Source organism: Halorubrum alkaliphilum (assembly GCF_017873815.1).
Lineage (GTDB): Archaea > Halobacteriota > Halobacteria > Halobacteriales > Haloferacaceae > Halorubrum > Halorubrum alkaliphilum.
Genome location: NZ_JAGGKQ010000014.1, coordinates 1 through 53,789, shown reverse-complemented (window position 1 = coordinate 53,789; position 53,789 = coordinate 1). Strand labels below are relative to the sequence as shown.

Annotated in this window: 62 protein-coding genes, 4 tRNA genes and 2 pseudogenes (1 of these 68 running past the window's edge); 42 read left to right on the top strand and 26 right to left on the bottom strand. The window is 63.4% G+C overall.

The window, feature by feature from the left end; all coding sequences use genetic code 11:
- A protein-coding gene (locus J2751_RS09950; RefSeq protein WP_209485664.1) for a TrmB family transcriptional regulator crosses the window boundary here: on the top strand, positions 1 to 480 show its 3' portion. Its footprint begins 330 nt before the window's first position; 480 of the gene's 810 nt are visible here — the last part of the coding sequence; its start codon lies off the left edge, out of view; it ends in the stop codon at positions 478 to 480.
- Positions 481 to 576: 96 nt separating this feature from the next.
- On the opposite strand, the gene J2751_RS09945 is transcribed toward J2751_RS09950, so the two are convergent.
- The 3 genes from J2751_RS09945 to J2751_RS09935 form a co-directional block, all read right to left on the bottom strand.
- Complete coding sequence (locus J2751_RS09945) at positions 577 to 843, bottom strand: hypothetical protein (protein ID WP_245202713.1); 267 nt, start codon at positions 841 to 843, stop codon at positions 577 to 579.
- 124 nt (positions 844 to 967) lie between these two features.
- Positions 968 to 1,894, bottom strand: a complete 927-nt coding sequence (mptA, locus tag J2751_RS09940; protein ID WP_209485662.1) for a GTP cyclohydrolase MptA — start codon at positions 1,892 to 1,894, stop codon at positions 968 to 970.
- Positions 1,895 to 2,017: 123 nt separating this feature from the next.
- Positions 2,018 to 2,395, bottom strand: a complete 378-nt coding sequence (locus tag J2751_RS09935) for a hypothetical protein (RefSeq protein ID WP_209485660.1) — start codon at positions 2,393 to 2,395, stop codon at positions 2,018 to 2,020.
- Between the two features lie 126 nt (positions 2,396 to 2,521).
- On the opposite strand from J2751_RS09935, the gene J2751_RS09930 reads away from it, so the two are divergent.
- The 7 genes from J2751_RS09930 (at position 2,522) to J2751_RS09900 (ending at position 7,878) form a co-directional block, all read left to right on the top strand.
- Positions 2,522 to 2,812, top strand: a complete 291-nt coding sequence (locus J2751_RS09930) for a 50S ribosomal protein L21e (RefSeq protein WP_209485658.1) — start codon at positions 2,522 to 2,524, stop codon at positions 2,810 to 2,812.
- A gap of 1 nt (position 2,813) precedes the next feature.
- Positions 2,814 to 3,170 carry an RNA polymerase Rpb4 family protein gene (locus J2751_RS09925; protein ID WP_209485655.1) on the top strand — a complete coding sequence of 119 codons (357 nt, stop codon included), beginning with the start codon at positions 2,814 to 2,816 and terminating at the stop codon, positions 3,168 to 3,170.
- Between the two features lie 91 nt (positions 3,171 to 3,261).
- A complete protein-coding gene (locus tag J2751_RS09920) occupies positions 3,262 to 3,924 on the top strand; it encodes a DUF655 domain-containing protein (protein WP_209485653.1) in 663 nt (220 codons plus the stop codon).
- A 61-nt stretch (positions 3,925 to 3,985) separates the two neighbouring features.
- A complete protein-coding gene (locus tag J2751_RS09915; protein WP_209485650.1) occupies positions 3,986 to 4,882 on the top strand; it encodes a 16S ribosomal RNA methyltransferase A in 897 nt (298 codons plus the stop codon).
- Position 4,883: 1 nt separating this feature from the next.
- Positions 4,884 to 6,080, top strand: a complete 1,197-nt coding sequence (locus J2751_RS09910) for a mechanosensitive ion channel family protein (protein WP_209485649.1) — start codon at positions 4,884 to 4,886, stop codon at positions 6,078 to 6,080.
- Positions 6,077 to 7,315: a mechanosensitive ion channel family protein gene (locus tag J2751_RS09905; protein WP_321168696.1), complete on the top strand. Its 1,239-nt coding sequence runs from the start codon at positions 6,077 to 6,079 to the stop codon at positions 7,313 to 7,315. Before J2751_RS09910 ends, J2751_RS09905 begins: the two co-directional genes overlap by 4 nt.
- Positions 7,312 to 7,878 (top strand): HemK2/MTQ2 family protein methyltransferase, encoded by a 567-nt coding sequence (locus J2751_RS09900; protein ID WP_209485647.1) that lies wholly within the window; start codon positions 7,312 to 7,314, stop codon positions 7,876 to 7,878. The genes J2751_RS09905 and J2751_RS09900 overlap by 4 nt, the downstream gene beginning before the upstream one ends.
- 31 nt (positions 7,879 to 7,909) lie before the next feature.
- Here J2751_RS09900 and J2751_RS09895 read toward each other — a convergent pair whose 3' ends face one another.
- On the bottom strand, positions 7,910 to 8,917 hold the full coding sequence (locus J2751_RS09895) for an ABC transporter substrate-binding protein (RefSeq protein ID WP_209485645.1): 1,008 nt from the start codon (positions 8,915 to 8,917) through the stop codon (positions 7,910 to 7,912).
- A gap of 113 nt (positions 8,918 to 9,030) precedes the next feature.
- Here J2751_RS09895 and J2751_RS09890 point away from each other — a divergent pair, with 113 nt between their 5' ends.
- From J2751_RS09890 to J2751_RS09875, 4 genes are all read left to right on the top strand, one after another.
- Entirely contained in the window at positions 9,031 to 10,032 is a 1,002-nt protein-coding gene (locus J2751_RS09890) for a 5-methyltetrahydropteroyltriglutamate--homocysteine methyltransferase (RefSeq protein ID WP_209485643.1), read from the top strand.
- On the top strand, positions 10,032 to 11,105 hold the full coding sequence (locus J2751_RS09885) for a methionine synthase (RefSeq protein ID WP_209485641.1): 1,074 nt from the start codon (positions 10,032 to 10,034) through the stop codon (positions 11,103 to 11,105). The genes J2751_RS09890 and J2751_RS09885 overlap by 1 nt, the downstream gene beginning before the upstream one ends.
- Positions 11,106 to 11,295: 190 nt before the next feature.
- Positions 11,296 to 11,880 (top strand): NAD(P)/FAD-dependent oxidoreductase, encoded by a 585-nt coding sequence (locus tag J2751_RS09880; RefSeq protein WP_209485639.1) that lies wholly within the window; start codon positions 11,296 to 11,298, stop codon positions 11,878 to 11,880.
- Positions 11,881 to 12,578: 698 nt separating this feature from the next.
- Positions 12,579 to 13,328: a sugar phosphate isomerase/epimerase family protein gene (locus J2751_RS09875; protein WP_209485637.1), complete on the top strand. Its 750-nt coding sequence runs from the start codon at positions 12,579 to 12,581 to the stop codon at positions 13,326 to 13,328.
- Positions 13,329 to 13,361: 33 nt separating this feature from the next.
- Here the strand turns inward: J2751_RS09875 and J2751_RS09870 are convergent, their stop codons facing one another.
- From J2751_RS09870 to J2751_RS09855, 4 genes are read right to left on the bottom strand one after another with little or no spacing between them, the layout of a single operon-like run.
- On the bottom strand, positions 13,362 to 14,336 hold the full coding sequence (locus tag J2751_RS09870) for a DUF7547 family protein (protein WP_209485635.1): 975 nt from the start codon (positions 14,334 to 14,336) through the stop codon (positions 13,362 to 13,364).
- Positions 14,337 to 14,371: 35 nt separating this feature from the next.
- The gene (locus tag J2751_RS09865) at positions 14,372 to 15,343 is read right to left on the bottom strand and encodes a GNAT family N-acetyltransferase (protein ID WP_209485633.1); all 972 of its coding nucleotides are present in this window, start codon (positions 15,341 to 15,343) and stop codon (positions 14,372 to 14,374) included.
- Positions 15,318 to 16,595 (bottom strand): RNA-guided endonuclease InsQ/TnpB family protein, encoded by a 1,278-nt coding sequence (locus J2751_RS09860; RefSeq protein WP_209485631.1) that lies wholly within the window; start codon positions 16,593 to 16,595, stop codon positions 15,318 to 15,320. Before J2751_RS09860 ends, J2751_RS09865 begins: the two co-directional genes overlap by 26 nt.
- Complete coding sequence (locus tag J2751_RS09855; RefSeq protein WP_209485629.1) at positions 16,592 to 16,735, bottom strand: hypothetical protein; 144 nt, start codon at positions 16,733 to 16,735, stop codon at positions 16,592 to 16,594. Before J2751_RS09855 ends, J2751_RS09860 begins: the two co-directional genes overlap by 4 nt.
- A 95-nt stretch (positions 16,736 to 16,830) precedes the next feature.
- Here J2751_RS09855 and tnpA point away from each other — a divergent pair.
- A pseudogene (gene tnpA, locus J2751_RS09850) lies at positions 16,831 to 17,283 on the top strand (IS200/IS605 family transposase).
- A 53-nt stretch (positions 17,284 to 17,336) separates the two neighbouring features.
- Here tnpA and J2751_RS09845 read toward each other — a convergent pair.
- Together J2751_RS09845 and J2751_RS09840 are read right to left on the bottom strand one after the other, a co-directional pair.
- Positions 17,337 to 17,702 (bottom strand): annotated as a pseudogene (locus tag J2751_RS09845) (GNAT family N-acetyltransferase); the annotation flags it as partial.
- Positions 17,703 to 17,822: 120 nt separating this feature from the next.
- Positions 17,823 to 18,908: an NADH:flavin oxidoreductase/NADH oxidase gene (locus J2751_RS09840; protein WP_209485627.1), complete on the bottom strand. Its 1,086-nt coding sequence runs from the start codon at positions 18,906 to 18,908 to the stop codon at positions 17,823 to 17,825.
- Between the two features lie 142 nt (positions 18,909 to 19,050).
- On the opposite strand from J2751_RS09840, the gene J2751_RS09835 reads away from it, so the two are divergent.
- A complete protein-coding gene (locus tag J2751_RS09835; protein WP_209485624.1) occupies positions 19,051 to 19,212 on the top strand; it encodes a hypothetical protein in 162 nt (53 codons plus the stop codon).
- 117 nt (positions 19,213 to 19,329) lie between these two features.
- Positions 19,330 to 20,133, top strand: coding sequence for a protein-L-isoaspartate O-methyltransferase family protein (locus J2751_RS09830; protein WP_209485622.1), 804 nt, complete (start codon positions 19,330 to 19,332; stop codon positions 20,131 to 20,133).
- Here the strand turns inward: J2751_RS09830 and J2751_RS09825 are convergent.
- Positions 20,130 to 20,603, bottom strand: coding sequence for a DUF7382 domain-containing protein (locus tag J2751_RS09825; RefSeq protein ID WP_209485620.1), 474 nt, complete (start codon positions 20,601 to 20,603; stop codon positions 20,130 to 20,132). The two genes, J2751_RS09830 and J2751_RS09825, sit on opposite strands and share 4 nt — an antisense overlap.
- Positions 20,604 to 20,740: 137 nt before the next feature.
- Between J2751_RS09825 and J2751_RS09820 the strand changes: the two genes are divergently transcribed.
- The 4 genes from J2751_RS09820 (at position 20,741) to J2751_RS09805 (ending at position 23,066) form a co-directional block, all read left to right on the top strand.
- Positions 20,741 to 21,850: an ATP-binding protein gene (locus J2751_RS09820; RefSeq protein WP_209485618.1), complete on the top strand. Its 1,110-nt coding sequence runs from the start codon at positions 20,741 to 20,743 to the stop codon at positions 21,848 to 21,850.
- Between the two features lie 64 nt (positions 21,851 to 21,914).
- Positions 21,915 to 22,262, top strand: coding sequence for a fluoride efflux transporter FluC (locus tag J2751_RS09815; RefSeq protein WP_209485616.1), 348 nt, complete (start codon positions 21,915 to 21,917; stop codon positions 22,260 to 22,262).
- A complete protein-coding gene (locus J2751_RS09810; RefSeq protein WP_321168693.1) occupies positions 22,259 to 22,615 on the top strand; it encodes a fluoride efflux transporter FluC in 357 nt (118 codons plus the stop codon). Before J2751_RS09815 ends, J2751_RS09810 begins: the two co-directional genes overlap by 4 nt.
- Before the next feature lie 109 nt (positions 22,616 to 22,724).
- Complete coding sequence (locus J2751_RS09805) at positions 22,725 to 23,066, top strand: hypothetical protein (RefSeq protein WP_209485614.1); 342 nt, start codon at positions 22,725 to 22,727, stop codon at positions 23,064 to 23,066.
- A gap of 18 nt (positions 23,067 to 23,084) precedes the next feature.
- On the opposite strand, the gene cca is transcribed toward J2751_RS09805, so the two are convergent.
- On the bottom strand, positions 23,085 to 24,515 hold the full coding sequence (cca, locus tag J2751_RS09800) for a CCA tRNA nucleotidyltransferase (protein ID WP_209485612.1): 1,431 nt from the start codon (positions 24,513 to 24,515) through the stop codon (positions 23,085 to 23,087).
- A gap of 135 nt (positions 24,516 to 24,650) precedes the next feature.
- Here cca and J2751_RS09795 point away from each other — a divergent pair.
- A tRNA-Asn gene (locus J2751_RS09795) sits at positions 24,651 to 24,723 on the top strand.
- A gap of 87 nt (positions 24,724 to 24,810) precedes the next feature.
- Positions 24,811 to 24,886: transfer RNA gene (locus J2751_RS09790), tRNA-Ile, on the top strand.
- A gap of 215 nt (positions 24,887 to 25,101) precedes the next feature.
- Here the strand turns inward: J2751_RS09790 and J2751_RS09785 are convergent.
- Positions 25,102 to 25,980, bottom strand: coding sequence for a TIGR01548 family HAD-type hydrolase (locus J2751_RS09785; protein WP_209485610.1), 879 nt, complete (start codon positions 25,978 to 25,980; stop codon positions 25,102 to 25,104).
- 156 nt (positions 25,981 to 26,136) lie between these two features.
- Complete coding sequence (locus J2751_RS09780) at positions 26,137 to 26,643, bottom strand: UPF0146 family protein (protein ID WP_209485608.1); 507 nt, start codon at positions 26,641 to 26,643, stop codon at positions 26,137 to 26,139.
- Between the two features lie 39 nt (positions 26,644 to 26,682).
- Here J2751_RS09780 and J2751_RS09775 point away from each other — a divergent pair, with 39 nt between their 5' ends.
- The 3 genes from J2751_RS09775 (at position 26,683) to ygfZ (ending at position 28,791) form a co-directional block, all read left to right on the top strand.
- Positions 26,683 to 27,204 (top strand): archaemetzincin family Zn-dependent metalloprotease, encoded by a 522-nt coding sequence (locus J2751_RS09775; protein ID WP_209485607.1) that lies wholly within the window; start codon positions 26,683 to 26,685, stop codon positions 27,202 to 27,204.
- 75 nt (positions 27,205 to 27,279) lie between these two features.
- The gene (locus J2751_RS09770; protein WP_209485605.1) at positions 27,280 to 27,579 is read left to right on the top strand and encodes a DUF6432 family protein; all 300 of its coding nucleotides are present in this window, start codon (positions 27,280 to 27,282) and stop codon (positions 27,577 to 27,579) included.
- Positions 27,580 to 27,639: 60 nt separating this feature from the next.
- Positions 27,640 to 28,791, top strand: a complete 1,152-nt coding sequence (gene ygfZ, locus J2751_RS09765; protein WP_209485603.1) for a CAF17-like 4Fe-4S cluster assembly/insertion protein YgfZ — start codon at positions 27,640 to 27,642, stop codon at positions 28,789 to 28,791.
- Positions 28,792 to 28,817: 26 nt separating this feature from the next.
- Here ygfZ and J2751_RS09760 read toward each other — a convergent pair whose 3' ends face one another.
- The 7 genes from J2751_RS09760 to J2751_RS09735 all read right to left on the bottom strand — a co-directional run bounded on the left by J2751_RS09760 (position 28,818) and on the right by J2751_RS09735 (position 34,745).
- Positions 28,818 to 29,996, bottom strand: a complete 1,179-nt coding sequence (locus J2751_RS09760; RefSeq protein WP_209485601.1) for an inorganic phosphate transporter — start codon at positions 29,994 to 29,996, stop codon at positions 28,818 to 28,820.
- 2 nt (positions 29,997 to 29,998) lie between these two features.
- Positions 29,999 to 30,127, bottom strand: a complete 129-nt coding sequence (locus J2751_RS15710) for a DUF7859 family protein (protein ID WP_280901045.1) — start codon at positions 30,125 to 30,127, stop codon at positions 29,999 to 30,001.
- 368 nt (positions 30,128 to 30,495) lie between these two features.
- A complete protein-coding gene (locus tag J2751_RS09755) occupies positions 30,496 to 31,005 on the bottom strand; it encodes a metallophosphoesterase (protein ID WP_209485599.1) in 510 nt (169 codons plus the stop codon).
- A 60-nt stretch (positions 31,006 to 31,065) separates the two neighbouring features.
- A complete protein-coding gene (locus J2751_RS09750; protein ID WP_209485597.1) occupies positions 31,066 to 32,670 on the bottom strand; it encodes a preprotein translocase subunit SecD in 1,605 nt (534 codons plus the stop codon).
- Positions 32,670 to 33,554 (bottom strand): protein translocase subunit SecF, encoded by an 885-nt coding sequence (gene secF, locus J2751_RS09745; RefSeq protein ID WP_209485595.1) that lies wholly within the window; start codon positions 33,552 to 33,554, stop codon positions 32,670 to 32,672. Before secF ends, J2751_RS09750 begins: the two co-directional genes overlap by 1 nt.
- Before the next feature lie 63 nt (positions 33,555 to 33,617).
- Positions 33,618 to 34,088 carry a DUF5812 family protein gene (locus J2751_RS09740; protein WP_209485593.1) on the bottom strand — a complete coding sequence of 157 codons (471 nt, stop codon included), beginning with the start codon at positions 34,086 to 34,088 and terminating at the stop codon, positions 33,618 to 33,620.
- A gap of 87 nt (positions 34,089 to 34,175) precedes the next feature.
- Positions 34,176 to 34,745: a hypothetical protein gene (locus J2751_RS09735; protein ID WP_209485591.1), complete on the bottom strand. Its 570-nt coding sequence runs from the start codon at positions 34,743 to 34,745 to the stop codon at positions 34,176 to 34,178.
- Positions 34,746 to 34,863: 118 nt separating this feature from the next.
- Here J2751_RS09735 and J2751_RS09730 point away from each other — a divergent pair, with 118 nt between their 5' ends.
- Positions 34,864 to 35,472: an undecaprenyl diphosphate synthase family protein gene (locus J2751_RS09730; protein ID WP_209485589.1), complete on the top strand. Its 609-nt coding sequence runs from the start codon at positions 34,864 to 34,866 to the stop codon at positions 35,470 to 35,472.
- A 9-nt stretch (positions 35,473 to 35,481) separates the two neighbouring features.
- Here the strand turns inward: J2751_RS09730 and J2751_RS09725 are convergent, their stop codons facing one another.
- The 3 genes from J2751_RS09725 to J2751_RS09715 form a co-directional block, all read right to left on the bottom strand.
- Positions 35,482 to 36,660, bottom strand: coding sequence for an inorganic phosphate transporter (locus tag J2751_RS09725; protein WP_209485587.1), 1,179 nt, complete (start codon positions 36,658 to 36,660; stop codon positions 35,482 to 35,484).
- 585 nt (positions 36,661 to 37,245) lie between these two features.
- Positions 37,246 to 37,316, bottom strand: a tRNA-Gly gene (locus J2751_RS09720).
- 107 nt (positions 37,317 to 37,423) lie between these two features.
- Positions 37,424 to 38,146 carry an enoyl-CoA hydratase/isomerase family protein gene (locus tag J2751_RS09715; RefSeq protein ID WP_209485585.1) on the bottom strand — a complete coding sequence of 241 codons (723 nt, stop codon included), beginning with the start codon at positions 38,144 to 38,146 and terminating at the stop codon, positions 37,424 to 37,426.
- Between the two features lie 59 nt (positions 38,147 to 38,205).
- Here J2751_RS09715 and J2751_RS09710 point away from each other — a divergent pair, with 59 nt between their 5' ends.
- The 4 genes from J2751_RS09710 to J2751_RS09695 all read left to right on the top strand — a co-directional run bounded on the left by J2751_RS09710 (position 38,206) and on the right by J2751_RS09695 (position 41,278).
- Entirely contained in the window at positions 38,206 to 38,871 is a 666-nt protein-coding gene (locus tag J2751_RS09710; protein WP_209485583.1) for a DUF7114 family protein, read from the top strand.
- Between the two features lie 84 nt (positions 38,872 to 38,955).
- A tRNA-Thr gene (locus J2751_RS09705) sits at positions 38,956 to 39,029 on the top strand.
- A 154-nt stretch (positions 39,030 to 39,183) separates the two neighbouring features.
- Positions 39,184 to 40,383: a tyrosine-type recombinase/integrase gene (locus J2751_RS09700; RefSeq protein WP_209485581.1), complete on the top strand. Its 1,200-nt coding sequence runs from the start codon at positions 39,184 to 39,186 to the stop codon at positions 40,381 to 40,383.
- Positions 40,384 to 40,564: 181 nt separating this feature from the next.
- The gene (locus J2751_RS09695) at positions 40,565 to 41,278 is read left to right on the top strand and encodes a hypothetical protein (RefSeq protein ID WP_209485579.1); all 714 of its coding nucleotides are present in this window, start codon (positions 40,565 to 40,567) and stop codon (positions 41,276 to 41,278) included.
- Positions 41,279 to 41,371: 93 nt separating this feature from the next.
- Here J2751_RS09695 and J2751_RS09690 read toward each other — a convergent pair whose 3' ends face one another.
- A complete protein-coding gene (locus J2751_RS09690; RefSeq protein ID WP_209485577.1) occupies positions 41,372 to 42,487 on the bottom strand; it encodes a PDDEXK family nuclease in 1,116 nt (371 codons plus the stop codon).
- A 147-nt stretch (positions 42,488 to 42,634) separates the two neighbouring features.
- On the opposite strand from J2751_RS09690, the gene J2751_RS09685 reads away from it, so the two are divergent.
- From J2751_RS09685 to J2751_RS09635, 11 genes are all read left to right on the top strand, one after another.
- Positions 42,635 to 42,883 carry a helix-turn-helix domain-containing protein gene (locus J2751_RS09685; RefSeq protein WP_209485575.1) on the top strand — a complete coding sequence of 83 codons (249 nt, stop codon included), beginning with the start codon at positions 42,635 to 42,637 and terminating at the stop codon, positions 42,881 to 42,883.
- Positions 42,884 to 43,526: 643 nt separating this feature from the next.
- A complete protein-coding gene (locus tag J2751_RS09680) occupies positions 43,527 to 43,841 on the top strand; it encodes a hypothetical protein (RefSeq protein WP_209485573.1) in 315 nt (104 codons plus the stop codon).
- A complete protein-coding gene (locus tag J2751_RS09675) occupies positions 43,834 to 45,501 on the top strand; it encodes a DNA primase family protein (RefSeq protein ID WP_209485571.1) in 1,668 nt (555 codons plus the stop codon). The genes J2751_RS09680 and J2751_RS09675 overlap by 8 nt, the downstream gene beginning before the upstream one ends.
- A 740-nt stretch (positions 45,502 to 46,241) precedes the next feature.
- On the top strand, positions 46,242 to 46,478 hold the full coding sequence (locus tag J2751_RS09670; protein WP_209485569.1) for a hypothetical protein: 237 nt from the start codon (positions 46,242 to 46,244) through the stop codon (positions 46,476 to 46,478).
- A complete protein-coding gene (locus J2751_RS09665) occupies positions 46,478 to 46,978 on the top strand; it encodes a hypothetical protein (RefSeq protein ID WP_209485567.1) in 501 nt (166 codons plus the stop codon). Before J2751_RS09670 ends, J2751_RS09665 begins: the two co-directional genes overlap by 1 nt.
- A complete protein-coding gene (locus J2751_RS09660; protein WP_209485565.1) occupies positions 46,971 to 47,159 on the top strand; it encodes a hypothetical protein in 189 nt (62 codons plus the stop codon). Before J2751_RS09665 ends, J2751_RS09660 begins: the two co-directional genes overlap by 8 nt.
- 212 nt (positions 47,160 to 47,371) lie before the next feature.
- Positions 47,372 to 47,545: a hypothetical protein gene (locus J2751_RS09655; RefSeq protein ID WP_209485563.1), complete on the top strand. Its 174-nt coding sequence runs from the start codon at positions 47,372 to 47,374 to the stop codon at positions 47,543 to 47,545.
- On the top strand, positions 47,538 to 47,915 hold the full coding sequence (locus J2751_RS09650; RefSeq protein ID WP_209485561.1) for a DUF6166 domain-containing protein: 378 nt from the start codon (positions 47,538 to 47,540) through the stop codon (positions 47,913 to 47,915). Before J2751_RS09655 ends, J2751_RS09650 begins: the two co-directional genes overlap by 8 nt.
- Before the next feature lie 443 nt (positions 47,916 to 48,358).
- Positions 48,359 to 48,595, top strand: a complete 237-nt coding sequence (locus tag J2751_RS09645) for a hypothetical protein (protein WP_209485559.1) — start codon at positions 48,359 to 48,361, stop codon at positions 48,593 to 48,595.
- Between the two features lie 19 nt (positions 48,596 to 48,614).
- Complete coding sequence (locus J2751_RS09640) at positions 48,615 to 48,845, top strand: hypothetical protein (RefSeq protein ID WP_209485556.1); 231 nt, start codon at positions 48,615 to 48,617, stop codon at positions 48,843 to 48,845.
- A 2-nt stretch (positions 48,846 to 48,847) separates the two neighbouring features.
- On the top strand, positions 48,848 to 49,072 hold the full coding sequence (locus J2751_RS09635) for a hypothetical protein (RefSeq protein ID WP_209485554.1): 225 nt from the start codon (positions 48,848 to 48,850) through the stop codon (positions 49,070 to 49,072).
- Positions 49,073 to 49,081: 9 nt separating this feature from the next.
- On the opposite strand, the gene J2751_RS09630 is transcribed toward J2751_RS09635, so the two are convergent.
- Entirely contained in the window at positions 49,082 to 50,083 is a 1,002-nt protein-coding gene (locus J2751_RS09630) for a hypothetical protein (RefSeq protein WP_209485552.1), read from the bottom strand.
- A gap of 181 nt (positions 50,084 to 50,264) precedes the next feature.
- Here J2751_RS09630 and J2751_RS09625 point away from each other — a divergent pair, with 181 nt between their 5' ends.
- The gene (locus tag J2751_RS09625; protein ID WP_209485550.1) at positions 50,265 to 50,921 is read left to right on the top strand and encodes a hypothetical protein; all 657 of its coding nucleotides are present in this window, start codon (positions 50,265 to 50,267) and stop codon (positions 50,919 to 50,921) included.
- A gap of 89 nt (positions 50,922 to 51,010) precedes the next feature.
- The gene (locus J2751_RS09620; protein ID WP_245202712.1) at positions 51,011 to 53,689 is read left to right on the top strand and encodes an Eco57I restriction-modification methylase domain-containing protein; all 2,679 of its coding nucleotides are present in this window, start codon (positions 51,011 to 51,013) and stop codon (positions 53,687 to 53,689) included.
- Positions 53,690 to 53,789: the final 100 nt, after the last annotated feature.

Genomic DNA, 53,789 nt, shown 5'->3' with positions numbered 1-53,789 from the left:
GACGGACAGTTCTGGACGGCGGCCGTCGGCGGCGAGGACGCGACCGACCTCCTCTTGGAACGGATCGCGGCCGCCGAACGCCGAATGGTCGTCGTCGCCGGCGCGCCCGCGACCGGGTTCGACCTCGGAACGATCGGCGAACAGGTGACCGAAGAGTTGGAGGCGGCGCTCGACCGCGGCGTCGAGGTCCGCGTGTTGCTCTCGCCCGAAACCGTCGACGCGCTTCCACGAAGCGTCGGCCGCCGGTACACGTCGGAACTGGCCGAGGTGGACGGGTTCGAGGTCCGGACATCACCCGGCGTCGACGGGACGTTCAACGTGTTCGACGAGATAGAGGTGTGTATCGAGGTGCCACACCCGCTGTCGGCGGACGAGCCGTTCGCGATGATCGATGTGAAAGACGTGGAGTTCGCGACGAGCGTGAAAGAGCAGTTCGAGCCGCGCTGGGCGGAAGCAGAGCCGCTGACGTTCGGGCAGTGACGGCCGGATCGACCGCTATCTCCTCGTTCCGACACCGCTCGCATCGTTGCGGTATCTCCCCGAAATATACAAAAAGGGCATATGGCCTGTCTCGTGTTACTGATTCCGAGCTATCTGGCCAGTTTCGTGGCCGATGGCCCAACAAAGGCCGCCGACGGCGAGGACTCCGACGGTCCCCCACGTCGACTCGATGAGGAACTGCGCAACGAGAAGCGCCGCGCCTATCGAGACGCTGACGTACACGCCCTCCGGAATCGAAACCGGGAGGCGATTCCGTGACTGAAGAGCCACAGCCACGAACGTCAGCGCCAGGGCCACTATCCCCGCCAGTGGGAGTGTACCAAGGCTGGTCGTTATTGCCATAGTTTCAGATAATCACGTCATCGGAAATATATTCGGGGTGAGTGTCGTACGGTAGTGTGACATCGACGAGTTCGTCGTACGAGGGATCCGGACTATAAGACGCTCACCAACCGCGTTTACACGCTTACCGACGCAGTTCGTCCCGCAGGTCACCCATCCGAACCTCGCGTTCGGCGTGGGCGTTGTGCTGGTGGATCGACTCGTCGTTCGACTGTTTCATGTGGATCACGGCGTCGTCCGGGAGGTGGTCGAACTCCTCGACGGTCCCCTCGGCAAGTGCGCGGACACAGTCCTCGACGAACTTCGCGTCGGCGTGGGCCTCGTAGGTCATGTGGTCCTCGTCGGGGCGCTTTGCCATGTTATAAATGCGCGCGCTCATCGAGTCGCGGGCGACATCGATTACGTCACGAAGGTCGACCGCCGGACTGTCGTCGGTCGTGATCGTCAGGGTCGCGTGGCCGCGCTGGGAGTGACCCGGCTGCGGAACCGCATCGAGGAACTCCTCTGTCGTCTCTTCGTCGATTCCGAGTTCGTGAAGCTTGTCACGGGCGCGAGACTCCGACATTCCCTGTGAGCAGGGACACACCGTCATGCCAGTGACTTCTGCGCCAATCTCCGCGCGAGTCCCCTCGTCGGTTGCGGTCGCGCTGGCGACGATGGTCGCCGTGCTCTGTGTTTCGAGTCCGGAGGCCGGCGTCTCCTCGCGGGTGACTAGCTCCGCCGACATCGACACCTCGGCGGTGGTGGTGTAGTCGTGTTTCTCCAGAAGACGCTCGGCGGCGTCTCCACAGACGTCTTCGACGCGGTACGCTTCCTCACGAGTGATCTCCTCTAATATCTCGTCTATCGTCGCGAGGTTGCGAGACATGTCGATTCCCTTCCGTCCGCTCGGGAGGTCGACGAACACCTCGAACTCGGCCATCAACACGATCGGTCGGTCGTCGCCACGGGCGAGTTTGACGAGTTTCTCCACGCCGGTGACGCCGACCTGCGAGAGGCCGACGGTGACGTCAGGAGCGGTCGCCTGTACGTCCGGCAGCTGGTGACTCATTTCGAACACGTTAGGGGAGGCGGTAGATTAGTGCTTTCGATAGGGGTACTCGACTCTGGGACCGGCGGCGATCCCCGCGACCGGCGTCCGTCGCCTCCGCAGTCACTCCTCTCGCCTCCGCAGTCACTCCTCGTCGCCTCCGACGGATCGTTCGGCCTTCAACTGCCTGACCTCCCGCTCCACATCGAGGTCGTCGAGATCGTCGAGCCGAACGGTCAGCGTCTCGTCGTCGCTCGGGGTCGCAGCTTCCGCGTCGTTGCCGGTCGACGAGGTCGAGGAGTCCGGCTCGGACGCGGTCCCGTCGGTCTGACCTCCGGAGACTCGCGTGTCGACCCGCCGGACCAGTACGTAGGTCGTGGCCGCGGTACCGGCGGCTACGGCTCCATAGGCGGCCAACAGCGCCTCGGCACCGAACCGAGCCTCCAACACTGGTCCCGCGAGCCACGCGAACACACAGACGCCGACGAGGAACGCTGTGGCGACGGGGACGGCTCTGCTCATGTGGTCCCCTTCGGCGTCATCCGACAAAGCCCTTCGCTCGCCGGGCGTTCGCGGCCCCGAAGCCGTGCTCGGCGGGACGTAACGCACCATTTATAACCGCGGCAGCGGAACCGTATCCCAACGACCATGCCGAGTTCCAATGGACCCCAGAAGGCGACCCGAGACAAGCTGTCGAACAAACCGAGAAACCGCGGTACGTCGCCGCCGCAGCGAGCGATCCAAGAGTTCGATGAGGGATCGCAGGTTCACCTCAAGATCGACCCGAGCGTTCAGAAGGGTCGCTTCCACCCCCGTTTCGACGGCCGGACCGGCACCGTGACCGGCAAGCAGGGCGCGGCGTTCACGGTCGAGATCACGGACGGCGGCAAGACGAAGACGCTGATCGTCAGTGCCGCCCACATGAGCCGTCAGAACTGAGATGACGATATTCAAGGAGAAGATCAGCGAGGAGTACGTCACGACCTCCGAGGCGAAGGAGATCCTCGCCGATATCGAGGCCGACCGTGCCGACGACGAGGAGCGCGAACTGCGGTACGAGCTGGCGCGAGCGATCGAGCACGCGAATCGGTTCGCGTTTCTCGACGCCGAGGAGTCCAGAGAGCTCGTCGAGGAACTCGCCGACCTCGATCCGATCGACGTTCCGACCGCGATCAAGATCGCGGACCTGCTCCCCGAGGATCGAACGGAGCTCCGATCGGTGTTCGCCCAGGAGCGCTACTCGCTCGACGGCGACGAGCTCGACGACGTGTTGAACGTCGTCGCGAAGTACGCTTAACACCGGTTCGCCGTCTCGCGCCTCGTCTCTCCCGTCGACGCTTCCCGTCACCGACGGAGGTTTTTTGTCCGTTCGAGCGCTACCGTGTAGCATGACCCAAGACGACCCTGCCGCGTCCGAGGGTGCCGGTGCGAGCGCCGAGAACGGGCCGGAGAACGTGCCTGCGGGTTCGGGTGACGAGGCCGGGTCCAGTGGGCCGACCGACGGGTCGGCCGGTACGGTCGCGGTCCTCCTCGACGTGCTTCCCAACGGTCGCCCGGACGACGACCGTCCGGCCTACCAGAAGTCGCCGATCGCCTACGGTCTCGGCGCGCCGTCGTTCCGGCTGTACGAGGTCACGCTCGACGACGACGCCGACGTCTCCGTCACCGATCGGGTCCGGCTCGACGGGACCGCGGTGTCTCGGTACCGAGCGGTCGAGTTCGACGACCTCACCCGCAACGCGGCCGCCGAGATCGAGTACGCGGTTGAGGCGATCGTCGACGCCGACGAGCAACGGTTCGTCGACTTCTACAACGAGGCCGGCCCCATCACCCTCCGGCTCCACCAGCTCAACCTCCTGCCCGGCGTGGGCAAGAAGCTGCGAAACAACGTCCTCGACGAGCGGAAACGCGGTCCGTTCGAGACGTTCGAGGAGATCTCGGATCGGGTGTCCGGACTCCATAGACCCCGCGAGGTCGTCGTCGAACGGATCGTCGAGGAGATCCGGGCGGACGACCTCAAATACCGGCGGTTCGTGAACCGCGAGGAGTAGCCGGCCGATCTCGCTGACGGCGAAACGGGACTTTTACCCCCGGCGACCGTCTACCGCGTCCATGACCGATCGATCGATGGATCCGGGAGCGGCGTACGGGACGCGCGATCCCGACGCGCTCGCGCGGCGAGCCGGTACCCGTGCGGACCCGGACCACGATCAACACTTCCTCGTCGACGACCGGGTTCTCGACCGGTTGCCGACGTACCTCCCCGACGACGCCGACGCGAGCCACGTCCTGGAGATCGGAGGCGGGGCGGGGGCGCTCACCGACCGGCTCCTCGCGCTCGTCGACGCCGAAGGGCAGGATTCCGGCCGCCTCACCACTGTCGAGCGCGACCCCGAGTTCGCCGCCTTCCTCCGCGAGGAGTTCGCCGACGCCGTCGACTCCGGCGTTTTCGACGTGATCGAGGGCGACGCGCTCGACGTGGCGTATCCTCCGTTCACTGCCTGTATCGCCAACCTCCCCTACGGCGTCTCCTCGGAGATAGCCTTTCGGCTGCTGCCCGAACGGAAGCCCCTCGTCCTCACCTTTCAGGCCGAGTTCGCCGACCGAATGGTCGCCTCCGCCGGAGAGTCCGAGTACGGTCGTCTCTCCGTCTCCGCACAGCACTACGCCGCGGTCGAGATCGTCGAGCGGATCCCGAAGGAGGCGTTCGATCCGCAGCCGGCCGTCGAGAGCGCGGTCGTCCGGTGTACGCCGCGGGACCCCGACTACGCCGTCGGCGACGAGGCCTTTTTCCTCCGGTTCGTCAAGGCGCTGTTCACCCAGCGACGCAAGACGGCCCGAAACGCGGTCCGCAACACCGGTCACATCTCCGGGCTGGACGACCCCGACGCCGTCGTCGAGGCGGCCGACGCGGACCTGATGAGCCGTCGGCCCGGGACGCTGGAACCGTCCGCGTTCGCCGCGCTCGCCGAACTCGCTCGGGAACACGGGAACCCGACGGAGGTCTGAGATGAACGGGGTCGGCGTCGTGACGGCGATCGGTTCCCTCCCGGACGTCGAGCGGCTGGTGACAGCGAACGTCTGGCGGCTCGCCGTCTCGGCCGCCATCGTCGGCGTCGTGCTCGGCGTCCGGTATCTGACCGGTCGAGTCAAACGTCGGAACGGCGAGTTGACGTCGAAACAACGCCTGCTGCTCTCGACGACCGTGGCGGGAACCACCGCGGCCGGCGTGTTGGGGCTGCTGGTCGTCTGGGAACGGAGCGGCGCGATCGTGGACGCGTACGAGGCCGCACTGATCGCCGATCACCTCTCGAACATCGTCCTCGCGGTGGTGTTGCTGGCGAGCGCCTACGCGGTGACCGACTTCCTCGGCGGCGTGATCCGCGAACTCGCCGTCGAGAGCACGGCGATCTCCGAACATCAGGAGGAGATGCTGCTTCGGATCGTCCAACTCAGCGTCTACACGCTGGTCGCGCTGGTGACGATCGGCCTGTTCACCGACAACGTCGGCAGCCTCCTCGTCGGTGCCGGGTTCCTCGGGATCGTCGTCGGGATGGCGGCGAGACAGACGCTCGGTGCCGTGCTCGCCGGGTTCGTGTTGATGTTCTCGCGACCCTTCGAGGTCGGCGACTGGGTAGAGATCGGCGACCACGAGGGGACAGTCACGGAGATATCGATCATCAACACGCGGCTCCGGTCGTTCGACGGCGAGGTCGTGACGGTGCCCAACGACCGGGTGCGGTCCGAGACGGTCGTCGACCGGTCCCGTCGGAACCGGCTCCGGATCGGGATCGAGGTCGGCGTCGACTACGATACCGACGTCGAGCGGGCGGCCGCCGTGATCGAGTCGACGGTCTCCGATGTCGACGGGATCGCTCGAATGCCGGAACCCGACGTGGTAACGAAGCGGTTCGCGGACTCCGCGGTCGTCCTCGGGGTTCGCTACTGGATCACGAAACCGAGCATGCGGAAGCAATGGCGCACGCGGACCGCCGCGATGAACGCGATCAAAGCCGATCTGGAGGCCGCTGGGATAACCATCCCCTTCCCGCAACAGACGCTGTCCGCCCGGAAGGAGGAGTTCGGCGTTCAACTCGACTCGCGTGTCGGCCGCGACCCCGATTCCGGTACGTCGAACGCGGGAGGTTCGGGCGGGACGGGTGCCTCGAACGCGTCGGGGACCTCGGACGCGGAGGGGTCGAAGTGACCTCGGCGTCCGCGCTCGGGGCCGTCCACTCGGGGCTGCTCCCGGGATCGTTTCCGTCGGCGGTCGTCGGGACGACGGAGACGCAGCTGTCGTGGTACTGGCAATGGGCCCTTCGGATCCAGCGATGGATAGACACCACGGGGGGACAGTATCTCGCGACGCTGGCGACGATCGGGGCGTTCGCGGCGATCGTGTTCGTCGTGTTCGGTGCGGGTCGGCCCCTCCGGGAGCGGTTCGGCTCCGACACGGTCCGGGCGGCACAGTGGTCGCTGGTGACCGTCGTCTCCGTGGTGTTCAGCGCGTTCCTCGTCGCCGTGTGGCGGCTGACGGGGGAGGTCGAGGCGGCGCTCGAGTCCGTCGCCGTTGGTCCGGAGGCGGCGATCCGCGCGCTCGTGACGCTCATCGCGGTCGTGGCCGCCTACTCGGTCACCCGACTGACGAAGCGGTCGGTGAAACGCGCGGTCGCTCGGGGGAGCGTCTCGGAACACCAGCGGGAGGTCGCCCATCACCTCGTACAGGTCATCGTGTTCGTTCCGGTCGCCGGGTTCGTGGTCGCGTTGTGGGGGATCCCGGTGCGAAGCCTGTTTCTCGGGGCGGGGGCGCTCGGGATCGTGGTCGGGTTCGCGGCCCGACAGACGCTCTCCGGCGCGCTCTCGGGATTCGTGATCCTGTTCGCGCGCCCGTTCAAGGTGGGCGACTGGGTACAGGTCGGGAGCCGTGAGGGGATCGTGACGGACATCACGCTGTACAACACCCAGCTCCGGACGTTCGACGAGGAGCACGTCCTCGTTCCGAACGACCAAGTGACCGGCGACGAGGTCGTGAACTACACAAACACCGATCGGCTCCGACTCACGACGGACGTCGGCGTCGACTACGACTGCGACGTGGCGCGGGCGGCAGCCGTCGCGACGCGGACGATGGAGGGGATCGACGCGGTCGCGGACACGCCGGACCCCGACGTGGTTCGCCACGCGTTCGGCGACTCCGCGGTCGTGATCCGGCTTCGCTACTGGATCGAACCGGCGACCATCCAAGGGAAGTGGCGGGCGCAGAACGCGGTGATAGAGGAGGTCAAAGAGACGTTCGAGCGTGAGGGGATCGATATCCCGTTCCCGCAGCGATCGGTGTCGGCTCGGCTCGACGGAGTCGAGGGATCCGCGGCGACGGTCGGTGCCGACGCCGCCGGAAGCGACACGGAAGACGCGGGTAGTGGCGACGGGGCGGAACGATGACCGGGCTCGACCGCGGCGGACCGGACGTGTACCGCCCGGCCGAGGACTCCGGACTCCTCGCGGAGGCGGCGGTCGAGACGGCTCACGGCCGGGTTCTGGAGGTCGGCACCGGATCCGGATGGGTCGCGGAGCGGATCGCCGAGGAGCGCGGACTCCGCGTCATCGGCAGCGACCGGAACCCACACGCGGCCGCGGAGGCCCGCGAGCGGGGAATCGAGGGAGTCGTCGCCGATCTGCTCGATCCCTTCCGCGGCGGCGCGTTCGACACGGTGTGTTTCAACCCGCCGTACCTGCCGACCGATCCGGACAACGAGTGGGACGACTGGATGGAGCACGCGCTCTCGGGCGGCGAGTCCGGTCGCGAACTCATCGCGCCCTTCCTCGTCGACGTCGGCCGAGTGCTCGCACCCGGCGGCACCGTTCTGCTCCTCGTCTCCTCGCTGACGGGGTACGAGGAGGTGCTGGCGCTCATCGCGGATGCGGGGTTCTCCCACGAGGTGGTCGTCGAGGAGTCGTTCCCGTTCGAGACGCTCACCGTCCTCCGACTCGAACGGGAAGGGTGATCGAAGCGTCGGACTGCGATCCCGACGGCGTCTACTCGGTGACGGATCCAGATCGTCCCTCCTCAGTCGGGCGATCGCTCGTCCCGCCACGCTCGGCGGACTCCACCGGCACCCGCCGGACCCGCCCATCGGACTCTCCGGATCGATCGGGGTGGATCACGGCCGCCAGCGCTTCGAGCGTGTCGACGACGCGGTGGCTGTGGCGGTTCAGGTAGGCGGTGCCGTCCATCGCGTAGACCCGGCCGTTGCGGACGGCCGACACCGCCTCGAACGACTTCCGATCGAGGAGGTTCGCGGCGGCTCGCTCCGCGCCGGCAACGTCGTAGCCACAGGGACCGACGACGATCACTTCGGGGTCGAACTCGCGGACTGCGGCCGCACTGACTTTCCCCGCACGCTCCCCGGCGGCCGCGAGCCCCGACTCGCCCCCCGCGATCTCGACCAGATCCGGTATCCAGAGTCCGCCGTGCCGGAGCGGATCGGTCCAGTCGAAGACGGCGACCCGCGGACGGGCCGCCCCCTCGGGGTCCGAACGATCCGGCGAGACCGCGCCGGCGGCCGGAACCGCGTCGACCGGGACCGCGCCGGCGACCGCCTCGATCCGGGCGTCGAGTTCCGACCGGAGTTCCGTCGCGGCGTCGCAGCGGTCGACCGCCTCGCCGATCCGCTCGACGTTCGCGAGCACGTCGTCGAGGTCATCGGCGTGAACGTCGAGCACCGTGGCGTCGAGTTCGAGCCGCTCCACCGCCCGCCGTGCGAGGCGCTCGTCGAGCGCGCAGACGGCACAGACGCCCTGCGTGAGCACGACGTCGGGGTCGGGCGCGGCGAGTGCGTCCCCGTCGACGTAGTAGACGTCGTCGTAGGCGACGACGCGCTCGACCGATTCGGGGTCGGCGTCCAGTTCGGACACGAGTCCGGTGAGGGTCGGTCGATCGGTTACCGACGGTGGACGGTCACACTGATGTGACACCGCGACCGGTGTGGCACCCAACGCCGCGGCGACCTCTGTGGCGGAGGGGAAAAGCGAGACGACGGACATATTAATCGGTTCGGACTCGAGCGTGTTAACCGTTCACCCTCGGATTCGCCAATAACTAGAAGGCATAAAATACATTAGCAAATATTATAAATTGGCATATCGAACGTTCGGTGATGACTGAACGAGTCGCAGCCACGCCGGGGCTGTATCCGCTTCCGGACTGGGCGAAAGAGACGCTCTCGGACCTCAAGGGCCACCAGAAGGGTGACCTGTTGAGCGGCGACGAGAGCGAGGCGATAGTCGAGCAATACGACGAGGTGCGCGCGGAGTACGTCGACGACCAGTTGGACGCCGGCCTCGACCGCGTCGTCGAGGGACAGGGTCGCTGGGACGACATGATCGCGCATCCGCTAACGGTACACGAGAGCGTCGAGACCGGCGGGATCGTTCGGTACTACGACAACAACAACTTCTATCGCGACCCACGGGTCGTCGACGACCTCGACTTCTCGGGCGACGTCGCGGCCGAGCTGGAGTCCGCGGTCGAGCTGATCGACGGCGACGCCCCGCTCGCGGCGACGCTTCCGGGCCCGTACTCGCTCGCGCAGCTCGCGACCGACGAACACTACGGCGACGAGGCGGCGTTTCAGGCAGCGATCGCCGAGTTCCTCGCAGGCGAGGTCGAGGCGTTCCCCGCCCACGAGACGCTGTTCCTCGTCGAGCCATCGCTGGTGACGAACCCGCCCGCGGAGGGCGAGGAGTCGGCCGCGACTGACGCGATCGCGACGGTGGCCGACGCGACCGACGCCGAGGTCGTCGTCCAGACCGCGTACGGCGCGCTCGACGAGAAACTGTACGCGCACCTCGTCGACGAGGCCGGCGCGGACGCGCTCGGACTCGATCTGGTCGCCGGCGACCGCGACGACACCGTCTATAACGTCCAAGAGTTCGGCGCGACCGACTCGCTCGCGCTCGGGCTCGTCGACGGACAGAACACGCTCGTCGAGGAGCCGGAGACGCTCGCCGAGCGCGTCGAGTGGTTCGAGTCACAGGTGCCCGCCGAAGGGTTCGAGACGACGTACCTGACGCCGAACACGGAGCTGTTCTACCTACCGGCGAACAAGTACCGCGCGAAGCTGAACGCCCTCGCCGCCGCCGCGGAGGTGCTCGAGTAATGGTCAGAAACCCGTCTGCAAACCGCGAACAGTTCCGCCCGCACGACCACCCGAACGAGTCGTTCCTGCTGACGACCGTCGTCGGCTCGTACCCGAAGCCGAAATGGCTCAACCGGGCCGACGAGCTCGTCGACGACCCCGAGTCGAAGTTCGACGACGGAGACCTCGAAGAGGCCCACGACGACGCCTGTCGACTGATCACGCACGAACACGAGCGTGCGGGTCTCGACACGGTCGTCGACGGCGAGATGCGCCGTAACGAGATGGTCGAGTTCTTCGCCGAGCGCATCGACGGCTACGAGTTCAACGGCCCCGTCAAAGTATGGGGGCACAACTACTTCGACAAGCCGTCCGTCGTCGAGGACGTCACCTACGACGAGCCGTGGCTCGTCGACGAGTTCGAGTTCACCTCGAACGTCTCCGAACGACCCGTCAAGGTCCCGATCACGGGGCCGTACACGCTCGGCTTCTGGGCGTTCAACGAGGCATACCCCTCCACCGAGGACCTGGTGTACGACCTCGCGGATCTGGTCAACGAGGAGGTCGAGAAGCTCGTCGAGGCCGGCGCGCGCTACATCCAGATCGACGAGCCCGCGCTGGCGACGACGCCTGAGGACCACGCCATCGTCGGCGAGGCATTAGAACGGATCGTCTCGGGAATCGACGAGGAGATTCGGATCGGACTCCACGTCTGTTACGGCGACTACTCGCGGATCTACCCCGAGATCAACGACTACCCGATAGACGAGTTCGACGTCGAACTCTGTAACGGCGACTACGAGCAGATCCCGACGTTCACCGAGCCCGAGTTCGAGCCGGACCTCGCGCTCGGCGTCGTCGACGCGCACACCGCCGAGGTCGAACCGGTCGAGGAGATCAAGGCGAACATCCGGCAGGGGCTCCGCGTCGTTCCCCCGGAGAAGCTCACGATCTCGCCCGACTGCGGGCTGAAACTGCTGCCACGCGAGATCGCCTACGGGAAGACCGAAAACATGGTCACTGCGGTTCGGGAGATCGAAGCCGAGATCGACGCCGGCGAGATCGACCTCGAAAACCCGCTCGCGGACGACTGAGCGCGGCTACGGTCGACTTCGACCGTCCATCCGAATCCATCCCGGTCACGTCGGGCGATCCCGGTTATATCGGACGATCCCGGTCACATCGGACGATCCCGGTCACGTCGGGCGATCCCGGTTATATCGGACGATCCCGGTCACATCTCCGTTACCACGCGTTTATCTCTATCGAGGTAGACGTATGACCATGACGAACGTCATCGTCGTCGGCGGCGGCCCCGCCGGCCTGAGCGCAGCCCTGTTCACCGCGAAGAACGGCCTCGAAACGACCGTCTTCGACACGGACGGAACGTGGATGCACAAGGCGCATCTCTTCAACTACCCCGGTATCGGCTCCGTCGACGGCTCCGGGTTCATCGAGACGCTTCGCGAGCAGGTCGACGACTTCGGCGTCGAGCGATACGACGCGAAGGTAACCGGCGTCGAGTCGACCGACGACGGCTTCGTCGTCTCCGCGGACGACGAGACACACGAGGCGACGTACGTCGTGCTCGCGACCGGCGCGAACCGTGATCTGGCCGAGTCGCTCGGCTGTGCGTTCGGCGACGACGACACCGTCGACGTCGGCGTCGACATGGAGACCTCCGTCGAGAACGCCTACGCGACCGGCGCAATGGTCCGTGCCGAGGAGTGGCAGGCGGTCATCGCGGCCGGCGACGGGTCCGCGGCCGCGCTCAACATACTCTCGAAGGAGAAGGGCGAGCACTTCCACGACTTCGACGTCCCCGCGGACGCCGAGCGCGTGTTCGGCTCGCTCGTCGACGACGAGTAACGCGACCGATCGCTGAAGCCCGCGTATTGAGCGATAGCGGGAGTAGATCGAGTATACTGAGACGGTGGTGTTTATAAGCGAGAGAGTAGTGTTGCTAGCGGCGGTTTATAAGTAGACGACTCCGCGAGAAACCACTCACACGTTCCAACCACTCGTTTATAGGTGGTTGACTGTGGATCGACGGCGAACACCTCCAAAGCCCCAGCCGTGCGGGCGGCGTAGGCTCGCTGTGCTCCTCACTCGGTCGCAGGCTCCCTCGTTGCGGTGTCGCCGGCGGCGCCGCCGCCGGCTGTCTCTTTGAGTCCCACCCCGCACAGCAACCGCATCCTCACGCCTCCCCAACCTCGTCAGAGGCGGTCGCCGGAACCGCTCGGCGACCGCCTCTGACTCCAGCGAGAATCGGAGATTCTCTGGCAGCCGGCGGCGGAGCCGCCGGCGACCTCGCGCCGTCGTCGCCGGCGCTACGCGCCGGCTGCCAGAGGGACCTTCGGTCCCTCGCGGTTCGCGGCTCTCCGAGCCGCTCACCGGGGCGCGCCACCGCGCCATCTATTTATAAGCGATCGTCTCCCGCTCACCCCCCACCGTTTAAATATGATCTCGCCGACATCGATTCACGAGACCCACTCCTGCTATCGGTCACCAGCCCCACCGCTCCCGGAGCCTGCGTTTTTAAGTCGACGCCGGGTCAGTCGGTCGGTATGGACATCGGACTGACCGTCGGCGTCGACGTCGATCGGGCCGCGGCGTCGCCGTCGGCGTTCGACTTCCTCGAACTCGGGATCGGCGCGTCGAGTCTCCCGCCTGAATCGATCGACCCGGACCGGCTCGACCGGGCGCTCGATGGTCGCGACCTGCTCGTCCACCTGCCGTACAGCCAGCCGCTGACGAGCTACGCCGACGAGATCAACGACGCGATCGTCGCCTACCAGCGACGGCTGCTCTCGACGGTCGGAGAGCTCGGCGCTGAAAAGGCCGTGTTACACGCGACCTCCGCCGACCGCGACGACGTAGACTTTCGGGACGTCGCCGCCGATCAGCTCGCTCGGGTCGCGGAAGCCGGACGAGAGGCGGGCGTCGAGGTGGTCGTCGAGAACGTCGGTCACCAGCACAAGGGCCTTCAGCTGTCGGTGCTCGGCGACATCGCCCGCGAGACCGACACCCCGATCTGTTTCGACGTCGGGCACGCCTACATGGAGGGCGGAAATAAGGCGATACGCCGGTTCCTCCGGGGCCATGCGGACCGCGTCTCACACCTCCACTGTCACGACGTCCGCCGCCGCGGCGACACCCACCTTCCGGTCGGGGCGGGCGAGATCAACTACGAGGCGTTCGTCGCCGAGCTCGACGGGTTCGACGGCACCGTCGCAGTAGAGGTGTTCACCGACGACGACGCGCTCCTTCTCGACTCCGCGTCGCGGGTGGCCGACCATCTCGACGCGGAGTGGTGACGGGACGGCGACCGCAGCTGCCCGCGTTCGCTCCTACTTCTCGGGGTCATCGTCGGTCGCGGACGGATCGTCGTCCCCGTCGACGGCGGACCGAGCCTCCTCGTCGTCGGAACCGTCCGCCGGGTTCTCGGCTGCCGGATCCCCGCTTTCGACGGCGTCGAGCTGTCGTTTGATCGAGTCGAGCTCGGACTCGACGTCGACCTCCGGGCGGTCGTCCGCCGGCTCGGTCGTCTCCGCCTCCCCACCGCTCGCGTCGGCTCGTTGGGCGGATCCGTCCTCGCGGCCTCCGTCGGGGTCGGTCACGTCGATGTGGACCGCACCGTCACCACGCCGGTCGGTTCGATCGACGTCTGTCCGGCCTGCGACATCGTTCCGGCCAGGGTCGTCGCGGTCGCGTTCGTCGCGGCCGCCACGGTCTCGCCGGTCCGGATTCCGGGCGTCGTCAGCCCGCCGGCGGCTCTCCTCGATCCGGGCCTCGATGTCCGCGGTGAGTTCGCGGGCGTCCTCGATGATCGAGCGTGAGGCGGCCTCCTCCGGGAGGTCCGCCTCCGCGAGCGCGGTTCGGAGCTCGGAGAGCGAGCGCGCGAGTCCATCGGCCGCCCCGTCGCGGACGTCCGCGAGCCGCCCCGCCGTGGCCTCCGTGTCGCTTCGGACGGTACCCTCGGGATCGAGCAGCCGGAGCGTCCCCTGTACCAGCTTCAGCGACTTGATCGTCGTCTCCAACAGCGCGATCACCGTCGGAATGGTGTACTGCTCGGTGAACCGGACGAGCTCGGAGAGCCGCGGAGGCCGGGGGAGATCCGAAGAACGGTCGCGTCGCCGCTCCGGCTCCCGCCGCGATCCGTCGTTTCGGTCCGGATCCCCTCTCCGGCGTGGCTCCGGCGACCCCGGAAGCCACCGATCACGTTCGCTCGCCCGGAGGTCGGCACGGAGCTCGGAGAGGACGTCCTCGAGTTCGTCGAGGCGCTCCTCGAGGTCGTCGTCGTGCGGTCGGTCGCGGGAACTCATACGCCGTCGTACGGGGCCCGAAGGTAAAAATCCCGTTAGAACCCCTCCCGGAGGAACGTCCTCCGAGGCGAGAACAGGTCGTTCAGATCGGCGACGACGCCGTCGACCGCATCGTCATCACCCGTTCCTCCGTCGCTCACCGCGAGGTCGCCGTACGTGACCGCGTCCCGAACCGAGTGATACCCGGCGTACAGCTGTGAGAGAGTTCCGATCCCCGCGGTCACGTCGGACGTTCCAGAGTCGTTCGGCTCCACCGCGTTGACGGACACGGTTCCGTCCGCCACGTCGACCCGAAACGTCCGGTCGTTCCACGCGGCGAGCGGGTCCGCGACCGCGAGGGTGACCCGGAAGTTGAGCGCCGGATCCGGTTCGAGCATCTCGAACGCGCCGGCGACGTCGACGAGCCGGAGCATCGGTCCGGTTCGCGACTCGACCGTGACCGCCCGGGGGTCCGCGACCCGGTCCTGGAGGTTCACGTCCGGGGGCGCGCGGATCCGGATCTCCTCGACCTGCGAGTCGTGGTCCCGACAGAACCGGAGCACGTGGAGCCACGCCGTCTCGTCGACGGTCGCGACGTCCCTGACGGTCATAACGGTCCCGTCGACGTTCGGGTCGCCCGGATCCTCCTCGAAGACGTACGACCAGAACGCCCGTAGCTCGCCGTCGCGTTCCCAGCCGTACACGAACGGGTCGGTCTTCCAGCCGCGCAGGGTACGCTCGCGCCACCACGCCTCGGTCCGGGCCATCGTCAAGTCGTAGCGGTCGGCCATCGACGACAGCACGGACTCCGCGGCCGCGTAGTCGTCGTCGTCGAGCCGGCGAAACCGGCCGCTCTCACTCCCGTCACTGGTCGATCGCCTCACCGCGTCGACGAACCCGAGCTGCTCGGGCGGGATCCGAAGGTATCGGTACCGACTCACCGTCGCCCAGCCGTACTTCCGGTGAACCGCCTCGGGGTCAAGCCCCGAGGCTTCCCGTGGGTTAGTCGGACACTCCCACGATACCATCGGCCTGATAACCTCGAACGGCGTCGTGGGTCACGGTCGGGGCGTCCACGGCCCCCGATGCCTGCCGTCGCACCTTCCGAACAATGGGAAGGCTGTTGAGAGCAGACACATTCCAATTCTGATGCTTCTTGATGCCTTTCACGGCGATGTTGACGCTTACACCTCGGTCGCTGTGGTCTTGATGCCCGCACGACCGACACTTGAACCGCTTCTTGTTTCGGTTTGCTCGCTCCGTATGTCCACACATCGGACACCGCTGACTAGTGTACTCGGGGTTAATCCACGCGGTCGGAATCCCCTCAAACGACGCCTTGTACGACGTGTAGTATTGGAGGGCGCGGAACGGGAGGTGGTGCAAGCGTCGGTTCATCCGCGTGCCGTAGTCGATACTGTCGCGCATCTCTTTGAGGTCTTCAAAGACGATGCACGGCCTCTCGAACTGACGGCTCCACTCCACGATGTGACGACTTACCTTGTGGAGTCGGTCACGGACAAACCGTTCCTCACGTCCTTCGAGCGTGTCGTGGATGCTCTCTTTCCCTGCGTTCTGCACCCGCTTTCGCATCGTGAAGTAGCGGTGACGCTCGAACTTGATTTCAGGGAAGTCGATAACCAACGTGTCCTCAACGCCACCCTCGGAGAGTGCGGTGAGAGCCACGTTGTCCTCGTTCACGTCCACGCCGATGACCGTCCGTGAGTCCTGCTTGTCTCGAACGGATTGCTCGGTGTTGGTGACGTTGACGTGCAACTCGACGTTCTCGTTGTGGAAAAGGGCTTCTGCCGTCCCAATCTTCCACTCGTCGCTGGTGAGCGCGGTCTTGAGAATAACGAGGTGAGCGTCGTCGCCTTCGAGAACACCCTTAACGTGTTTGTACGGCTTCGCGCTGATGCGAAACGCCACGTTGCCGTCGTCGGTGAGCGACAGGTTGTACCCCTCCTCGTAGTTCGCTCGAAGCGGGTACGTGCCGTCCTTGGTGTGACTCGGGAGTCCGAAGTCGTCGTACTCGTAATAGTTCTCCATCGCGCCGAGAGCCTTGGCGACAACGCGCTGTGTCGTGTTCTTCACGAGGTCGGCGTCGTCGGCTACTCGGTCGGGGATGTCGTCCCAGTCCACGCCTTGCTTGGCGAGGCGGATGGTTTCGTTGTACGCCGACCGTGATTCGAGGGTGGCGTCGTACAGCAGGCTCTCGTTGTCACTGTGGATGTTGAGTTGGAAGTCCAGCGTCTTGACGAGAGCCTGTGCGTCGGTCATTCTTGGTCGTTGGGTTGGACGTGACGGTAGTGGAGGAGGAGCGTGCGGAGTACGCTGTCGAAACTCGTGTGTCCCTCCTTGTCCTTGAGTTCATCAAGCTCGTCGTACACGGCGTCGGATACCTTGAGTTGCTTCGTCACGTCTACCCCTTGTTCTTCCACGCTTAAAAGTTTACTGGTGGTAGTCTATGAGTCATTTCAAGGAATACTTTTGATTGGTCGTTGTATTGGTAGGTATGGGTGAGAAGCGGTCGAACCACACGGTATACAACGTCAACTACCACTTCGTGTGGTGTCCAAAGTACCGCCACACGATTCTCGAACTAATAGAGGACTCGTTGGAAGCGAGTTTCCGCGGCGTGTGCGACGAGTACGACTACGAGGTACTGTCGTCGTCCGAAAATCGAAGATTTTCGTGATCACGAGAGACTCCGTCTCTCGAACGACTCCACATCTCGCCTGACCACGTACACCTGTTCCTGTCAGCGCATCCGAAACACGCGCCGAGCGAGATTGTACGAACGGTCAAGAGCATCACGGCGCGGGAGATGTGGGAACAGCACGAACCGTTCTTGGAGGAGTTCCTGTGGGGTGGTGGGTTCTGGGAGGAGTCGTACTACGTTGGGACGGCAGGCGATGTTTCGACCGACACGATTGAGCAGTATATCGAGCGCACGGAACACGTTTAATCGGGCTTACGGCCTTCACCCTCGGGGTCAAGCCCCGAGGCACTCGGCCTGCTCCGCCTGTAGAAGCCGTACTCGAAGGGCCACAAGACCGAGACGTGGACATCGTCGTCGTGGTACTCCGCGAGCGACTCGCGGAGGATCCGCTCGATGTTGCCCTGCCGCCGGTGTTCAGGAGGTGACGCCACTGCCGAGAGGCCGGCGACGTCGCGGTCGGATCCACGGATCCGGAGCGTGAAGTCGTGGTGGCCACACACCGCGACCGGCTCGTCATCGTCGAACAGTCCGCGGTAGTCGGCGAGGTGTTCGCGGTCGTCATCGTCCGCCTCGGGGTCGTAGGGACCCTGCTCGGGAGCGAAGGCGTAGCGCATGAACGCACGAAACTCGTCGGCGCGCTCCTCGGGGAACGGTCGATACTCGATGCGTGGATCCCTCGACGGGAGAAAATAAGCGTTCCCGGTCCGTGCGACCGGTTCCCGTCCGTTCCGCGTATCGAGGAAGGAAGCCGGTCGCTGCGGAACTACGGAGCTGTCCGGCGTCGACTACGAGAACCGACCGCGACGGTACTGGACCGGCCACTCGATCTCCGCATTGAGCTCGTGAGCGGCCTCCAGCGGCCAGTAGGGGTTCCGCAACAACTCCCGGCCGAGCGCGACGAGGTCGGCCCGGTCGTTTCGGACGAGCGCGTCCGCGTGAGTCGGCTCCGTGATCCCGCCGACCGCGGCGACCGGAACCCCCGTTTCCTCGCGGATCGCCTCGGCGTACGGGACCTGATACCCCGATCCGGTGCTCGGAAGCTCCTGATCCGGATGAATCCCGCCCCCGGAGACGTCGATCAGGTCCGCACCGGCTTCCTCAAGCAGGGGAGCGAGACGGACGGAGTCATCGACGTCCCACGAGTTCCGTCCTTCGATCCAGTCGGTAGCGGAGATACGGACGAACACGGGCTTGTCGTCCGGCCAGACCGACCGGACCGTCTCGACGGCTTCCCGGAGCAGTCGAGTCCGGCTCTCGAAGTCGCCGCCGTACGCGTCGTCCCGGTCGTTCGTGACCGGGGAGAGGAACTGGTGGAACAGGTAGCCGTGTGCCGCGTGGACTTCGGCGATCTCGAAGCCCGCGTCGAGCGCGCGCTCGGCCGCCGCCCGGAAGGAATCGGTCACGTCCTCGATGTCCTCGGCGTCCATGCGGCGGGTCGCGGCCGTCTCGTCGCCGGGATACGGCGTGTCGGTCGCCGAAACCGTCTCCCAGCCTTCGTCGTGGGACGAAGGAAGGGCGTGGCCGCCGTCCGAGGGCGGAGCATGCGAGGCCTTGCGACCGGCGTGAGCCAGCTGGATCGCCGGCGTCGCGCCCTGTGATCGGACGAACGCCGTGATCGGTTCGAGCGCCTCGGCGTGTTCGTCGGACCAGATCCCGAGACAGCCGGGCGTGATACGGCCGCGCGGCTCAACGGCGGTCGCCTCCGCCATCACGACCCCCGCGCCGCCGACGGCGCGCGTCCCGAGGTGGATCCGGTGCCAGTCGTTCGCCATCCCGTCGTCGGCGGAGTACTGACACATCGGCGACAGCATGACGCGGTTCCGAATCGTCGTGTCACGCAGCGTTATCGGCGTGAAAAGCGAGTCCGTCATCGTCGAGTCCGACGTCGCTCGGATAGTAATGTGCCTCGATACCCGACGTAGCTCGCCGCGACCGAAGTCGAAATGCGGATTCCTCGAAACGGATTTAGGTGGACCGAAACCTATAACAGCGCCGCACCCCGAGCAGGTGTCAATGAGTACCGGAGAACGTGTCGAGCGGGATTCCGACGCGAACGCGGACCGGCGGCCGGCCGTAGCGGCCAGCCATACCTCCCCCGAGCGGACCGTGTTCACCGAACAGGGCAACACTGACGCGTGGATAGCGACGGATCTGACGGTCGATCTCGAACGGTAGTTCTCGACCACTTTCACGTCGGGTTTTCTCGGTAGCGACGTCTCAGGATCCGGCCGCGGCGGCAGCGCGGGTTAAGCGGAGCGTGCGGTTTTAGACCACCGACGACCGAGGTCGGGTATGGACGAATCGGCGCTCCGGACGGACATGATCGAGGGGCTCGAACACCAGATCGGCGAGCCGCTCGGTGCGTCCGTGCTCTCCGCGCTCCAAGCGGTCCCCAGAGAGACGTTCGTCGATGACACCCCGTACGCGAACCGCGCAAGCGAGGAGGCCGGGACGCGCGCGCTCGCTCCGGCCACCGTTGCCCGGATGTTGATGACGCTGGACGCCGACGACGGGGACGAAGTCCTGCTCGTCGGAGCCGGCATCGGGTACACCGTGGCGACTCTCTCGGAGATCGTCGGTCCGCGCCACGTACACGCCGTCGACATCGACCGAAACGCCGTCACCGTCGCTCGGTCGAACCTCGACGACGCTGGATACGGAGCGGCTCTCGTCGACCGACGGGACGGGGCCGGCGGACTCCCGGAGTACGCCCCGTACGACCGGATCCTCGTCGAGACCGCCGTGGTTACGCCACCGCGAGCGCTCCGGGAGCAACTCGCCGACGGCGGGCGGATCGTGTATCCCCGCGGATCCACGGAACAGACGATCGTCGCCGTAGAGCGGGAGTCGGTCGCCGGTGATACGCGTGATGCCCGGGCTGCTGCCGGCCGAGACCACAACGACGCGGCACCGGATGGATTTCGGACCGTCGAAACCGCCGGACCGGTTCGACTCGATCCGATGCTTGTCGACGGCGAGCAGGCTGGCGTCGAGCGCAACCGAACCCGCCGCGAGGACGCCGAGATCGAACGGCAGGGTCACTTCGCGCGCACCGGCTGGGAACAGGAGTGGATCGACTGGGACGACCGGATCTAGTCGTCGACGACGAGCACCGCGGTGTTCTCTCGTTCGTCGACGTAGTCGCTCCCCGCCGGCGGTTTGATGTCTATCGAGAGCGTTCCGTCTGGCTGGTTCGGGCCGAGTTCGGGATCGACGCTCACCGTTGCGATCCCGTCACCGTCCGTCGTGGCCGTTGCGGGACCATCGATCCGTGCCGACCCGCTACGAACGATCACCGTCGCGTCGGAGACGTGTCCCCCATCAGGATCCACGACTGCCACGTCGATCGACTGAGAGCCCGTCGACGTCACCTCCGGTTCCGGTTGCGCATCGAGTTCCGTCGCTGCAAGCCCGTCGATGCTACCGATCATTCCCATCATCACGCTGAGACTCGCCACACCGACGACGAGAGCGATCACCAGCCTGACCGGTAACCCCTCGATCGCGCGGCGGTCGGCGAGAAACGATCCGTCGGTGCCACGAACGTCCGATATGGCGTCGAACATACGACCGGTTGGCCGCGGTATGGGTTATAAAGAGTCGGAGGAGAGAGCGAAGCGAGGGAGCGAAAACCGATCGATTTCCGTCCGCCAACCGACCGATCGAGCGACGATTTATATATGATGTCGAGGCGATCCACCGCATGAGCGTGCTCGGACGCGAGAACAACAGTGATGCGGACGAATCGCTGACGGTCCGACTCGGATCCTTCCTCGCACGGGACGGGAGCGACGGGGCGGCGGTCGATCTCGACGTCGACTCGCCGCATGCCGCCGTCGTCTTCGGGAAGCGTGGCACCGGAAAGTCGTACACGCTCGGCGTCCTCGCGGAGGGGCTCGCCGACAGTCGGGGCGTTTCCCCGGTCGTCGTCGACCCGATGGGGGTGTTCGGCGGGTTAACCGCGGCTGGTGGTCGAATCGTCGAGCCGACGGTCAGACCCGGGTCGATCCCCGCGGCCGTCTGGCCGGATCTCGTCGGTCTCGATCCGACGAGCGGTGCCGGGAGTCTGCTGTGGCGAACCGTCGCCGACGCGGTCGACGACGGTAAGGGTCGCGGAGGCAAGGTTGACGGCGATACCGCCGCCGGCGGTAAACCGTCGGTTCCGGCGTCGATCGACTCGTTCCGTCGGTTCCTCTCCGAGGCCGACGCCCCCGACTCAACTCGGCGCACCGTCCGGAACCACCTCCGATTAGCGGAGTCGTGGGGGATCTTCGACGCCGACGCACCGTCGGTGTCATCGTTCGCGGCCGACGGGACGCCGACCGTTCTCGACCTCGCCGGAGTGCCCGAAACCGCGTCGGCAGGGGTCGTCCGTGCGGTCGCCAGGGGACTCTACGACGCGCGGGTCGACGGCGACGTCGACCGGCTTCCGTGGCTGCTCGTCGACGAGGCACACGCCTTCTTCGGCGGCGTGGCCGATCCGGCGCTTCGCACGCTGCTGACCCGCGGGCGCTCGCCCGGCGTGTCGTTCGTCTGTGCCACGCAGCGACCCGGAGCGCTCCCGAGCGTCGCCGTCTCACAGTCGGATCTCCTCGTCACACACCGCCTCACGGCCGAACCCGACGTCGAGCGTCTCGCGGAGGCGGAGGCGACGTATCTCGCCGGCGACCTCGCCTCTAGACTGCCGACCGGAACCGGTGAGGCGCTCGTCGTTGACGACGCGACCGAGACCGCACATACCGTCCGGGTACGACGAAGACGGACGCCTCACGAGGGGGGCAGTCCCAGCGCCAGCGAGGTCACCATCGACTGACCGGAACGCCACCGCTGGCCGAGCGATCAGAAGCTACAAGATCGGCGCTGGCGACGGTGGGAACATGGAACGGACGCTCGCGGGTGCCGCACTCGTCGCAGCCGGGGGGTTCGCCGGTGCCTTAACGCGATACGCCGTCGACATCGCCGCGGGCGACGTGACCGGACTCGGAACGCTTCTCGTGAACGTGGTCGGGTCGTTCGCGCTCGGCCTCTTGGTAACGCGAGCGACCGAGGTCCGGACGCAGCTGTTCGTCGGTACCGGGTTCGTCTCGTCGTTTACGACGTACAGCACGTTCGCGGCCGACGCCGTCGCGCTCGGAACGGTCGCCGGGACAGGCTACGTGGTCGTCAGCTACGCCGCCGGATTTCTCGCTGCGATCGCCGGACTCGCGCTTGGGAGGCGGCTGTGACGGAGCCGTTGCTCGCCGCGATGGCCGTCGGGATCGGCGGGGCAGCGGGAGCACTGGCCCGGCACGCGGTCGGGCTCGCGATCGAGAGCCGGTGGTCGCTGGTCGTCGTCAACACGCTCGGGAGCTTCGCGCTCGGGGTCGTCATCGGGGTTCCGACCGGGCCCTCCGCCACACTCGCCGTCGGGGTCGGGTTCTGTGGCGCGTTCACGACGTTCTCGTCGTTCGCCGTCGAGACCGTCACGACCGCGGAGGCGGGCGATCCGGGAACGGCAACCGCGTTCGCCGCTCTCAACGTTGTAGCCGCAGTCGCCGCGCTCCTCACTGGATCCGGTCTCGCTCTCGTGGTGACGTAGCGATTCCGGAGACGAGACCGGATTCAGTGAGGAGCGCTCGACGGAACGACAACGAACAACGCGAACGAGGAACGATAGGTACACGGGGACGGGGGCCGTACGAACGAGCGTGACCGACGACGTCGGCCGTTCGGACGGGAGATCGGACGTTCCCACTGACGAGGAGGCGGACGTTCCCACTGACGAGGCGACCGAGACTCCTCGCGGTCCTCGAGCCGCGAGCGAAGTCGATTTCGCGGACCTCTCGCTCCCCCAGCGGGTGTTCGTCGCCGCCGTCCAGAACCCGACCCGAGGGGTGGTGATCGTGGCGTTGTTCGCGTTCGCGTTCTCGTTTTACATCGCGTTCTGGATGGTGTTTCCACGGATCGCGGCCGTGTTCTCCGTGCTCGTCGTCGTCCTCGGCGTCGCCTTAGGCGTCGTATACTACCTGTTCGACCGCTACGTCGACTGATCCGTGTCAGGGGTCACGTCAGGGCCGTGGTTCGTAGAACTCGCGGAACGCACTCCCAAAGCGGTCGGCAAGCGTGGCAACCGCGTCGCCGACGAGCACGTCCCGACCCTCGAACGCCGGCTCGATCCGCGCCCCGAGCGCGACATCGCTTGCGGCGTCGCTTTCGAGGTATTCGCGGACCGTCGTGAACTCGCGTTCGCGCTCGACCACGTATCGATCCCCCTCGATGAACGGCCCGTACGTGTCGGGATCGCCGTCATCCGCGTACGACTCGTAGAAGCTCGCCGCGTGTTTCCGGACGGCGACCGGCGGCCCCTCGTGCCGAGTGACGGCGGGACGCGTCGCCGTCTCGACCTCAGCGTACAGAGCAGCACGCTCGGGGCCACTGCGTCGTGACACGGTCGTGTCTCCATCCGGGGAGTCGCCGCCGAAACCGCGACCGTCGTGTGCGTCGTCGACCATCGCTTGCGCGCGGAGGACATCGAACCCGCGGTCGTCCAGCCCACGGACGATGCCGTCGAGCGATCGGCGGAGCTGCGGCCACAGCTGGTCGTCGACGATGTCGGGCGCATCGAGGACGACGGCAACGGGGGTCGCCTCCCGCCTGTCGAGGTGCTCGCGAATCGAACCGGCGTCGAGCGGATCGTACTCCGGCGGCCGGAACAGCACCTCGCGGGGGTCCGCAAGCAGGTCGCGAGCGTAGTGTTGGAAGCGTGCGAGGTTCGCGGCCGACAACACCGCCGCGACGTTCCGGGTCGGGTCGGTCGGGTCGACGACGACGAGTGCGTCGTCGAACGTGCGCTCCGCGTGGCCCTCGGGGTCGAACTCGACCGGCGGATGCCAGCTGCGTGCCGACTCGACGAGGGGCACGAACCCGCCGAGCTCGGCGACGAGCAGCTCCGTGAGGTAGCCGGAGAACCCCTCCGTCCGGAGATCGCTTCCGTACGCCCCGATTCCCTTGAGAAACGCTTTCGCGAGGACGACGTCATCGGCGAGGTCCTCGTCGAGCCGTTCGGTGAGGTACGCGTCGTGGAACGGGGTGCGGTCGACGGCGGAGACCAGATCCCCGGCGGTGTCGACGTCGTGACACGGTACCAGATCTACGTCGAACCCGTCGTAGACGCCCTTCACGTACGGGTGTTCGGCGTACTCCTCGTGGCCGTCCGGGAGGACGGCGTGCCCGACCGCGAGCCCGTACTCCTCCAGCTCCGCGCGGTCGAGATCCGCCGGAAACCGGACGAAGAGATCGATGTCGCGGTCGCCGGCGACCCACGTGCCGCGGGCGGTCGAGCCGACTTGGACGACATCGGCCTCGACCGGGAGGTCAGCGATCGCCTCGCGAGTCCGTTCGGTCAGCGTCGCGGCGGTCGCACGCAGCCGCTCGCGCTCCTCGGGGTCGGGGAGGACGCGCTCGCGGACGCGTGCCAACACCGCGTCGAGTTCGCTCATGGCCGGGATTCACGTGGTCCGGCCGAAAGCGTGTCGGTCGGACCGACGCCCGCGCGACCCCGTGAGGTCGGAAACCATACTCGGGTCGGGCGGAAACGAAAGCCCTATCAAAACCACTCGAGTATCCCGAGACGGGCCGAAGTAGCTCAGTTGGTAGAGCGCCTCGCTGTTAACGAGGCGGTCCCAGGTTCGAGTCCTGGCTTCGGCGTCTTCTCTCACGGGTGACTGAGTTCACGAGCGACTCGACGAGACCCGGTAGGCTAAAGAGGGACCAACAGATACCGCTTGATGAGAAGGGCCTTTAGCTTAGTCTGGCTTAAAGCGATTCGCTCATAACGAATTGATCGCCGGTTCAAATCCGGCAGGGCCCATTTCTCGCGGCGAGCAACTCCGCGAGCCGCGAGGCTGGAGAGTCGGGTTTGAAGCAGGGAGTGTAGCGAGCGAACGCGAGCCGAACGACCGAGGCTCGAATCCGGCAGGGCCCATCCGTTCTCCGGCTCTACCTCGGCGGTAGCAGAAGTGTTAGCGTCGGTGCTTTCGACGTCGTGCCCGGTTGTCCATGGCCCATCGTCCGTCGATCCCGGGTTCAGTCGTCCGAGGATTCGAGCAGGTCGACGAGTCCATTCACGTCTCCGAGGACTGCATCAGCTCCTTCGGCGCTGAACGCGTGGCGACCGTCTTTGCCGGTCAGTCCGCCGGTGAGGACACCGATCCCGTAGTACACCCGCGACTCGTCCTCGCAGGCGGCGTTGCGCGCGGTTCGGACGTCATCGAGGGTGTCGCCCGCGAACGCGACTCTCTCGGCATCGAATCGCTCGGCTAACGCGACCAGTCCCTCCGGATCCGGCTTTCCGGCCTCGGGATCGTCCATCGTGATCCGGTGTTCCTCCGGAACGTCGAGTCCGACACGCTCCAAGGCGATCTCGGCCTCGGCCGCGGGCCGCCCGGTCAACACGCCCACGTCGAAGCGGTCAGTCAGGTCCGCGAGCGTCTCGGGGTCGACGAGCGTCGGCTCGTCGTGGATGTACCCCGACGACGACACCGGCGGATCGCCGCCTTCGAGCTCGCGGTACAGCTCTTCGCCGAGATAGAGCGCTTGGAAGACCTCACGGAGGTGTTCGGTGTCCCACTGGTCGCGGACCCGCGCCTGTGCGACGCTCGGGAGGTCGCCAACGACGCGTTTGGCCGCCTCGATTCCCCCCTCGTCGTCGGCCGCGATCCGGTCGGTGAACGCCTCAACGTCCATTCGGAGCCCTTCGCGTCGGGCCAACACGAACAGCGCGGCCGCGTCAGTGAGCTCCCAGTCGTTGTTGAACCCGCCGGCGTTCTTGAACGCTTGGACGCCCTCGCGGTCGACGGTCTTCCCGCAGACCCGATCGACCGATTCGATGATCGCGCGCCGATAGGAGTCCGCGACGTCGACCAACACCCCGTCGATGTCGAGCACGACAGCGTCGACCTGCATATCCCTATGCCGGCCGGCGGAGGGAATGAACGTTCGGATCCCAGCCCGCGATTCCGGATCCTCGCCCGCGGTTCCGGATCCTCGCCCGCGGTTCCGGATCCTCGCCCGCGGTTCCGGAGCGTAGTCGCTCGCCGGACGAAACGCCGCCGGCACGGATCAGGTCTCCCGGTGGGACTCGCGTGCGACGTGAACTGTCGTCCCCCGGACGGACCGACGCTCGGCCGGAACGATCGGCTCCTCGAAGCCGAGCGTCGTGAACAGACAGTCCGCGTCGAGCGCATCGGCGAGCGAGACGGCGGGTCGCTGGAGCTCCGCCGGGAGGTTGAGCGCGTACACCGCGTCGAAGTCGTCGACACCGGTCGGAGCGGGTCCGCGGTCGACCGGATCGCTTGGATCGGCCGACTGCGGACCGTCAAGCGCGGTGAGCGGACCGTCGAGCGACGCGATCGCGACGACATCTCCCCGCCGGACCAGAAGCGATCCGTCAGCATCGGTAGGACCGTATTCGATCCCTCCGTCGACGGCGACGTCGACCGCGACCACGTCGCACCCGCGATCGGCGAGCGCGCGGGCGACGCCCCGGCGGTCACCGATACCGACCTCCAGGAGTCGATCGTATCGGTCGAGTTCGTCGACGAGCACACGGCGTGAGGGAAACACCACGGCGCGGGGTTTATGACCGCCGCGGTCAAAAGCGGTTCCATGCTCGTGGACATCGTTCCCGTCGGGGAAGTTACCCCACGCGTGAAGCGGGAGGCTTCCGCCGCGCTCCGGTCGGTATACGACTGCGACGTCACGGTCCACGACGACCAACCGATCCCCGAAAACGCGTACGATTCCGGACGAGACCAGTACCGTGCCGAGGACCTCATCGAGGTCGTCGGGCGCGTCGGCAGCGGCGAAAAGAACATCGGCATCACGCCGCGAGACCTCTACTACCGCCGCCGAAACTACGTGTTCGGGCTGGCGTATCTCAACGGGAGCGGCTCCGTCATCTCGACGCACCGGCTCCGGACCTCCTCGGACGGAGGGGTGTCGACGAAGCCGGCGGTCGACGTGTTCGCGGATCGAGTCCGCAAGGAAGTGGTCCACGAGATCGGCCACACCCTCGGGCTCGAACACTGCGACAACAGCAAGTGTGTCATGTGCTTTTCTCCCACAGTTCGCGAGGTCGACGTGAAAGAGGAGAACCTCTGTGGATCGTGTTCCCGGCTGATTCGGTGAGTTCGACCCGAGCCGACGGCCCGATCGATCCGCTCCGCCGGTAGAGGTAAACCCCGTCCGATCGAAACGTGAGGTATGGCCGCAAAGCCGGAGTACCGCGACCGACCGGACGTCGAGGTCGCGCTACTCGACGCACTCGTCGATCGCGGCGACGACGGAATGACCGTGCTTGAGCTGCGTGCCGCGGTCGACGCCGACATCGACGCGATAGAGGAGGCGCTCTCGGCGCTGAAAGCCGACTCGCTGATCACCGTTGAGAACGGCGACCACGTGCGCGTCCACCCGCACGACCGAGTGGTTCCCGACCCGGACGCGCCGGAGGAGGAACCGCAGGACGGCCTCGTCGGCGTCATCCGAGACAGGCTCGGACTGTGACCCGGAGATATCCGGCGTGACACCCGCGACCTTTTGCCGCTCCCCCGACTCGATACGGACATGACGCTCGTCTCTGACGCCCACGTCGACCACGGCGCGAGCTACCGCGATCGCGGCGGTCGGCGGGTCGTCGATCACTACGGAAAACCCGAACGCGTCGGGAAGGCGGTTCGCAACGTCGTCGGCACGATAGAGATGGGGTACGGGATACTCGCCGTCACCGGCGAGGACCGCGTCGACTTCGTCGACAACGCGGTCACCAACCGCGTTCCCGATGAGGACGGCCGCGGGGCGTACGCGCTCCTGCTCGATCCGCAGGGCGGCATCGAGACGGACATGTACGTCTACAACGCCGGCGAGCGACTCCTCGTCTTCGTCCCGCCCGAGCGCGCCGAGCCCGTCCGGGAAGACTGGTCGGGGAAGACGTTCATACAGGACGTGGAGATCGAGGACGTCTCCGACGGGCTCGGCGTGTTCGGCGTTCACGGTCCGAAATCGACCGAGAAGGTGGCCTCGGTGCTCGGCGGTCCGGGCGCGCCGGAGGAACCGCTGACGTTCGTCCGCGGGTCGATGGTCGACGCCGGCGTCACCGTGATCGCGACCGACGCCCCGCTTGGCGAGGAGGGATACGAGGTCGTCTGTGCGGTCGAGGACGCTCCCGAGCTGTTCGATACGCTGATAAACCGCGGACTCAACGCCGCCCCGTTCGGCTATCGGACCTGGGACGCCCTGAGTCTGGAAGCGGGAACGCCGCTCTTCGAGTACGAGCTCGAAGGAACCGTTCCCAACGTCCTCGGGATCCGCAACGCGCTCGACTTCGAGAAGGGGTGTTACGTCGGTCAAGAGGTCGTCTCACGCGTGGAGAACCAAGGCCGGCCCAGTCGACGGCTCGTCGGGCTGGCGCTCGACGGGCTCGTGGACGCGCTCTCGGGTGTCGACGGCGACGCCGACCCGGACGCTGTTTCGGACCGGCTCCCCGATTCGGGTGCAGCCGTCTTCGACGGCGACGAGGCGATCGGCGAGGTGACGCGGGCGGCGGTCGGCCCGGATTCGGGAGAGCCGATCGCGCTCGCGCTCGTCGGATTCGACGCGACGCTCGACGCGGTTGCCGTCCGCGTCGACGGGGCGGAGGTGGGAGCGAGTCGAGCCGACCTCCCGTTCGTCGACGGGAGCGCACGCTCGGGCCGGTTGCCGACGTATCCGGGCGAATAACGACGATCTCCGCCAGACGAGCGCACTTATATCACGAACGCGACAGCGGAGTAGACGCCGAACCCGAGCACCAACGATCCGACCAGCGATGCGACCCACGCCAGTACCGTGTATCCCATCTTCGAGCGGCTCACGCCGGCGTCGCCAGCAGCGTAGCCGGCACCGACGATCGCCGAGACGATGATCTCGTTGAACGAGACGGGGATGCCGAACGCGACCGCCGCCTGCGCGATCGCGAACGACGGGATGAGCGCCGCGATCGACCGGCGCGGCCCCATCGAGGCGTAGTCCTGTGAGATCGCTTTGATCATCCGCGGCGCACCGGTCCACGAGCCGACCAACAGGCCGAGCCCGCCACCGACGAGCAGCGCGAGGAGGGGAACGTCGACATCGCCGAAGATCGGAACGAGAGGCCCGATCGCGAGACCGACCTGTGATCCGCCGGCCGAGAACGCGACGAGTCCACCCATCGCGAGCAGGAACCGTCGCTGTGCGCTCGCGCGGTCCCGACCGATATCGGCGTAGACGAGGCCGGCAACGAGGACGGCGAGGACGAGCGAGACCGCGGCGGTCCCCGGAAGGTCCGGGACGCCGAGCCCGGTACCGATCGTTCCGGCGATCGAGGCCTGCTGGCCGTCCGGACCGAGAAGCGCGAAGCCGATGTTCGCGAGTATCAGGCCGACCACACCGGCCAGCGTCGCGGTGAGCGCCCGTTCCGGAAGGCGATCGCCGATAAGCGCCCGTGCGACGACATAGGCGACCCCCCCGCCGACGAAGGGTGTGAGTATCCACAGCGTGAGGATCTCCGCGTACTTGGCCCACGCCGGATCGCCGCCGAGCGCGAGCCCGACGCCGACGACAGCACCGGTGACCGTGAACGCGGTCGCGATCGGATAGCCGGCGAACACGCCGATGGCGACGAGCATCGCGGCGGTAAGCAGCGCGACGATCGCCGCGCCGGCGGTGAGGGTGACGCCGCCGATCAGCTCCGTCCCGACCGCCTCCGTGACGTTCGCACCCTGTAACACCGCGCCGAGGAACCCGAGGACGCCGACGACGAGTCCGGCGCGCATCACCGAGATAGCGTTGGCACCCACTGCGGGGGCGAACGGCGTCGAACCGGACGAGCCCGCACCGATCGACCACGCCATGAACAGACTGGCGGCACCGGCGACGAGGAACGTGAGCGTCGTGACGACGACCATCGCTATTGCTGCCCGTCCTCGTAACCCTCACGGAGGCCCATCAGAGTCCGGCGGACGAGGAGAAAGCCGAAGAAAAAGAACCCGAGAAGGATGGCGAGAACGAGAATCGGGAGGATATCCACCGAGGTCATACACGAGGATCCGTGGGCATCGACTTGTGCGTTTCGACGCACCGCCACCCGCAGCCACGGACGGGAGAGAGACTCGACAGTGAACTACCCCTGCCTACTCGCCGCCGTTGGCGGCTCCTTGAGGCAGGGGGCTTAGCGCCTGAAATTAGCTAAAACGAACGTTTGTGCCTCGGACACCTATAAATCGATCCCGTCGACACGTTCAGGTGCGACCTCCGCTTCGGCCCTCCCTCGGATGCCCGACCTCCCGGCCATCCGGTGAGCCACCGAATCTGCCAACGAAGAGGCACACGCCGCCGCGTCCCGAAGGCTCCCCGTCCGAATCGATACCGTCTCTCCGGGCCGAAGTCGAGGGTCGCCCTCGCTCGTCAGAACTCGATCCGGAACCGCTCGAACACCTCGCCGTCGGGAGTGACGAGCCGACCGGCGAGTCCGTCGTCGTCCCCTTCCAGCTCCGCGTGTGCCGGGCGATTTCCTCGCGGCTGGGCGTGACTCCCCGGGTTCAGGATCGGCAGATCGGTCGAGTCATCGAACCGCGGCCGATGGCTGTGTCCGCAGATCACTGCGTCCGCGTCGCGGCCGCGACCGAGCATGACGAGCCCGGTGTCGCCGCTCCGATGTCTGTGTGTCACGGCGAATCGCACGCCCTCGTACTCGACGGTTCGGACCTCCGGGATCCGATCGCGGATCGTCGCCCCGTCGTTGTTGCCGAACACCGCCCGAAGCCGGTCGGTGGCCGCCTCGAAGCCGTCGAGAACGGATTCGTGATAGAAGTCGCCCGCATGAACGACGAGATCCGCTTCGTGGACCGCCTCTCGGGTCCGCCCGCGGAGCCGCGGGTCGTCGGTGCTGTGGGTGTCGGAGAGAACGACGAGCATACCGACGGGTCCGGTCCGTCGGGTGTTAAAAACGTGGATCGGTTGATACCCGCTCGATCCTTATCGGACCGTCAGCAGCCGGCGGAGGATGTCGCCGTACGCCGGGCGCGTGATCAGGACCCCGACGAGGACGCCGAGGATCGTGAAGATGGCGAACCCGGACAGATCGCCAAGCGAGAGCACCATCAGCGGCGACATAGCGATGATCGTCGTCGCGGCGGCCGCGCCGATCACCCAGAACGCGCGGCGGAACCGCGAGTCGAACACCTTCCGAGAGTTCACATCGCCCTCGCTCATCACCTCGTCGGCGATGATAACGAGGTCGTCGACTCCGGTTCCGACCACAGCGATGAACCCGGCTATCACCGCGAGTTCGAGCGGGTAGCCGATGAGCGCCGCGAAGCCGAGGAGAATATACACCTCTGCCAGCGCCGTGACAGTCATCGGCAACGCGACCTTCGGCTCGCGGTACCGAAGGAACACCATGCCAGCGACCGCGAAGACCGCGAGAACGCCGGTGATCATCGAGTAGATCCGGAAGTTCTCACCCTGTGCTGCCGAGATGGTCGAGGAAGTTCCCTGTCCGGCGATGTCGAGTTCGGCCGGAAGCGCGCCGGCGCGCAGGTTGATCGAGATCTCTTGGGCGTCCGAGTAGGAGGTCGTCGTCAGCCGAAATATCCCTTCGTTGGCCCACGATCCGGAAACCATGCTCTCCGCGAGGCTGTCACGCATTCCGAACGCGTTAACGACCTCGTCGTCGACGACGAGCAGGAGACACGAGTCGACCGACTCGCCGACCGGCTCCTGCATGTACGTACACGTCGCCCCGCCGGTGGAGGTGGCGACGCCGCGGTCGACGACCGCGTCCTGGAACCGGTGGGCGGGGGACTGCTCGCCCTCGGCCGCCTCGTTGATGACGGAGACCGAGACGTACGCGCCGTCACCCTCCTCGCTCCGGCTGGCGGTGCCGATGTTGGTGAAGTCCTCCTGGATCAATGCCTCTTCCTCTATCGCGAGGCCGTCCTCGGCGTCCTCGTCCGGATAACCGATGTCGATCTGGACGGTCCCACGCTCCTCCAACAGATCGATCACGTTCTGACGGTCCCCGCCCGGCACCTCGACGAGAATGAAGTACTCGCCGGTTATCGACTGGACCTGCCGAACGGTCCCGCCCTGTAGGCCGAACTCATTGACCTTCTCCTGGATGACCTCCTCGGCGGCGTTGCGGGTCTGTTCTGTAACACCGCTACGTATCCCGCCGTAGACGTATCCGGAGGCGTCCATCGCCGCGCGGAACTGCTCCTCGGTGACATCGGCGTCGGTCACTTCCACCTCGCCGCCGTCCTCCGAGTCCCGCTCGGCGGTGACGTCCCGCGTCGAGACGCCGTCGAGCTCGGCGGCGACGTCGCTCGCGACCTGTACGGTGCTCTCACCGCCGAACTCGACGCTCGTCGCGGTGTATCCGAGCAGCGGCGCGCGGATGCGCGTCCCGCCCGCGAGATCCAGCCCGTACTGGAGGTTCGAGATCCCCTGGCGAGCCTCGCCGGGGTCCTCTCCGGGTGCGGTCTCCGGGCCGAACGCCGGCAGGAACAGCGCGACGGACGCCGCGACTATGAATACGACTAACAGGAGTATCCGCCAGTTGTCCTTGATCGGTTCGAGCATCAGCGCTTCACCCCCTCGAACTTGTACCAGCGAAGCAGCGTCACGTTCATCAGATACGTGTTCATCATGTCGGCCGCGAGTCCGATAGCGAGGATGATCCCGATGTCACGGAGCAGGTCGATCCCGAACAGCGTCGCGACGAGCGCCATGACGATCATCGCCGACATCGAAGTGATCGTCATCGTGACACCGGTCCGCATCGCCCGACTGACGGACTCGTAGAAGTCCCCCGTCCGACGCAACACGGAGTTGTTCAGCAGGATGTCCGAGTCGACGCTGTAGCCGATGATCATCAGCAGTGCGGCCACGGTTCCGAGCGTCATCTGGATTCCCAACAGGTTCATCGCCGCGATCGGAATGACGATATCGGAGAACGCGGAGGCGACGACGGCGACCGAGGGAATGAACGTCCGGAACAGCGCGAACACGAGCACGCTCATGCCGAGGAACGCGAGCGCGACCCCGAAGATCGCGGTCTGAGCCGTGTCGGCCGCGAAGCTCGCCGAGACCTGATCGATAGCATCGAGCGTCAGTCCCGCCTCGTTCGCTTGGTCCTCCAGTTCGCCGGCGAAGCCGTCCGGATCGTCTTCTGACGCCTGGAACGTCACGACGACTACGTCGTCGGCGGGGATAGACCGGATCGAGTCCGGCTCCTGTGCGAACGCCGCATCGATACGCTCCTCGATGTCCCCGTTACCGTCGTCAGCGATCCGTAACTCCACCCCACCGGTGAACTCCAAGCCGAGGTTCGCCGGCGCGCCGGTGACGAAGTACCATCCGCCGATGATCATGATCGCCAGCGCGAGGACGGCCAACGGCACCACGACGAGCTGCCGGTTGGAGTAGTCGGTGTAGTCGACTTCCGGTACCTCGATCGCTCCCATGGAACCGCATCGTCCGTGAACTCGAATAAGCCTTCTTATCTCCCGGATCGGAACGGTTCGGCGTCAGGGGAGATAGCGCACGCTGAGAACGCCCGGTTCCGAGCGAATCTCCACACGGTTCACGCCGAGCCTGGCGGCCCGGGACAGCGTTCCCTCGCGATCGTCTATCACGTCGTCGACCGCGTCGTCCGTCCGGTCCTCGGGCGGACGCAACACGTGAATTTCGCCCGTGCCCGCACGCGGCTCGCGGGTCAACTCGCCGACGGACAGCTCCGCGGCGAGTTCGCGCTCCTGAACCGTCGGCGGCTCCTCAGTCCGCTCGATGGAGAGCGGCCAGCGATCCGCCACCTCGATCACCTGATACGTGACTTCCATCGGTGGGTCGGGAGCGACGGTCGCCTCGACGGCGTCGTCGACGTCCAGGCCGGGATTCGAGCTCAGGGTGTGGACCTGTCCGTCGTGGACGTCCTTGAGGACGGCCGACTCCGACTCGACGTGTGTCACGAGGAACGTGCTCTGCTTGTCATCGGTCATCGTGAGGAGGAACGTGGTCGAGACGTTTCCGCGTTTCGAGCCGTCATCGCCAACGCAGTCGGGGGAACCCAGCCGTGTGCGGACGGGTCAGGAGGTGTCAGAAGAGTCACTCACATCGGATGAGTCGGAAGCATCGCTCGCGTCTGCTGAGCCGGAACCACGGAGGCGGTAGTGGGTGACGAACACGACGGCGGCAGCAGCTATCGGAGGGACGGCCCCGGAGACCGGTGGCAGCGCGTATAACGCGGAGACGACCGTTGACTCGGTCGGGTCACGGAGATCCGCCGGGGCGGAAATGACCATACCGAGGTACAGAGAGATCAGAAACAGGAACCCGGAGTATGCCAACCAGCGATCGTACCCGGCGGCGACGGGGTCGTTTCGGCGGTGGCGACGGGCGACGAAGAGCAACGGGGCCAGAAGCGGTGCGACCGCCGCAAAGCCGGCGATGACGTATAAGGAGCGAGAAAACAGGAACGTCCCGCTTTGGACATCGGCGGTTTCGCCCATCCAGACCACGAGCGCGAGCGTGACGACGAGCGCGATGGCCCCGGCCGCCAACCCGCCGACGATCCCGTACACCCGCATCGTCCACGACTCGGTGTGACGGATCGCGTAGGGGATCGCGCCGAACACCCCACGGTAGCTATCGGTCATCGGACGAGCTAAGAGTGACGCGGGATTAAATCCCTCGTCCGCAGACGACTCCGTCTCGTCGGTCGGCTCGCCGAGCGGTCCCACGAACTCTTATACGCTTCGCGCGAAACGGGCCGGTGTGGGCCTGTATGACGCGTACCTCTCCGTTCGCCATCGGCTCCATGACGGGACTCCCCCTACGCACGTGGCGATAGTCATCACGGAACGGGACCTGCTCGCCGACGGCGCGTTCGAGACGCTGGCGTCGACGCTACGGTGGGGGTTCGAGTACGGCGCGGAGCGGGTGACCGTCTCGGTGTCGGTGTTGGATCCCGCCGTCGTTCCGTCGTTGGTCCGGGAGTTTCGGCGGCTCGACGCGCCGCACCCGATGTCGATCCGCGGTCCGGACGACACCGAGCCGGCGGACGCGCCGATCCGGGTGAACGTCGGACTCGGCGGGAAAGCCGAGTTCGCAGCCGCGGTACGGGATCTCGCCGGCGACGTCGATGCCGGAGAGATAGGTCCTGAAGAGATACACGAAGAAACGATCGCCGATCGGCTCGTGTTCCCCGCGGAGCCGGATCTCGTTATCAAAACCGGCGCGGAGCGGCTCTCGGATTTCGCCATCTGGCAGTCGGTGTACGCCGAGCTCTACTTTACCGACGTGAACTGGCGCGATTTTAGACGACGCGATTACCTGCGGGCGGTGCTCGATTTCCAAGACCGACAGCGCCGATTCGGGCGGTGAGGAGAGGCGTCACCAAACGAACTCGAACAGGACGTAAAACGTCACAAACGCGCCGATCGTCGAGAGCAACGGGACGACGTTCTGTAACACGACGACCCTCGCGGTGGTCGACGGATCGAACAGATCCGAGGCCGCCGGGATGTCGTCCGGGTCCTCCTCGCCGATCTCCGTCACCTCGTCGCCGGGTTCGTCGGCCTTCAGCGCGCTGACGGAGACGTTCGCCTCTCCGTCCCCGCGGATCCCCTCGCTGACGGTAACAGGTCGCGTCGCACGTCCCCAGCCGAGACCGACGATCGACATCGTCGCGATGATGACGAACGACGCGGGGATCCCGATCGCCGAGAGCCCGATGACGATCCCGGAGGAGACGACGGCGACGACGATGGCGGCCGTCAACGGGAGGTCGGTGATGTCGTTGCCGAGGGTGTCGAGCGTTCGGCGCGCGATCGTGAACGCCCCGACGGCGACGGCCGCGCTACCGAGCAGGATCATCGGGTTCATCTCGACGACGCCCGCACCGACCAGCGGCGCGATCGCGTTCGCGATGTTCGACGTCCCCGAGGAGAACGCCATCAGACAGCCGATGGCGACGACGACCACCGCACCGACGACCTCGCGACGGGTCGTGTTCGGGCCGAGCGAGGGGCGAGGGAGAAGGCCGGACCGATCGAAATCCAGGAGCGGTCCCTCCGTGCCCTCGATCGCGACCCACTGGTTGATCCGAGGATAAAAGTATCGACCGATGACGCCGGAGACCCAAAACCCGATGATCGGCGCGACGAGCCACCAGATGGCGATCTCGCCCATAACTGCCAGATCGAGACTGCTCGTCGCGACGCCCAGCCCGGCGATCGCGCCGACGGCCGTCATCGACGTCGACGCCGGGACGCCGAAGTAGTTCCCGACGAACAGCGCGCCGCCAATAAAAAAGAGAACGATGATACTCGATTCGAGCGTGAACACGCCCGCCTCGGTGATGAGGTCCTCCCCGAGCGTGTCGACGACGCGCCGCCCGAGCGTCCCCGCACCGATGAAGAAGAACACGGACATCAACGCGGCGGCACCCGCCTTCGAGATCACGCCCGCGCCGACCGCCGGGCCGAACGCGGGGCCCGTCGTCGCTCCGCCGATGTTGTATCCGACGAACGCCGCGACGACGAGACCGACGACGAGGAGGATCTCAACCATTCGTCTGAAGAAACCCGTCTCTTACGGTTAAGCAGTCCGCTTTCCGAAACGAATCCGCACCGCGTACGGCGGTGACAGCGTGTCCAACGAACGGGAGGAGTCGGGTCGACCCGGAGCCGAACGGTCGTCTCGACGACCCTTATAGCTCAACCAAGAAGTGGCGCGCGCGAGAAACGCGCGCGAGGGAGTCGGCGGCGACTGGAGGGGGCCGCCGACGAGGCTGGGGAGGTGTGAGGTGTGGTTGCGGTCGGCTGGGGCTTTGGAGGCCTCCATCGACGATCCGCGGTCAACGACTTATAAATGAACGGCTGGGGCTTTGGAGACGATTTCGGTACCCTCAATCACTTATAAACCGCCGCCAGCAATCTCGCTCGTCCACTTATAAACGATCATCACAGTGTATCGAGACACCCACTCTCGGTGTCACTCAAAAAGCAGTTCTCGTCGACCCAGTCTGTCGGACAGCGGCGTACGAGGGGATTTCACACTCACAGTGATTTCGCTCACGTTGTTCGCAAAATACACCGGCCGAGATTCCCGCGAGCAATGCGAGCGGGAAGCCGGGCGGGGCACGACCGCAGGGAGTGCACCGGCCGAGATTTGAACTCGGGTTGCAACCATGGCAAGGTTGCGTGATACCACTACACTACCGGTGCGTACTTCGCAAATACGTCTCGTCGGGTCGGATATTTAAACCTGTCACATCGCGTCCGGCGGTCGGGGCGAGCGGTCACGACTCCACCACCGGTTCGGCTCGCTCGGCTTATGAGTCTCGCTCGTGTGGCTCCTCGTCGCCGGCACGATCCGAGCGGATCGATGCGGCGTGTCTCTCCACGAGCGTCTCGAACGCGGTCGCCTCGGCCGCCTCCCGCGTCGCGTCGTCCCGTCGGTCGCGGATCCGTTCCTTGATGACCCGGAGCGCGTCCGACTCTCCCTCGGCGATCTCGTCGGCGACCGCTCGCGGATCCGCGGCCACGCGCGAGACCAGCCCGGTCCGGAGGGCGTCGTCGGCGTCGAGGACGCGGCCGGAGAGCGCGAACTCCAGCGCGTCGCCCTCGCCCATGACGCGGGGGAGCCGGACCGTCCCGCCCCACGCGCCGAACAGCCCGAACCGGACGCCGGGCTCGGCGAACGTCGCATCCGGCGTCGCGACCCGGACGTCGGCGGCGAGCGCGAGTTCGACCCCGCCCCCGCGGGCCGCTCCGTCGATCCCGCAGACGACGACCGCGTCCGCGTCAGCGAGCGTTGAGGCGACTCGCTGTCCCTGCCGGGCGAAGGCGGCCGGATCGTCAAGGGTCGAAACGACATCGAGGTCGGCACCCGCACAGAACGCGTCGCCGGCACCATGGAGGTAGACGACCGGCTCCGTCGCCTCCGCGACGGCGGTCCGGAGTGCCGAGAGGTCGGCGGGCCGTAGGGCGTTTCGGCTGTCCGGTCGATCGAGCGTGAGAACGCGCACCAGCCCCTCCCCGCGGCTGCGTACCATGGTGTTGGGAGGGGGTCGTTTCCAAAGGTCTTTGCCCTTCCCTATCGAATCAGATCGTAATGGACGACACCGCGCGGGCGCGCAACGCCGCGCTCGAAGCGCTCGCGGACGTCGAGCCGGATCGGCTCCGCGAGACGATCGGAGACCGGCTCGCGGACGCGGCGGTGACGCCGGGCGTGTTGTCGCTCGTCACCGCGCGCGCGCTCGATCCGGACGTTCACCTCGGGGAAGTCGTCGACCGAGCCGCCGGCGTCCAGCTCATCTACGAGGGGCTCCGTCTCACTCGCCGACTCTCCCACGAGGAGCCGTGGGAGTCCGCGGCGACCCCCGAGAGCGACATCGACGCCGACATGGACGTCCTCGCCGCCGACGTGCTCGTCTCGCGGGGCTTCTCCCTGCTCTCTCACACTGGCGCGGCCGCGGCAGCGGTTGAGGTAGTGCGGGCGTTCGGGCGCGACCAGACCCGCCGCGACCGGGTGGGGATCGACCCGGACGATGCGACGGCACTCGACAGGAACCTCGAAGTTGATGCCCTCGAACTCGCCGTAGTCGCCGGAACGACCGCGGTCGGCGGGGATCCACCCACAGAGCTACTCGAATACGCCCGCGAACTCGCCGCTGACTACGACGGCGAGTTTCCGCCGCCGGGCCGTGCCCTCCCCGAGACGACCGCCGACCGGATCGCGGACATCTCCGAGCGAGCCGTCAGTGCGACGGAGCGCTGACTCGGCCGCCGAACTCGACGGACCGGAGCCGCATCGGGGTCGGATCGAAACCCATAAAGTTGGTTCCGGACAACCAACGACTGCGCCTGGGTAGCTTAGCCTGGTAAAGCGCGTCCTTGGTAAGGACGAGAGCCCGGGTTCAAATCCCGGCCTAGGCTTCAGCGGCCTCAGCGTCTCTCTGACCTGATTTCGACCTTCTCAGGAGAGACGAAATATGTCCAAGAACGTCCGAAAAAACTACAACCCGATAGCCGCGCCGTCTTGCGATTCCAGAAAGTGTCATGGCACACAAACAAATCGAGGGGTACAGGGATGACTAACCAGCCCGATCCGCTGGACAATCTCCCCGCGGGTAATGGCGCTCCGCGGGAAGGTCTTCCGCCAGCTCCGGAACAAGTAGAGTTTGACTTCCCACTCGTCAGCGAACGCTCACGCGAAGACCTCGAAGCGTATGGCCTCAATATGGTCGAAGACTACCACGACTTCAAGAAGGAACTCCTCTCGTGGCTCGCCACATACGGCAAGCATCCAGAGAAGGGTCAGGGCCTCGCAGAGAGTACCCTTCAGTCCACACACTACAAGCTTGAAATCGTCTTCCGATGGCTTTGGGAGGACGAGGACGCCTACACGACAGCGTTCACACCGGATCACGCTGACCGCTTCATCCGCCTCCTCAATCGTTCAGATGGGATGGCTGATTCAAGCGTGCTCCACTACGGGAAAGCAGTTCAGCGGCTATTCAAGTATCAGAATCACATTCACGGAACCGATTACGACTGGGAACCCAAACCGGAGCTGAGTCAGGCGACCGGCGACGAACGTGACTACCTCCGCCGAACCGCGTTCAAACCACTCTATCAGGCCGCGCTGGAATACAACTCGGTCAAGAGCTATCACAGCGATATGTCCGCTGAGGAGCGTGACAGACTGAAAACGCACGTATCACAGCGCCTTGGCGTGCCCAAGTCGGAAGTCGGCCCCGAGCACTTCGAGCAGGCGAACTCGTGGAAGGAACCGTCGATGATCGCTGTAACGCTGGATACCGGACTTCGTCCCATCGAAGTGGGTCGGGCCACCACGGACTGGGTCAACCTTGAGAACAACGAACTCAACATCCCCAAGGACGAGTCCACTAAGAATGAGGCCCACTGGAACTGCTCGATCAAGAAACGCACGTCAAGAGTTCTCGAACGATGGTTAGAGGAGCGAGCAACGTATGACAAGTACAACGGTCGGGATGAACTCTGGCTCACGAAGCAAGGGAGCAAGTACAGTTCAAAATCGTGCAACTATCTACTGAGTCGCCTCGTTGACGAAGGTGATCTACCCATCCCAGACCACAAGGAGATCACGTGGTACTCGATTCGTCACGGAGTAGCTACCTACTGGGCGAATCACATCGGTCCACATCACGCAAAGGAACAGCTCCGTCACAAGAGCGTCACCACGACGATGAAATATCTCCACTCTGACGCTGAAACTCGCAACGACGCCGCCGAGCAGATCTGGTAGACACCCTGCTGTCGGAGCATCGGCTTACGTCGCGACAGCAGGGTCGCGCTGTCCTTCGATTTTGACTGATATATCAAAGTTTATTTACACTAACAAGTATATAATATAAACAACAATTCAGGGAAATGACACCAGGCTCAAGAGAGGCATCGCTCGCCAACCAATCACCGAGAACGAAACTATGAGTGACAACAAACGCGACGACGGCAAGTACAGAAATGACGACGAAGTCCGCTCAGGACACAACAAATACGATGTGTTATCTGTGCTACAGAAATCGATCAGAAGAGGCGACCGAGAGAAAGCGATGTGGGCGGCATGGTCTCTCACGCGCTCAGGAATGGCTGGTCTCTACTGGCATCGTATCAAGGTAATTATGATTGAAGATTGCCTACTACCTCCCGAAGAAGCCCACATCGTCCAGACGGTTCAGACGCTCCACGACCTCGCTACAGGGAAATGGGACGACGACGAAGGTATGGGGGTCGCGGCGGCCATGAGGTGTGCGTCAATCTTAGCGATGTGTACCGGGTCTTATGAGACACTCCTTATGAAGTCGTACTGGAGTAACGTGGCCGAGGAAGGTGACGACATCAAGGAGATTCAAAAGCAGTTCCCGATTCCGCCCGAGCACGAGAATCTGGGGAAGGTCGGGAGAATCTGTCACGATATGCATACTTACAAAGGGAAGAAGCGGGGCGAGAACTACGCCTCATTCCTGATCTCGGCATCACGTACAGATACGATGACCGATCTCGGGCGCGACTACCGGCGACAGCTAATGGAAATGTTGTCCTACAAGTTTACTGACGAGCAGGTCGAAGCCGCCACGACACCTGTGACAGAGCAAGAAGACGCCTGGGATGACCCAAGCGTCGGTTTCCCGCGTCACTAAGTGGGCATAGACCCACCCCCAGGTTTCGGCCCCAAACCCTCCCGTTCGGGCGTAGCGGCTCACCCAGGTCCACTTTTACTCGGGGGCAAGATTTCACCGACTCGCGTCGAACACCCCATGTGCCGTTTCAATAAGATCAGCGAACTTGCTCGCAATTTCGTCTTGTATCTGCTCATCGTACAATGGCTCTACGGTCTCAATCCCCCAGGTGAACATCACCACACGATAGGTAGACCGCGTATGGCTCACCTCGAACCCCTGCTGTCGGAACTGTTGCTCAGCGTTCCGCACTGTCTTGACAAGCCCATCACCGTTATTGACATCCAAGGAGACTCGGACTGTATCATTTTCAATAGGCTTCACTCTTAGACTGTACTCAATTCCCTCGGGATGATCCGGATTCTGAGATTGAACGGTCGGTTCCCGACGTGAAAAATCTGACACTACAGCATCTGGATTCTGGGCATGGAGGAGATCACCGACATAGCCGAGAGTCCTGTCCACAATCTGGCGACTGATGTCTTCGTACGTCGGCTTCCCGTGTCTGTCTGGTCTAACCTCACGTAAGTCGTAATCCACGACAACATTGCTAATAAGAACATCAGTCTGCTCATCAGGATTGTTGTATAGCCGCACCTCTTGACACTGAAGATTCAAGCCTTGATCCTGGAGGTAGCGAGCATTTTGTGCCGTTTGGTCGGTGATCTCCTCGGCGAGCACTACGAGGCGTTGCTGTTGATTGAACCATCCCGATTTCAGCGGTTGCCCGAAGACCGCCTCAAACGCATCGTCCAGAGACTCTGCTGGAACAGCCGAACTGCCTACCTCCCACTCACCTGTCTGGATCTGCTGACGATACTCCTGGTACAATTCGTTGAGGTCATCGTAGTCGAACGGAGCCAACGCCCTGGCATACTGCTGAGGTTGCGAGAGGATGGATTCTTCGCTGGCGCTACCTGAACCGCTCAGACCCCGCTTAAGCTCGAACACCGTGACGTTGCCAAACTGATCGAGTGCGACGAGATCAGGGAGACCGGGATCAAGACTCGGCTGACGGCTGAAAATGAACACCTGCTCGTTCAGCAACAACTCAGGGTTTTTGTGAAGTAGAGATTCCAGTTCCTGCTCGGTATCTACTGGTTGGTGGTTGAGTTCCGATACACTGGTTGATCCGTCGGCTGGCGTGGGTTTTGATTTAAACGCTCTCATGCGTCCGACCGATACGTCAGACCCACAGCATATAGAATTGAGTACCATAGGCTAAAGACTTGAATACTCTATGCTATCAACATGAGACAGTAATGCTATACATAGACCAAAGGGGAGCGCGGAGTAATGCGGCCGCGTGTTCCCTGGATGACGAGTGCAGATAACCGGATCCTCGAGTTTCTCGATGAGACGGACATCGTGGCCACGCCGCACGTCATTTCCGCGAACATCGATTACAGTCAGCAGTACGTTAACGAGCGCGTCCGCATCCTGGCGCAGAATGAGTTAGTCGAACAGACTGAGGGCGCATTGTACCGAATCACAGACCGTGGACAAGCATATCTGACCGGAGATCTCGATGCCAAGGACCTGCCGCCGAAGCACGAAGACGAGTAGTATGCCCCCCAAGAGCGATTGTTAGAAGTCACAGGGGTCCGAATCTCGAATAATCAACCAACGGGACTGCGAATTAGTATAATTTGTGTTATAAGAAAGGTGGAGATCCACTCTTTCAGACGGGTAACTCTCACCCGAAATTTCCTATGACTGCCCCACCCAGTAGAACACATCTTCGACGCTTCTTTAGCCAAAACTTTTATTATCTTTCCCTTCCTACTATTTATAATATTCGAAACTATCTTTAACCTCGGTCACATAGATTGAATTGATTCGATTTATGAAATCAGACCAGCGCAGTACAATACCCGTTACGAGCAAGACGCGCCAACTGGTCAAACGAAACAAGCGTGGGGGAGAGTCATACGATGAACTCCTACGCAAAATGGCCAGACAATACGACCCGGAGGTGACTACGCAATAACTCTCTACTGAGCGTAAAGTGGACCGACACTACCGGGCCGACTGATTGGTACCCAGAAAACCCGGTATGTCGGGAGGCTGGTTCGCTCGGTAGGTTTTGAGGAACCATGGTATACTTAGACTTACAAGCAATTAGACGTTTCGGATTTTGGACCCATCGGAGGGTTCGGAAAGGTATTGTCCAGTGGCTGGTGCGGGTCGAACCGGGGGTGACGGAGTGATGGCGACAGCTCACTATCGGTCTCAATACAGCGACTGTCCCATTTGCGCGTGCGATGGGTTCGACGCTGGATTCATCGACAAGCGTCTGAAGGCCGACTACTGGCCAGAGGGTGCTTGGAAGCCGAACATTCAGCCGATGAAACAGGAGCTCCAAGATCGGTTCGGGCTTACAGTATCCGAAGCCGACGTTGAGGAACACTGGGAGTTGCACGTCGCACACAGGCTGGATGGGTATCGGGAATGGGCCCGCGAGGAAATGAAACACAGTCCGTTCGAAGACCCGCACGAAAAAGGGTGGCCTAACGATGAGTGACGTAGATCTGGTTGAGGAAATGCACGATACACTCGAAGCTAACGATGAAGATCCGATGACACTTCTGGATCACCGTGAGTGGCCGTACATCCTCGCCGAGTGGTACGACTCCGACGAGTTCGAGGACAAGAAGAAGTACCAGAAGGTCGTCAACTACATCAACTGGCGGTTGGTCGATATGCGCCGCGACGATTTCGATGATCAAATCGAGTCGGTTGTCGCCGAGATCCAGGATGACGAGGACTCACAGTCTATCCACGAAATGAGTTCCTCGGAGTTCTTCCGCGAGTTCACTTGGAACGATATGCCTGATCGCCAAATAGCGTACTTTTGCCACCTGTGGTGTAAGGAAAACGCTCAGATCGTCTTCAGTAATGGTCGAATATTCGTCTACGATGGAGACATCTGGGTTAACGAGCCAAAGAGAGTGGCAAAGATTCTCCAGGGGCTCCTTCGCGCTCACTACGGCAAACACGTCAAAGAGGAGTTTCTCGACGGCTATGTCTCTGTCAACGACGCCTACCAAGTGGACTGGAACGAGATGGGCATCGGCGGTCCGCGCTGTGTGGTGGAGAACGGTATCCTGAATCTCGTTGAGGGTGAGATCGAGCGCGAAACCAGACCAGACGATTACGCTCTCATCCGCTTCCCGGTCCGGTGGGAAGGAATGGATGCGGAACGTGATCGATGGAGCAACGAGTTCTTGGATCGAAGCGTAAACGACGGCGATCTCCAGAAACTCCAGGAATTCGCCGGATATTGTCTCCACACCCACAACTATCCGTACAAGAAGGCGCTGATGATGCTCGGCGACGGCAACAACGGTAAAGGCGTCTTCGAGGACGTGATCACCGCCGCCATTGGTCCGGACAACGTCATGAACTACGGGCTCCGCGATCTGTCCGGAGCCAACTTCGGTCTCCAGCGACTCCAGAACACGGCGGTCAACATCAACTCTGACATCGAAGGCAACGAGATCACCCGTACCTCGGCGTTCAAGAAACTGACCGGCCGCGACCGGTTCAAAGTCGAGCCGAAGTACGAGACGCCCTTCGAGATCGAGAACGCGGCCAAGCTCATGTTCGCGGCCAACCGGATTCCCGACGTGGATACAGACGACCTCGCGTTCTACAGTCGCTGGATTTTCGTCGAGTTTCCCCACCGCTTCACCACGCGCGATGATGACGGCTACTTCGACGCCGATCCTCACATTGCCGAGACGATTATCGAGGACGAGCTATCAGGTGTCCTGGCTTGGATGGTTGAGGGGTACCAGGAACTCTGCGAACAAGACCACTTCACCGGAGAGATGGAGCCCGAGGAAGTCCGAACTGAATGGTCGCACCTGTCGGACCCGACGGTGACGTTCATCCGGAACTTCGTGACGGACGGACATCCCGGTGAGGAAGGAGATCCACTCGAAGGACGGATGACCGTCTCCACGCTGTACCAGCTCTACCAGAGGTACATGGCGACGACTCCCGTATCGCCTGTGTCAAAACAGAAACTGGCTCGATCCATAACGAACAGGTTCGAGGCCGAAACCGTCTCCGAACGACGTGGGCCGGATAACGACGACGTAGCGCGAGTGTGGGATGGCGTGTTCATCCCCCACAACAAACGCGAGGAGATCCGGGAACTCCGCACCGAGTCGCTGTAACAGCCAGGGTTCAGCCCCACCCCTCGGAATCCCGGGTTTCAGAGCCTGAGAGTCTAATGTAACAACCCTGTCTATAGGCTGTTACACCGCTTACAGCCACTCTATCTTTTGATTTCGGCTGTTTCGGAACCTATGTAACAGCCCAGCACTTCATTTCGGTGGAATAGAGTTGCTCACTGTACAGTGGGGAAGACACTGTGGATTTTGTGAGGGAAAAGAGTGGCTCTGCGCTCGGCTCTGAGTCTGTGCTGTTCTCCCTGATTTGGCCGCTAATAGATCCTCTACCTCGTGTAACAGCCTAAGTAGGCGTTGTTACAATCAGCGACGGGGGCCCAGAGCAATGGGCGAGGGAAGAGATGCGCACCACCTGCTGTCGGAACGTTTGCTGACCAACGACTGTACGGATACCGTTACCTTGGGTTCCGTCTCGACAGCAGGGTTCGGATCTGTCTACAGCCAATATATCTACTTGCGCGGTTGCGGATCTTTGTGAGATAGGGGACGAGGTGAAAATCAAGGAGAGCGCGTCATTACTATCAGCAATATGTTTATTCGATCTCTGGAAAAACCGCTATCCACGGAATAAGTAATATCACCCGTCTTAGATATTACTATAATCCTTCCACCCCTACTATCTAATACAGGGAATCCATAGCTACAGCTCTCGGAACTTGGTTCCGGAGTAGGAAACCGGTGATAGGAGCACCGGTCTGTGGGCTTCCCTGAGGAGCAAGGAAGCAATGTCAGATACGAGTTCAAGAGTGGAAACGCTGTCGGACAGACACCCGGATGCGGAACAAGTCGGCCCGCATCTGGTCATCGACAAGGCGGAGTGGGTGCCCGGAAAGCATCCTGATTCTCATCGGCAACACGAGAACCAGACCGAGTACCTGGAGCGATACCTCCGGTGTATCCAGTGCGGTGTTGAGGTGCTTCGAGAGCGTGACTTCCCGGACAACTGTGAGGGTGAGCCGTAATGAGTCAGAATCTCCCTCCTGGAGTCTCACCCGCCGATATTGACCGACACTTCGGGGGACCGACTCACGAACACGAGTGGGAACCAGTCGAGCGCGACTATCCGATTCTTGAGGATATGGCGGCGATATTCCACGAGCGATGTGTGTGGGCCGAAGTCGTCAACTCGTACACCGACCGCCAACGCGATGAGGTCTATTACGAGTACGGTCGCGAGTGTGATGAGACGCGGTGGCGACGGTTCGATCTCGCCTACGCGACAGAGCTGACGGGCGACGAGTATCCAGAGCTACAGTTAGATCGAGGCGACATTAACCGGCTCGAAGAACAGGATGCAGAGTTGTTCGACACTATCGTTGAAGCCGTCATTGAGGCCGAGCAAGCGTTCCCGAACGAGACAGAGATCGTAGAGATCGACGCTGATCCTGAACAAGGGCAAGTGGTTATCCGGCACGATGGGTTCGAGTTCGGTTACGGACCGGGGGTGACTGACGATGAGTAGGACCGAAGAAGAGTCGTTGTGTCGGGAGCTTGGCTGTCAGAAGACGGGGACTCACGTCGCAATTGTGAACGCGCCAGTTCGAGGATATGCGGAAGACCCGGTCTGTACTGAGCACGCGGAGAAGGCTCGGAGTCACGCCTACGTCAGAGAAGTCCGACGACGAGGAGGTGAGGAGGCGTGAGTTCCGAATCCGTTCAGCCTGACGTGGAGCCTCGCACTCGCAGGGCGCTCAAGGAGTATATGACTGTCATCGAGGAAGCCCCAGCGATGTTTAGTATTTCAACTCAGTCAGGCTCGGAGTACACCGTTGACCTCCGAGAGCCAGCTTGTACCTGTCCAGACTTCCAGCATCGAGAGGAAGTAACAGAATGTAAGCATATCAGGAGAGTTCGAATGGAGGTCGGCCAAGTTGATGTTGAGTCGCTTGAGGAAGAACTCGAACGCACTGCCAGCGAACTGGTGATGAGTGCCGAACAGCTTGAGCAACAAGCTGACGACCTCCACGCGGAAGCCTCGAACTTGGAGTCCGCAATCGACCGGCTTCAGGAGGTGACAGGCTGTGAGTAGCGACAAGCGACCCTCAATCGCGGATACTCCGGGTAGGGTTGGAACGACGGAACAGGCCGTCTACCGTGGCCGCCGCGACCCCTCTGCCCAGGTCGGTGACGAAGTTGAGGTGATGGTTGATGGCGAGTCGTTGGATTACCGGTATGATCTGCTTAGTGCCAGTCCCTCGGGATTCGAGTGGGGATACGGTGGAAGCGGGCCAGCACAGTTGGCTATCGCTACTCTCGCACACGCGTACAACAACGAGTTCGCCTGCGAACACTACCAGCGATTCAAATGCGAAGTCGTATCGGAACTCCCCGAAGAAGGCTGGACGCTGACGAAACAGGATCTCGATGTGTGGCGTCGGGGGGTGATCGACGATGCTTAGAGCCTGGATCAGGTTCATCCGTTGGAACATCCGTTTGTGGTACCCGGTCCTGCGATTGTTGGGACGGGTCACAGGTCAGGAGGACCGCGTCGAGACGTGGATCGATCTTACCGAGGAGAATCTTCAGAACAGCCTCGACAGGCTGGCAGGTGACGACCAATGAGCCGTCCCGACCCAGCGGCGGCGATGAACGGTGTTGGTACGGGTCATATCTGTGACTCGTGTAACAAGCGGATTCAGCACGGCGACAAGGCAGGCCTCTATGCCACGTGGTACGACGAAGGCGGGTGGACACCCCGACGGACGTGGTGTCTCGACTGTTGTCCCGAATCAGTTTATCCCAGCACCGAGGGAGCCGACGAAGCGATCTTGGTCGGTGTGTTCTTCAGCCATCGGCTCGCAGGTATTCGCGTTCGAGATCGGAGTACGCCAGAGGAGGAGCGATGCTGACCTTCACGAAACACGAGTCGGCAACGTGCCCGGACTGTGGCACACCCTTGGTCTACGGGCTAAAGGAGGAAGCTTCGGGCTGGAAGGTCTACTACGAGTGTAACAACCGCTGTGGCTTCGAGCGAATGACGGGCCGGGTGAAGCTGTCCAAAGTAGACCATCAGGACGATATACACGAGCTCGCCCGAGAGATGGGTGAGCAGTGGGCCGACCGTAACGAACAGGGGTAAGCCCTGAGAATCCCCATTTATGAAACGCTTCGAGGTTGGTGATCGTGTTCGGATCGACATTCCCGATACTGACGATCCCGACTTCGACCGCTACCACGAACGAACCGGAAAGGTATACGAGGTGATCGAGGACGACGCTGGCGAGGCAACGGGTGACGAACGCGACTCGTACCTCTTCAGTGTAGAGTTCGAGAACGGAGACAGCGACCACTTCCGCTGGCGCGATCTTCGACCAGCACCGGAGAAATAAGGATGGAACTCACGGATCGAGAACACGAAGTCGTGACCAACGTCTACGGCGACGAGACGCCCCGCGATCTCCGAGAAGTCGAGACCGAGCAGTTAGTGGCGATGCACGAACGGGTATCGAAGGCTGTACAAGCCTGCTACGAAGAGACAGGTGTAGACAAAGACAGTCTCGGCATTCTTCTCCCACTGGAAGGAAAGATTGTTCAGGTGCTTCACGCACGACTTTGATGGACAAGATCAGGTGGATTCCTCCAGTTCTGTCGTGTATTCGGGATTCTGCTGGAGCTTCGAGAATGAGACGTACCGATGGCCTTGGACGAACGCAACCGTTCGGTCGGAATCACTCGCTGTCTTGTCGTTTGTGATCGGATGTGCAAGCTCTTCGCCCTCTCGAAGGAAGATCACTTTCTCTGTGTCCCCATATCGCTCTGACCCCTCGGCATGTAACTGTTCGACGCCGTTCAGCAGTTGTTCGCGTTGGGACCGTGAGAGATCGGGATGTCCTCGGACTGTTTCCTCGGTGAGTTCGATACTCTCGATAGAATCTGTGACTCTCGGTATGGTGGGCTTGATTTCGCCATCTTTGTAGAACGCCATGTACGAGACGGGTTTGAACGACCGGTTCGGTTGACAGAAGTAGAGGCCGTGTTTCTGGTATTCCGGCCAGGCCTTCCTAGCCGCAACGACGAGCACGCGATCTTCCCTCCCGCCAACAAGGTCCTCGTCGTAAATGAACCGGATGAGTTCGCGGAGCAGGAACGCCTCGCGTTCGGTGGGAACGGACATACTCATCTCCGCCGTTCCCACGTCCCGATCCAGGACGGTTTCGACGGTGTCCACGAGTGTGTCGAAATTCACCCACACGATCCGCTCATCCTCGATCTCGACTATTTCCTCAGGGATTCGTCCGTCAGGTGTTAGGACAATAAGTCGCTGGAGTTCCGAGGAATCGTCATCGAGTGCTTTCAGGTGATTCTCCAGTTGTCCCCGGTCAACCGCGTCACGACTGGTCTTCGTTTCGAACCAGAGCGCCGTCGAACTTCTGATTGCGGCATCCGGTATGGATTCGACACCCGTCACCTGATTATCGAATGAGACGAGGCCCAGATCCGATTCGTCGATGAGTGCTTCGAGAATATCCTCCGTCAGTTGGTTGTTGACGTGTTCGAGGACAGCGATGATCGTTGAGGTAACCCGATTCTCGCCCTGGGTATACGTTGAGAACAGAGGATTGGGCATAATCAGTTTACAGATACCTGTTTCAAAAAGTCTCTGTCGCTGTCAGCATAAAGGTCAGCAAGACACTTCTCCGGCATATATTCCCGAATCTACTGCCACCTGATATTTGAATTGGAGAATGCGTAAATGTAGAAATATATTTATCCATTCGGTCTATAGTATGCGGAGAGGAGAGATACAGATGGCGACAAACCTCGCTCCGACACGAACCGACGTCGAGATCGATACCTACGCGCTCGTAATCCACGAGGGCGGCCAAGACCTGTACCAGTACGAAAAACCAACCCCCTGGGAAGAACCAGAATGGATCGAGAAGCGTCAATACGATCATGGTGATGTCCCCCCACTAAATTTGGAGCAGACACAGGTCGAACAGCAAACTAACGGTGAGAGTCTACAGTGGGTGACGCTGTACGCCTCGGAACTCGATGCCGATACCGAGCAGGTAGGTTCAACGTCGAATGATAACAACGACTCCGACAACGAATCCTATCGTGGATACGTAATTCGGTTCTCTGACGGCCAGATGATCCCTGATGAAGATGAAACCACACAAACGACGCAGGAGCAGAATATGGGGGCCGCAATCGATTACCTCGTCAGAGAGTATGATTTGATCGACGAGATCGAGATTCCATATCTGCCGTCTTGGGCTCGACAAAACTGTACCATCAACTCTGAGGAAGCCCATCCCAACGGCGACGAGATGCGAGGGGCCTACGAACTGACTGGCGGTTACTATCTGTACACGTCCCTGAACAAGAAAAGCAAGAAAGATCGAATCAACGATCTCGCTGGTAAGGTCGATCTCGATCCCGAGTTCCTGGGGAATTGGTAGTTCTACCTTCACCCATACGTGTGCGTTAACGAGTATGTATCTCAGTGTGCCACCAAATTATATGAAACGCGAACTATTCGGATAGGTATATGACCTCTACGTTTCTTTCCTCCCGAAACGGACGCCCCTGGAACTACGATCGGGAGGGGAATGAGTACGAGTACTACCAAGGAAACGGCGCAAGCCAACTGGAGATCGCAGTCGCCGATCACGGTGAGCGCCCGACGAAAGAGTTCCTGCGGAAGACGTACTCGGATCGTCGTGGAAACCGCGCGAACCCGATTCTGATCGTCGCCATCTACGGCGACAAGGTCGGTCTCTGTGGCCCGAGTGGTGAAGAGCCGCCCATCTATCGTGACGTTGACCGCGGACAGGCCGAACGGGTGTGCGATGCCGCGCTCGACAAGCCGGATCGGTTCACCGCTCAGCAGTTCCTCAGCGAGATGCTCCCCCAACTCGACGAGGAACTCACCGGGCTCAGGAATCAGGGACTGCTTTCGACGCACGAACTCCGCGTCGGTGTCCCCGAACGTGACGACTGGGAGGACGCGACTGAACAGGCTCGTCGCGCCCTCGATGACGATGACCCACGGGAGATGGTCAAGGGGCTGAACTACGAGATCGACCAGCTCACCGACCAGAGCTACGTCCTCAAGGACTCCAGCGACGGCCACGAACGCGCAGTCGCGATGTTCCTACAGGAAGACGAGTCGTTCGACCACGCCCAGGACCGGTTCGTCGGCCAGTCGCCGGTCGCCTACGCCCTCAACGAGGCCGACAAGCGCAACCTCGACTACGTCATCGGGAGTAGCGGTGACACGCTCCGACTGTACACCACGAACCCCGATGCCGGGTTCGGGTCGCGCGGTCGTACAGACACCTATGTCGAGGTGAACACGAACTTGCTCGCCGACGACAAAGCCGCGTATCTCTGGCTCCTGTTCTCCGCGAACGCGCTCCGGGACGAGGGAACGCTCCACGACATTATGGAGCGGTCGAAGGACTACGCCGCCGACCTCGGCGCGCGCCTTCGTGAGCGGATCTACGACGACGTCGTCCCCGATCTCGCAGAGGCCATCGCTCGTGCTCGTGATCTGGAGGACCCGACGAAAGAGGATCTCGACGAAACGTACGAAATGGCGCTCGTCCTGCTGTACCGGCTCCTGTTTATCTCCTACACCGAGGACGAGGAGTTCCTCCCGCGGCGGCGCAACGCCCGCTACGATCAGGACTCGCTCAAGCGCAAGGCCCGCAACCTCCACGAGTTCGTACAGGACGAAGGCGAGTTCGACGAGAACTTCTACGACCACTGGGACGACGTGATGCACCTCTCGCGGGCGATCCACCACGGCCACGACGAGCTGGGCCTGCCCGCCTACGACGGTCGGCTTCTGTCCGAAGACCCCGATATTTCGGAGGCCGGGGCACGGCTCGCAGACATCCGGCTCGACAACTCGGAGTTCGGCCCGGTGCTGGTGAGTCTCCTGATTGACGAGACCGAAGACGGATTCCAGGGGCCGGTGGACTTCCGGAACATCGGTGTCCGCGAGTTCGGCGTCATCTACGAAGGGCTCCTTGAGTCCGAACTCTCACAGGCCGACCAGCCGCTCACCGTAGACGACGAGGGACGCTACGAGCCCGTCAGTAATGACGGACAGCAAACGCTGGGTGAGGACGACGACGGCGTGGTCGTCCAGGAGGGAGAAGTGTACCTCCACGGTCAGTCTGGGGAGCGCAAGGCTACCGGAACGTACTACACCAAGACTCGGTTCGTCGAGCATCTGCTGGACTACTCGTTGGAACCCGCACTCGACGACCACATCGAACGCATCGACCGGCTTCGAGAGGAAGAGGGCGAGAACGCCGCCGCGGACGCGTTCTTCGACATCCGAGTGGCCGACATCGCGATGGGATCGGGACACTTCCTCGTGGGTGCTGTTGACCGTATCGAGTCGCGGCTCTACTCGTATCTTACTGAGAACCCACTGCCACCTGTTGAGGATGAACTCGACAACCTCGAAGACGCCGCGTTAGACGCGTTTGCCGACGAGGAGTACGCGCCACCGGTTGAGCGAGGACAGCTTCTTCGTCGGCAGGTTGCCCGACGGTGTATCTACGGCGTGGACCTCAATCCACTGGCGACGGAACTCGCACGGCTGTCTATCTGGGTCCACAGTTTCGTTCCCGGCCTCCCGTTAACATTCCTCGACTACAACCTCGTGACGGGCGACTCACTGGCAGGGATCGGTACGTTGGACGAGGTAACCGATATTCTTGATATGGAACAGTCTTCCCTGGAGATGTTCATGGGTGGCCAGAGCGTGATGGACGAAGTGCGCAATGACATTGATCGCCTCGGGGACTTCGCGGATGCCAGCGCCGAACAGGTTCAGGAGGCTCGTGAAACCAGGGCAGAGATTGAGACGCGTATCGATCAGGTTCGGGCACGCTTCGACATCTTGGCCGCCTCACGGATTGACGATGACATAGATACGGGTCCGGTCTCAGACACGAGTATTGATGACGTAACCGCACTACCCGCATATGATCGAGCACAGGAAGTACTTGAGTCAACTGACCCACTACATTTCCCTGCTTCATTCCCCGAAGTATTCGATGGCGATCAGTCTGGGTTCGATGTTGTCGTTGGCAATCCTCCCTGGGAGAAGGCGAAAGTCGAACGTCACGCATATTGGTCCAGACACTTCCCGGGGCTCAGATCACTGACACAGAATGAACGGGATGATAAAATATCGGTACGTGTTTAGCCCGAGCTGATTTCGTCACTGTCTCGTAGATAGAGACACGCGGGGGACACATGGTCCGTCAGCAGGAATCGGGAATGCCTTCTCAGGGATGGTCTCCGAG

Bases quoted from the DNA above. Each gene is read 5' to 3' on its own strand.
- J2751_RS09945 (WP_245202713.1), bottom strand. From the start codon at position 843: ATGGCAATAACGACCAGCCTTGGTACACTCCCACTGGCGGGGATAGTG.
- mptA (WP_209485662.1), bottom strand. From the start codon at position 1,894: ATGAGTCACCAGCTGCCGGACGTACAGGCGACCGCTCCTGACGTCACC.
- J2751_RS09935 (WP_209485660.1), bottom strand. From the start codon at position 2,395: ATGAGCAGAGCCGTCCCCGTCGCCACAGCGTTCCTCGTCGGCGTCTGT.
- J2751_RS09930 (WP_209485658.1), top strand. From the start codon at position 2,522: ATGCCGAGTTCCAATGGACCCCAGAAGGCGACCCGAGACAAGCTGTCG.
- J2751_RS09925 (WP_209485655.1), top strand. From the start codon at position 2,814: ATGACGATATTCAAGGAGAAGATCAGCGAGGAGTACGTCACGACCTCC.
- J2751_RS09920 (WP_209485653.1), top strand. From the start codon at position 3,262: ATGACCCAAGACGACCCTGCCGCGTCCGAGGGTGCCGGTGCGAGCGCC.
- J2751_RS09915 (WP_209485650.1), top strand. From the start codon at position 3,986: ATGACCGATCGATCGATGGATCCGGGAGCGGCGTACGGGACGCGCGAT.
- J2751_RS09910 (WP_209485649.1), top strand. From the start codon at position 4,884: ATGAACGGGGTCGGCGTCGTGACGGCGATCGGTTCCCTCCCGGACGTC.
- J2751_RS09900 (WP_209485647.1), top strand. From the start codon at position 7,312: ATGACCGGGCTCGACCGCGGCGGACCGGACGTGTACCGCCCGGCCGAG.
- J2751_RS09895 (WP_209485645.1), bottom strand. From the start codon at position 8,917: ATGTCCGTCGTCTCGCTTTTCCCCTCCGCCACAGAGGTCGCCGCGGCG.
- J2751_RS09890 (WP_209485643.1), top strand. From the start codon at position 9,031: ATGACTGAACGAGTCGCAGCCACGCCGGGGCTGTATCCGCTTCCGGAC.
- J2751_RS09885 (WP_209485641.1), top strand. From the start codon at position 10,032: ATGGTCAGAAACCCGTCTGCAAACCGCGAACAGTTCCGCCCGCACGAC.
- J2751_RS09880 (WP_209485639.1), top strand. From the start codon at position 11,296: ATGACGAACGTCATCGTCGTCGGCGGCGGCCCCGCCGGCCTGAGCGCA.
- J2751_RS09875 (WP_209485637.1), top strand. From the start codon at position 12,579: ATGGACATCGGACTGACCGTCGGCGTCGACGTCGATCGGGCCGCGGCG.
- J2751_RS09870 (WP_209485635.1), bottom strand. From the start codon at position 14,336: ATGAGTTCCCGCGACCGACCGCACGACGACGACCTCGAGGAGCGCCTC.
- J2751_RS09865 (WP_209485633.1), bottom strand. From the start codon at position 15,343: ATGGTATCGTGGGAGTGTCCGACTAACCCACGGGAAGCCTCGGGGCTT.
- J2751_RS09860 (WP_209485631.1), bottom strand. From the start codon at position 16,595: ATGACCGACGCACAGGCTCTCGTCAAGACGCTGGACTTCCAACTCAAC.
- J2751_RS09840 (WP_209485627.1), bottom strand. From the start codon at position 18,908: ATGACGGACTCGCTTTTCACGCCGATAACGCTGCGTGACACGACGATT.
- J2751_RS09835 (WP_209485624.1), top strand. From the start codon at position 19,051: ATGAGTACCGGAGAACGTGTCGAGCGGGATTCCGACGCGAACGCGGAC.
- J2751_RS09830 (WP_209485622.1), top strand. From the start codon at position 19,330: ATGGACGAATCGGCGCTCCGGACGGACATGATCGAGGGGCTCGAACAC.
- J2751_RS09825 (WP_209485620.1), bottom strand. From the start codon at position 20,603: ATGTTCGACGCCATATCGGACGTTCGTGGCACCGACGGATCGTTTCTC.
- J2751_RS09820 (WP_209485618.1), top strand. From the start codon at position 20,741: ATGAGCGTGCTCGGACGCGAGAACAACAGTGATGCGGACGAATCGCTG.
- J2751_RS09815 (WP_209485616.1), top strand. From the start codon at position 21,915: ATGGAACGGACGCTCGCGGGTGCCGCACTCGTCGCAGCCGGGGGGTTC.
- cca (WP_209485612.1), bottom strand. From the start codon at position 24,515: ATGAGCGAACTCGACGCGGTGTTGGCACGCGTCCGCGAGCGCGTCCTC.
- J2751_RS09785 (WP_209485610.1), bottom strand. From the start codon at position 25,980: ATGCAGGTCGACGCTGTCGTGCTCGACATCGACGGGGTGTTGGTCGAC.
- J2751_RS09775 (WP_209485607.1), top strand. From the start codon at position 26,683: ATGCTCGTGGACATCGTTCCCGTCGGGGAAGTTACCCCACGCGTGAAG.
- J2751_RS09770 (WP_209485605.1), top strand. From the start codon at position 27,280: ATGGCCGCAAAGCCGGAGTACCGCGACCGACCGGACGTCGAGGTCGCG.
- ygfZ (WP_209485603.1), top strand. From the start codon at position 27,640: ATGACGCTCGTCTCTGACGCCCACGTCGACCACGGCGCGAGCTACCGC.
- J2751_RS09760 (WP_209485601.1), bottom strand. From the start codon at position 29,996: ATGGTCGTCGTCACGACGCTCACGTTCCTCGTCGCCGGTGCCGCCAGT.
- J2751_RS15710 (WP_280901045.1), bottom strand. From the start codon at position 30,127: ATGACCTCGGTGGATATCCTCCCGATTCTCGTTCTCGCCATCCTTCTC.
- J2751_RS09755 (WP_209485599.1), bottom strand. From the start codon at position 31,005: ATGCTCGTCGTTCTCTCCGACACCCACAGCACCGACGACCCGCGGCTC.
- J2751_RS09750 (WP_209485597.1), bottom strand. From the start codon at position 32,670: ATGCTCGAACCGATCAAGGACAACTGGCGGATACTCCTGTTAGTCGTA.
- secF (WP_209485595.1), bottom strand. From the start codon at position 33,554: ATGGGAGCGATCGAGGTACCGGAAGTCGACTACACCGACTACTCCAAC.
- J2751_RS09740 (WP_209485593.1), bottom strand. From the start codon at position 34,088: ATGACCGATGACAAGCAGAGCACGTTCCTCGTGACACACGTCGAGTCG.
- J2751_RS09735 (WP_209485591.1), bottom strand. From the start codon at position 34,745: ATGACCGATAGCTACCGTGGGGTGTTCGGCGCGATCCCCTACGCGATC.
- J2751_RS09725 (WP_209485587.1), bottom strand. From the start codon at position 36,660: ATGGTTGAGATCCTCCTCGTCGTCGGTCTCGTCGTCGCGGCGTTCGTC.
- J2751_RS09715 (WP_209485585.1), bottom strand. From the start codon at position 38,146: ATGGTACGCAGCCGCGGGGAGGGGCTGGTGCGCGTTCTCACGCTCGAT.
- J2751_RS09710 (WP_209485583.1), top strand. From the start codon at position 38,206: ATGGACGACACCGCGCGGGCGCGCAACGCCGCGCTCGAAGCGCTCGCG.
- J2751_RS09700 (WP_209485581.1), top strand. From the start codon at position 39,184: ATGACTAACCAGCCCGATCCGCTGGACAATCTCCCCGCGGGTAATGGC.
- J2751_RS09695 (WP_209485579.1), top strand. From the start codon at position 40,565: ATGAGTGACAACAAACGCGACGACGGCAAGTACAGAAATGACGACGAA.
- J2751_RS09690 (WP_209485577.1), bottom strand. From the start codon at position 42,487: ATGAGAGCGTTTAAATCAAAACCCACGCCAGCCGACGGATCAACCAGT.
- J2751_RS09685 (WP_209485575.1), top strand. From the start codon at position 42,635: ATGACGAGTGCAGATAACCGGATCCTCGAGTTTCTCGATGAGACGGAC.
- J2751_RS09680 (WP_209485573.1), top strand. From the start codon at position 43,527: ATGGCGACAGCTCACTATCGGTCTCAATACAGCGACTGTCCCATTTGC.
- J2751_RS09675 (WP_209485571.1), top strand. From the start codon at position 43,834: ATGAGTGACGTAGATCTGGTTGAGGAAATGCACGATACACTCGAAGCT.
- J2751_RS09670 (WP_209485569.1), top strand. From the start codon at position 46,242: ATGTCAGATACGAGTTCAAGAGTGGAAACGCTGTCGGACAGACACCCG.
- J2751_RS09665 (WP_209485567.1), top strand. From the start codon at position 46,478: ATGAGTCAGAATCTCCCTCCTGGAGTCTCACCCGCCGATATTGACCGA.
- J2751_RS09660 (WP_209485565.1), top strand. From the start codon at position 46,971: ATGAGTAGGACCGAAGAAGAGTCGTTGTGTCGGGAGCTTGGCTGTCAG.
- J2751_RS09655 (WP_209485563.1), top strand. From the start codon at position 47,372: ATGGAGGTCGGCCAAGTTGATGTTGAGTCGCTTGAGGAAGAACTCGAA.
- J2751_RS09645 (WP_209485559.1), top strand. From the start codon at position 48,359: ATGCTGACCTTCACGAAACACGAGTCGGCAACGTGCCCGGACTGTGGC.
- J2751_RS09640 (WP_209485556.1), top strand. From the start codon at position 48,615: ATGAAACGCTTCGAGGTTGGTGATCGTGTTCGGATCGACATTCCCGAT.
- J2751_RS09635 (WP_209485554.1), top strand. From the start codon at position 48,848: ATGGAACTCACGGATCGAGAACACGAAGTCGTGACCAACGTCTACGGC.
- J2751_RS09630 (WP_209485552.1), bottom strand. From the start codon at position 50,083: ATGCCCAATCCTCTGTTCTCAACGTATACCCAGGGCGAGAATCGGGTT.
- J2751_RS09625 (WP_209485550.1), top strand. From the start codon at position 50,265: ATGGCGACAAACCTCGCTCCGACACGAACCGACGTCGAGATCGATACC.
- J2751_RS09620 (WP_245202712.1), top strand. From the start codon at position 51,011: ATGACCTCTACGTTTCTTTCCTCCCGAAACGGACGCCCCTGGAACTAC.